Annotated in this window: 53 protein-coding genes (2 of these 53 only partly in view); 37 read left to right on the top strand and 16 right to left on the bottom strand. The window is 62.3% G+C overall.

The features are described 5' to 3' along the window. The 12 genes from rnc to arsC all read left to right on the top strand — a co-directional run. On the top strand, positions 1-391 hold the final stretch of the coding sequence (gene rnc / locus AB8A50_RS09235; protein ID WP_439079947.1) for a ribonuclease III. Its footprint begins 431 nt before the window's first position; the window shows 391 of its 822 coding nt (coding positions 432-822); its start codon lies off the left edge, out of view; it ends in the stop codon at positions 389-391. Then, complete coding sequence (gene era, locus AB8A50_RS09230) at positions 381-1,334, top strand: GTPase Era (RefSeq protein ID WP_439077483.1); 954 nt, start codon at positions 381-383, stop codon at positions 1,332-1,334. Before rnc ends, era begins: the two co-directional genes overlap by 11 nt. A 33-nt stretch (positions 1,335-1,367) precedes the next feature. Beyond that, positions 1,368-1,760, top strand: coding sequence for a hypothetical protein (locus tag AB8A50_RS09225; protein WP_089263819.1), 393 nt, complete (start codon positions 1,368-1,370; stop codon positions 1,758-1,760). 44 nt (positions 1,761-1,804) lie between these two features. Next, the gene (recO, locus tag AB8A50_RS09220; protein ID WP_089263820.1) at positions 1,805-2,554 is read left to right on the top strand and encodes a DNA repair protein RecO; all 750 of its coding nucleotides are present in this window, start codon (positions 1,805-1,807) and stop codon (positions 2,552-2,554) included. A gap of 81 nt (positions 2,555-2,635) precedes the next feature. Beyond that, positions 2,636-3,124 carry a hypothetical protein gene (locus tag AB8A50_RS09215; protein WP_439077482.1) on the top strand — a complete coding sequence of 163 codons (489 nt, stop codon included), beginning with the start codon at positions 2,636-2,638 and terminating at the stop codon, positions 3,122-3,124. A gap of 77 nt (positions 3,125-3,201) precedes the next feature. Continuing rightward, a complete protein-coding gene (locus tag AB8A50_RS09210; protein WP_439077481.1) occupies positions 3,202-3,495 on the top strand; it encodes a hypothetical protein in 294 nt (97 codons plus the stop codon). Positions 3,496-3,504: 9 nt separating this feature from the next. Beyond that, complete coding sequence (locus AB8A50_RS09205; protein ID WP_439077480.1) at positions 3,505-4,971, top strand: TolC family protein; 1,467 nt, start codon at positions 3,505-3,507, stop codon at positions 4,969-4,971. Between the two features lie 13 nt (positions 4,972-4,984). Beyond that, a complete protein-coding gene (locus tag AB8A50_RS09200) occupies positions 4,985-6,370 on the top strand; it encodes a multicopper oxidase family protein (protein WP_439077479.1) in 1,386 nt (461 codons plus the stop codon). 51 nt (positions 6,371-6,421) lie between these two features. Continuing rightward, on the top strand, positions 6,422-6,883 hold the full coding sequence (locus tag AB8A50_RS09195; protein ID WP_286144253.1) for a cupredoxin domain-containing protein: 462 nt from the start codon (positions 6,422-6,424) through the stop codon (positions 6,881-6,883). Positions 6,884-6,923: 40 nt separating this feature from the next. Further along, positions 6,924-7,226: a copper-binding protein gene (locus AB8A50_RS09190; protein WP_439077478.1), complete on the top strand. Its 303-nt coding sequence runs from the start codon at positions 6,924-6,926 to the stop codon at positions 7,224-7,226. A gap of 179 nt (positions 7,227-7,405) precedes the next feature. Further along, the gene (parC, locus tag AB8A50_RS09185; RefSeq protein ID WP_120292122.1) at positions 7,406-9,664 is read left to right on the top strand and encodes a DNA topoisomerase IV subunit A; all 2,259 of its coding nucleotides are present in this window, start codon (positions 7,406-7,408) and stop codon (positions 9,662-9,664) included. 11 nt (positions 9,665-9,675) lie between these two features. Next, positions 9,676-10,023 (top strand): arsenate reductase (glutaredoxin), encoded by a 348-nt coding sequence (gene arsC / locus AB8A50_RS09180; protein WP_439077477.1) that lies wholly within the window; start codon positions 9,676-9,678, stop codon positions 10,021-10,023. 175 nt (positions 10,024-10,198) lie between these two features. On the opposite strand, the gene AB8A50_RS09175 is transcribed toward arsC, so the two are convergent. Beyond that, positions 10,199-11,167: an amidohydrolase family protein gene (locus AB8A50_RS09175; RefSeq protein ID WP_439077476.1), complete on the bottom strand. Its 969-nt coding sequence runs from the start codon at positions 11,165-11,167 to the stop codon at positions 10,199-10,201. A 424-nt stretch (positions 11,168-11,591) separates the two neighbouring features. Between AB8A50_RS09175 and AB8A50_RS09170 the strand changes: the two genes are divergently transcribed. After that, the gene (locus tag AB8A50_RS09170; protein ID WP_439077475.1) at positions 11,592-13,070 is read left to right on the top strand and encodes an MmgE/PrpD family protein; all 1,479 of its coding nucleotides are present in this window, start codon (positions 11,592-11,594) and stop codon (positions 13,068-13,070) included. Between the two features lie 141 nt (positions 13,071-13,211). Continuing rightward, positions 13,212-14,672 carry an MmgE/PrpD family protein gene (locus tag AB8A50_RS09165; RefSeq protein ID WP_439077474.1) on the top strand — a complete coding sequence of 487 codons (1,461 nt, stop codon included), beginning with the start codon at positions 13,212-13,214 and terminating at the stop codon, positions 14,670-14,672. 29 nt (positions 14,673-14,701) lie between these two features. On the opposite strand, the gene AB8A50_RS09160 is transcribed toward AB8A50_RS09165, so the two are convergent. Beyond that, entirely contained in the window at positions 14,702-16,003 is a 1,302-nt protein-coding gene (locus AB8A50_RS09160) for a hemolysin family protein (protein WP_120292132.1), read from the bottom strand. Positions 16,004-16,391: 388 nt separating this feature from the next. Here AB8A50_RS09160 and AB8A50_RS09155 point away from each other — a divergent pair, with 388 nt between their 5' ends. From AB8A50_RS09155 to AB8A50_RS09145, 3 genes are read left to right on the top strand one after another with little or no spacing between them, the layout of a single operon-like run. Then, a complete protein-coding gene (locus AB8A50_RS09155) occupies positions 16,392-17,540 on the top strand; it encodes an efflux RND transporter periplasmic adaptor subunit (protein WP_439077473.1) in 1,149 nt (382 codons plus the stop codon). Beyond that, positions 17,537-20,704: an efflux RND transporter permease subunit gene (locus tag AB8A50_RS09150; protein ID WP_439077472.1), complete on the top strand. Its 3,168-nt coding sequence runs from the start codon at positions 17,537-17,539 to the stop codon at positions 20,702-20,704. Before AB8A50_RS09155 ends, AB8A50_RS09150 begins: the two co-directional genes overlap by 4 nt. A 51-nt stretch (positions 20,705-20,755) precedes the next feature. Beyond that, positions 20,756-22,018, top strand: a complete 1,263-nt coding sequence (locus tag AB8A50_RS09145) for an adenylate/guanylate cyclase domain-containing protein (protein WP_439077471.1) — start codon at positions 20,756-20,758, stop codon at positions 22,016-22,018. Here AB8A50_RS09145 and AB8A50_RS09140 read toward each other — a convergent pair. The 5 genes from AB8A50_RS09140 to AB8A50_RS09120 form a co-directional block, all read right to left on the bottom strand. Further along, positions 22,015-23,241: a multidrug effflux MFS transporter gene (locus tag AB8A50_RS09140; protein WP_439077470.1), complete on the bottom strand. Its 1,227-nt coding sequence runs from the start codon at positions 23,239-23,241 to the stop codon at positions 22,015-22,017. The genes AB8A50_RS09145 and AB8A50_RS09140 overlap by 4 nt on opposite strands. Before the next feature lie 128 nt (positions 23,242-23,369). Further along, the gene (locus tag AB8A50_RS09135) at positions 23,370-25,232 is read right to left on the bottom strand and encodes a TRAP transporter large permease (RefSeq protein WP_439077469.1); all 1,863 of its coding nucleotides are present in this window, start codon (positions 25,230-25,232) and stop codon (positions 23,370-23,372) included. Then, positions 25,229-25,897, bottom strand: a complete 669-nt coding sequence (locus AB8A50_RS09130; RefSeq protein WP_120292142.1) for a TRAP transporter small permease subunit — start codon at positions 25,895-25,897, stop codon at positions 25,229-25,231. The genes AB8A50_RS09135 and AB8A50_RS09130 overlap by 4 nt, the downstream gene beginning before the upstream one ends. Before the next feature lie 134 nt (positions 25,898-26,031). Next, positions 26,032-27,165, bottom strand: coding sequence for a TRAP transporter substrate-binding protein (locus tag AB8A50_RS09125; RefSeq protein ID WP_439077468.1), 1,134 nt, complete (start codon positions 27,163-27,165; stop codon positions 26,032-26,034). Between the two features lie 198 nt (positions 27,166-27,363). After that, entirely contained in the window at positions 27,364-28,623 is a 1,260-nt protein-coding gene (locus AB8A50_RS09120; RefSeq protein WP_439077467.1) for an MFS transporter, read from the bottom strand. Positions 28,624-28,777: 154 nt separating this feature from the next. Here AB8A50_RS09120 and AB8A50_RS09115 point away from each other — a divergent pair, with 154 nt between their 5' ends. After that, on the top strand, positions 28,778-30,172 hold the full coding sequence (locus AB8A50_RS09115) for an Nramp family divalent metal transporter (RefSeq protein WP_439077466.1): 1,395 nt from the start codon (positions 28,778-28,780) through the stop codon (positions 30,170-30,172). A gap of 56 nt (positions 30,173-30,228) precedes the next feature. On the opposite strand, the gene AB8A50_RS09110 is transcribed toward AB8A50_RS09115, so the two are convergent. The 3 genes from AB8A50_RS09110 to hemB all read right to left on the bottom strand — a co-directional run bounded on the left by AB8A50_RS09110 (position 30,229) and on the right by hemB (position 32,874). Continuing rightward, positions 30,229-31,005, bottom strand: a complete 777-nt coding sequence (locus AB8A50_RS09110; RefSeq protein ID WP_089263842.1) for an arginyltransferase — start codon at positions 31,003-31,005, stop codon at positions 30,229-30,231. Positions 31,006-31,104: 99 nt separating this feature from the next. Then, complete coding sequence (locus tag AB8A50_RS09105) at positions 31,105-31,686, bottom strand: RDD family protein (RefSeq protein ID WP_414716879.1); 582 nt, start codon at positions 31,684-31,686, stop codon at positions 31,105-31,107. Positions 31,687-31,812: 126 nt separating this feature from the next. After that, positions 31,813-32,874 carry a porphobilinogen synthase gene (gene hemB, locus AB8A50_RS09100; RefSeq protein WP_439077465.1) on the bottom strand — a complete coding sequence of 354 codons (1,062 nt, stop codon included), beginning with the start codon at positions 32,872-32,874 and terminating at the stop codon, positions 31,813-31,815. 230 nt (positions 32,875-33,104) lie between these two features. On the opposite strand from hemB, the gene AB8A50_RS09095 reads away from it, so the two are divergent. The 6 genes from AB8A50_RS09095 to AB8A50_RS09070 all read left to right on the top strand — a co-directional run bounded on the left by AB8A50_RS09095 (position 33,105) and on the right by AB8A50_RS09070 (position 37,303). Next, positions 33,105-33,584, top strand: a complete 480-nt coding sequence (locus AB8A50_RS09095) for a DUF6163 family protein (protein ID WP_089263845.1) — start codon at positions 33,105-33,107, stop codon at positions 33,582-33,584. A gap of 55 nt (positions 33,585-33,639) precedes the next feature. Beyond that, positions 33,640-35,205 (top strand): AMP-binding protein, encoded by a 1,566-nt coding sequence (locus AB8A50_RS09090; protein WP_093761444.1) that lies wholly within the window; start codon positions 33,640-33,642, stop codon positions 35,203-35,205. A gap of 339 nt (positions 35,206-35,544) precedes the next feature. Next, positions 35,545-36,057: a transcriptional regulator LdtR gene (gene ldtR / locus AB8A50_RS09085; RefSeq protein ID WP_068732529.1), complete on the top strand. Its 513-nt coding sequence runs from the start codon at positions 35,545-35,547 to the stop codon at positions 36,055-36,057. Between the two features lie 201 nt (positions 36,058-36,258). Further along, a complete protein-coding gene (locus AB8A50_RS09080; protein WP_093761446.1) occupies positions 36,259-36,615 on the top strand; it encodes a hypothetical protein in 357 nt (118 codons plus the stop codon). Positions 36,616-36,815: 200 nt separating this feature from the next. Next, on the top strand, positions 36,816-37,046 hold the full coding sequence (locus AB8A50_RS09075) for a hypothetical protein (RefSeq protein ID WP_093761448.1): 231 nt from the start codon (positions 36,816-36,818) through the stop codon (positions 37,044-37,046). A 35-nt stretch (positions 37,047-37,081) separates the two neighbouring features. Next, complete coding sequence (locus AB8A50_RS09070; protein ID WP_068732570.1) at positions 37,082-37,303, top strand: hypothetical protein; 222 nt, start codon at positions 37,082-37,084, stop codon at positions 37,301-37,303. A gap of 923 nt (positions 37,304-38,226) precedes the next feature. Here AB8A50_RS09070 and AB8A50_RS09065 read toward each other — a convergent pair. Continuing rightward, on the bottom strand, positions 38,227-38,595 hold the full coding sequence (locus tag AB8A50_RS09065) for a nuclear transport factor 2 family protein (RefSeq protein WP_439077464.1): 369 nt from the start codon (positions 38,593-38,595) through the stop codon (positions 38,227-38,229). A gap of 222 nt (positions 38,596-38,817) precedes the next feature. On the opposite strand from AB8A50_RS09065, the gene AB8A50_RS09060 reads away from it, so the two are divergent. The 10 genes from AB8A50_RS09060 to AB8A50_RS09015 all read left to right on the top strand — a co-directional run bounded on the left by AB8A50_RS09060 (position 38,818) and on the right by AB8A50_RS09015 (position 48,689). Further along, positions 38,818-39,444 carry a glutathione S-transferase family protein gene (locus tag AB8A50_RS09060; protein WP_093761452.1) on the top strand — a complete coding sequence of 209 codons (627 nt, stop codon included), beginning with the start codon at positions 38,818-38,820 and terminating at the stop codon, positions 39,442-39,444. Between the two features lie 348 nt (positions 39,445-39,792). Continuing rightward, positions 39,793-41,094, top strand: coding sequence for a serine hydroxymethyltransferase (gene glyA / locus AB8A50_RS09055; protein ID WP_175366227.1), 1,302 nt, complete (start codon positions 39,793-39,795; stop codon positions 41,092-41,094). Positions 41,095-41,166: 72 nt separating this feature from the next. Beyond that, positions 41,167-41,649: a transcriptional regulator NrdR gene (nrdR, locus tag AB8A50_RS09050; RefSeq protein ID WP_068732542.1), complete on the top strand. Its 483-nt coding sequence runs from the start codon at positions 41,167-41,169 to the stop codon at positions 41,647-41,649. Next, complete coding sequence (gene ribD, locus AB8A50_RS09045; RefSeq protein ID WP_439077463.1) at positions 41,646-42,800, top strand: bifunctional diaminohydroxyphosphoribosylaminopyrimidine deaminase/5-amino-6-(5-phosphoribosylamino)uracil reductase RibD; 1,155 nt, start codon at positions 41,646-41,648, stop codon at positions 42,798-42,800. Before nrdR ends, ribD begins: the two co-directional genes overlap by 4 nt. Continuing rightward, a complete protein-coding gene (locus tag AB8A50_RS09040) occupies positions 42,800-43,414 on the top strand; it encodes a riboflavin synthase (RefSeq protein ID WP_439077462.1) in 615 nt (204 codons plus the stop codon). Before ribD ends, AB8A50_RS09040 begins: the two co-directional genes overlap by 1 nt. A gap of 211 nt (positions 43,415-43,625) precedes the next feature. Continuing rightward, the gene (gene ribH / locus AB8A50_RS09035) at positions 43,626-44,117 is read left to right on the top strand and encodes a 6,7-dimethyl-8-ribityllumazine synthase (RefSeq protein ID WP_439077461.1); all 492 of its coding nucleotides are present in this window, start codon (positions 43,626-43,628) and stop codon (positions 44,115-44,117) included. A gap of 3 nt (positions 44,118-44,120) precedes the next feature. After that, the gene (gene nusB / locus AB8A50_RS09030; RefSeq protein ID WP_089263856.1) at positions 44,121-44,633 is read left to right on the top strand and encodes a transcription antitermination factor NusB; all 513 of its coding nucleotides are present in this window, start codon (positions 44,121-44,123) and stop codon (positions 44,631-44,633) included. Positions 44,634-44,635: 2 nt separating this feature from the next. Beyond that, positions 44,636-45,634, top strand: a complete 999-nt coding sequence (gene thiL / locus AB8A50_RS09025; protein WP_439077460.1) for a thiamine-phosphate kinase — start codon at positions 44,636-44,638, stop codon at positions 45,632-45,634. A gap of 410 nt (positions 45,635-46,044) precedes the next feature. Beyond that, entirely contained in the window at positions 46,045-48,165 is a 2,121-nt protein-coding gene (locus tag AB8A50_RS09020) for a sodium-translocating pyrophosphatase (RefSeq protein ID WP_120292179.1), read from the top strand. An 80-nt stretch (positions 48,166-48,245) separates the two neighbouring features. Continuing rightward, positions 48,246-48,689: a hypothetical protein gene (locus tag AB8A50_RS09015; RefSeq protein ID WP_439077459.1), complete on the top strand. Its 444-nt coding sequence runs from the start codon at positions 48,246-48,248 to the stop codon at positions 48,687-48,689. A gap of 85 nt (positions 48,690-48,774) precedes the next feature. On the opposite strand, the gene AB8A50_RS09010 is transcribed toward AB8A50_RS09015, so the two are convergent. After that, entirely contained in the window at positions 48,775-51,147 is a 2,373-nt protein-coding gene (locus AB8A50_RS09010) for a xanthine dehydrogenase family protein molybdopterin-binding subunit (protein WP_439077458.1), read from the bottom strand. Positions 51,148-51,364: 217 nt separating this feature from the next. Between AB8A50_RS09010 and AB8A50_RS09005 the strand changes: the two genes are divergently transcribed. Further along, entirely contained in the window at positions 51,365-52,429 is a 1,065-nt protein-coding gene (locus AB8A50_RS09005) for a Ppx/GppA phosphatase family protein (RefSeq protein WP_093761470.1), read from the top strand. 90 nt (positions 52,430-52,519) lie between these two features. Continuing rightward, positions 52,520-53,230, top strand: a complete 711-nt coding sequence (locus AB8A50_RS09000; protein WP_068730972.1) for an RlmE family RNA methyltransferase — start codon at positions 52,520-52,522, stop codon at positions 53,228-53,230. A 21-nt stretch (positions 53,231-53,251) separates the two neighbouring features. Here the strand turns inward: AB8A50_RS09000 and AB8A50_RS08995 are convergent, their stop codons facing one another. The 4 genes from AB8A50_RS08995 to AB8A50_RS08980 all read right to left on the bottom strand — a co-directional run bounded on the left by AB8A50_RS08995 (position 53,252) and on the right by AB8A50_RS08980 (position 56,667). Beyond that, entirely contained in the window at positions 53,252-54,118 is an 867-nt protein-coding gene (locus tag AB8A50_RS08995) for a DMT family transporter (RefSeq protein WP_439077457.1), read from the bottom strand. Positions 54,119-54,184: 66 nt separating this feature from the next. Further along, entirely contained in the window at positions 54,185-54,721 is a 537-nt protein-coding gene (locus AB8A50_RS08990; RefSeq protein WP_439077456.1) for a TetR/AcrR family transcriptional regulator, read from the bottom strand. A gap of 203 nt (positions 54,722-54,924) precedes the next feature. Beyond that, a complete protein-coding gene (locus tag AB8A50_RS08985; protein WP_439077455.1) occupies positions 54,925-55,188 on the bottom strand; it encodes a hypothetical protein in 264 nt (87 codons plus the stop codon). A 3-nt stretch (positions 55,189-55,191) separates the two neighbouring features. Then, positions 55,192-56,667, bottom strand: a complete 1,476-nt coding sequence (locus AB8A50_RS08980; protein WP_115029190.1) for an MFS transporter — start codon at positions 56,665-56,667, stop codon at positions 55,192-55,194. A 310-nt stretch (positions 56,668-56,977) separates the two neighbouring features. Here AB8A50_RS08980 and guaB point away from each other — a divergent pair, with 310 nt between their 5' ends. Next, positions 56,978-57,057 carry the start of an IMP dehydrogenase gene (gene guaB / locus AB8A50_RS08975; RefSeq protein ID WP_089263865.1) on the top strand. 1,408 nt of this gene lie beyond the right edge of the window, so only the first 80 of its 1,488 coding nucleotides appear in the window; the start codon lies at positions 56,978-56,980; its stop codon lies off the right edge, out of view.

Here is a 57,057-nt window from a genome sequence, read left to right as displayed (position 1 = left end):
CGCGGGTGCCGGTCAGCGGCTGCGGAAGTCCGTGCTCGGCGATATCTGCGAAGCCGTGATCGGCGCGATCTTCCTCGATGGCGGCTATCCGGCTGCGGAAAGCTTCGTGCAGCGCAACTGGACCGAGCGCATGCGCAAGCCGGTGCGTCCGCTGCGCGATCCCAAGACGGTGCTGCAGGAGTGGGCCCAGGGCCGCGGCTTGCCGACACCGGCCTATCGGGAGGTCGAACGATCCGGTCCGCATCACGATCCGCATTTCAAGATCGAGGTGGATGTGAAGGGTTTTGCGCCTGCCGAGGGCGAGGGCGGCAGCAAGCGCGCCGCCGAGAAAGCCGCGGCGCAGGCAATGATTGCGCGTGAAGGCGTCAGCAGTGGCGGCAATGAAGGATGATGTCGTGAACGATGCTGAACCAGACCATGAGTCCGAAGGGACACCTACCGAGACCCGCTGCGGCTTCGTTGCGCTGATCGGCGCGCCCAATGTCGGCAAGTCGACGCTGGTCAATGCGCTGGTCGGCTCCAAAGTCACTATCGTCTCGCGCAAGGTGCAGACCACCCGCGCACTGATCCGCGGCATTGTGATCGAGAACCACGCCCAGATCATTCTGGTCGATACGCCCGGCATCTTCCTGCCGAAGCGGCGCCTCGACCGGGCGATGGTCAAGACGGCATGGAGCGGTGCGCATGATGCCGACGTCGTTTGCGTGCTGCTCGATGCCAAAGCGGGCATCAACGAGGAAGCCGAGGCGATCTTCGCGCAGCTTGCGAGCGTCAATCACCCGAAGATCCTCGTGATCAACAAGGTCGATATCGTCTCCAAGGAAAAGCTGCTGAAGCTGGCGCAGATGGCCAATGAGCGGCTGAAGTTCGAAGAGACGTTCATGATCTCGGCGATGACCGGTGACGGTGTCGACGACCTGCGCCGCAGGCTCGCAGCCGACGTTCCCGCCGGCCCGTATCATTATCCCGAAGACCAGATGTCGGATGCGCCGATGCGGCATCTCGCGGCGGAAATCACCCGCGAGAAGATCTTTCGTCAGTTGCATCAGGAACTGCCGTACCAGTCGACGGTGGAGACCGATAGCTGGACCGAGCGCAAGGACAAGTCGGTGCGGATCGAGCAGACGATTTTCGTCGAGCGCGAAAGCCAGCGCAAGATCGTGCTCGGCAAGGGCGGTGCGACGATCAAGCAGATCGGTGCGGACTCGCGCAGGGAACTGACCGAGATCGTGGGCGCGCCCGTGCATCTATTCCTGTTCGTGAAGGTGCGCGAGAACTGGGGCGACGATCCCAATCGTTATCGCGAAATGGGCCTCGAATTTCCTCACGAGTGATCGAGGAGCGATGATGGAAGTGCAGCCGACAAGATGACCGCTCCCGCCAACCTTCCGAAGAACGTCTTCTATTTCGAAGTGCTGCTCTACATGTCGCTGATCCTCGACGCGCTGTCGATCGCGTTCCAGGACCGCACGCCTGACCTTGCGATGTCCGAGAGCACCATCATGGCGGCGAATCTGGTCGCCGCCTGCATGCTGTTGTTCTTCGTCTGGCTCGTGTGGCTCGCCGCCTATCGCCGCAAAGGCTGGCCGCGCTGGGTGCTGGTGGTGTCGCTGGCCTTCTCGGTATTGTCGCTGTTTCAGGTGCTTGGCCTGTACGGACTGCAGTTCGACAGTGCGATCGAGATCGTGTCATGCATCCTGACCGGGCTCGGACTATATTGCGCCTTCACCGGCGACGCGAAAACGTGGTTCAAGGCCTGATCGCATTTACTGCGGCGGCTGCCGAATTCCTGTAAACTGCCCCCATGGAATGGACCGATGAAGGCATCATCCTGGGCGTGCGGCGGCATGGCGAATCCAGTGCCATCGTCGAATTGCTGACGCGTAGCCATGGTCGTCATCTCGGCCTGGTGCGCGGTGGTGCGGGATCGAAGATGCGACCGCTGCTGCAACCCGGCAATAGTGTGCAGGCGATATGGCGGGCGCGGCTGGACGAACAGCTCGGCTATTACCTGATGGAAGGCACGTTGATGCGTGCCGCGACGCTGCTGGGTTCGTCCCATGCGGTCTACGGCATCACCCATCTCGCCTCGCTGGCGCGGTTGCTGCCGGAGCGCGATCCGCATGAAGACATCTACGAGACGCTGGAACGCATTCTGGATGACTTCGATGATGTCGGCGAAGCCGCGCTCCATGTGATCCGGTTTGAGCTGGCGATGCTGACCGAACTCGGCTTCGGCCTCGATCTGGAGAATTGCGCCGCCACCGGCGTGACCTCTGACCTGATTTACGTGTCACCCAAATCTGGCAACGCAGTGTCCCGGACCGCGGGTGAACCGTATCGCGACCGGCTGATGCGGCTGCCGTCATTCCTGCGCGAGAGTGAAGACGGCCAAAACAGCATCTCCGACCGCGACCTGCAGGACGGCTTCGACCTGACCGGCCGCTTTCTGCTCCGCAACGTGCTGGAACCGCGCGGGCAGGGCCATTCCGACGCCCGCGAAGGGTTCATCAACGCGGTGACGCGGCACCTCGCGCGAATCTCATCGTCCTGAGGCAAGTTCGACATTGGCGAATGCCGGATTCGCGTCTATGTTCCGTGCGTTGACGGGTTGATAGGAAGATATCGCATCCAGATGCTGGTTCGTCTGACCAGAGTGCAGCGACTAAGAGCAGGGTGGTTCGTCGCCCTGGCCTATCTGTTGTGCGTGCTGGCGCCGACAATCTCCTTTGCCTTGCCGGGACAGCACCCGGTCGCGCCGTGCCTGACCGGCGAAAGCCATATGACCGGCATGGTTCATGTTAACAGCAGCGCGTCGGCGCACATGCATGGGGATGGTCACGCGCACGATCACTCTGTCGCGCACGCATCAGCCGCACACTCTGCAGCCGCACATGCTGATGGCGACCACGCATTGACGGCGATCGACGATGCCTCCGGTTCGCACAAAGTGCCGCATTCACCGAACGGTCCATGCTGCGGCCTGATGTGTATTTCCGCACTGCCGGCACCGCTGACTGACATCGTGACCCCTTCGGTGCCGACGGTCCTTCGTGTCACCGAAGGCTATCGCGCGGTCACCGACAGTGCGCCCGCCCGGCTCTATCGCCCTCCCATTTCCTGATCTGATCGTATCGACGCGGTGCCGTGCCCGCTAAGGGCACGCGCACCTGTGATCCATCGTCATTTCAGGAAAATAACATGCTTGCGCAGCTTGGGGCGAAGCTCGCTGCCGTTTGTTCGGTGGTCGGGAAGCTATTTGATATCAGATTTGGAATCCTCGCAGCGATGACCGCTGCCAGTATGTCGCTCGGTGGCTGCATGCCAGTGACCGCACCGTTGGTTGGCGCCGACCCGGCAGATCCCGGCGCCAGGGTCGCTGGCGTCGGCTATCGCTCCACCGTGGCTCCTTACAACAGCCTTCGGCCGGTTGCCCCGTCGTCATGGCGCGAGCAGAACGACCGCGTCGCTCCCGCGCCGAAATCCGGCCAGTAGGAGCACGCGATGTTCAGCAAGCTTCACAAGTCGTTCACACATGGGCTCCAATCGGGCTCAAGGCCTGCCGCGGGCATCACGCTGCTGTCTACGCTGCTGCTGGCGGGATGCGCGTCATTCTCGCCGGATCGCGGGATGGGCGTCGTCGCGGGCGTCGCAAGCGAGACCATCAACAAGGACGTGATTGCGATCCGGACGCCCGATGACGCACAACGTGCCGATGCGACCGTCAAAGCCCTGCTGCGGCGGCCATTGACAGTCGACAGCGCGGTCCAGATCGCGTTGCTCAGCAATCGCGGCCTGCAGGCCGCCTATAACGAACTGGCGCTGGCTGAGACTGACCTGGTCGGCGACAGCCTGCCGCCCAATCCGACATTCTCGATCTCGCGCATTTCCGGAAATGGGGCGCTGGAAATCGAGCGGCAGGTCGTCGGCGATATTCTCGCGCTGGCGACACTGCCGTTCCGCTCCGAGATCGCCCGCCAGCGATTCCAGAAGGCGCAATTGCGCGCCGCGGAGGAGACGCTGCGGCTGGCCGCTGACGTCAGACGCGCCTACTACCGCGCCGTCGCTGTCAACGAACTTGTCGGCCTGCTGACGGACGCCAAGTCGACGGCGGAAGCCACAGCGAAACTCGCGCAGAAGCTGGGCGAGACCGGGTCGCTGAACAAGCTCGATCAAGCCCGCGAGCAGGTATTCTACGCGGAGACGACCGCCGATCTTGCGACGCTCCGCCAGGAGGCCACGAGTTCGCGCGAGAGCCTGATCCGTCTGCTCGGTCTCTGGGGCGCCGACATCGGCATCAAACTGCCGCAGAAGCTTCCGGTGCTGCCGCGTCAGCCGCTGTCGCTGCCGGGGATCGAAGTCGATGCCATCGCACATCGTATTGACCTGCAGATCGCGCGCATTGAACTGGCCGCACTCGCCCGGTCGCTCAATCTGACAGAAGCAAGCCGGTTCGTGACGTTGCTCGACGTCGCCGGGATCGACCGCAAGACGCGGGATCCGGAGGGGCCGCCGTTCCGCGAGCGCGGCTTCGACGTGCAATTCCAGATTCCGATCTTTGACGGTGGTGAAGTGCGCGTTCGACAGGCGGCGGAGACCTATAATCAGGCCTTCAACCTGTTGACCGAGAAGGCGGTGAATATCCGCTCCGAAGCCCGCGATGCCTTCAGGGTGTATCGCTCGACCTACGATATCGCCGGTCATTACCAGCGCGAGGTGTTGCCGCTGCGCAAGATCATCTCCGATGAGATGCAATTGCGCTTCAGCAGCATGCAGGTCGACGTATTCGCGCTGCTGACCGAGGCCCGCCAACGCATCGCAGCCTTGCGCGCGGCCATCGAAGCCAAACGCAATTTCTGGCTCGCGCAGTCTGAACTGCAGACCGCCATCAATGGCGGTGGTCGTGGCGAGTCCCAATCTGAAACGAAATCCGCGACGACCGCTCAGGCGACGAGCGGAGGAGGGCACTGAAATGGAGAAAGCCATGTTGTCCCGTCGAAATTTTCTCGGCACCGCCACGGCACTTGCCAGCGCTGCTGCGGTGACCGGCCGCGTGCAGGCGGCGAATATTCCAGAAGCACCCATGATGGACAAAGTAACGATGCAGCCGCCGCTGCATCCGCCGAGCGGCCCTGACTACAATCCGGTGGTTACGCTCAACGGCTGGACGTTGCCGTGGCGTATGAATGGCGACTGGAAGGAATTCCATCTGGTCGCCGAGCCTGTCGAGCGAGAATTCGCCGACGGCATGAAGGCCTATCTCTGGGGCTACAACGGCCAGTCGCCGGGGCCGACGATCGAAACCGTCGAGGGCGACAAGGTTCGCATCTTCGTTACGAACAAACTGCCGGAGCACACCACCGTGCATTGGCACGGTGTGATCCTGCCGAGTGGCATGGATGGCGTCGGCGGGCTGAGCCAGCCGCACATCAAGCCCGGCAAGACCTTCGTCTACGAATTCGAGATGAAGCACAGTGGTACGTTCATGTATCACCCGCATTCGGACGAGATGGTCCAGATGGCGATGGGCATGATGGGGATGATGGTCGTGCATCCCCGCGACAACAGTTTCCGGCCCGTCGATCGCGATTTCGTCTTCATCATGAGCAGCTATCTCATCGATCCCGGCACCTATCTGCCGAAGGTCAACGAGATGACCGACTTCAACATGTGGGCCTGGAACAGTCGCGTCTTTCCCGGCATCGATCCGTTGCCGGTTCGGTTTGGCGATCGCGTGCGGATACGCGTCGGCAATCTCACGATGACCAACCATCCGATCCATCTGCATGGGCACAAGTTTGCGGTCAGTTGTACCGATGGCGGATGGGTGCCTGACAGCGCGCAATGGCCGGAAGTCACCACTGACGTCCCGGTGGGCGCGATCCGCGCATTCGATTTCGTCGCCGACAATCCCGGCGATTGGGCGTTCCACTGCCACAAGTCGCATCACACCATGAATGCGATGGGGCACGACGTCAGAAACCTGATCGGCGTCTCCAGAAAGGATCTGGCGAAGGCAGTCGGCAAGCTCGCACCGGATGCGATGGTCATGGGATCCACCGGCGGCGCCATGGGCGAGATGGAGATGCCGGCGCCGGACAACACGCTGCCGATGATGACGGGCTCAGGTCAGTTTGGTCCGATCGAGATGGGCGGCATGTTCAGCGTCATGAAGGTGCGGGACGGACTCGCGCGCGACGATTACCGCGATCCCGGTCCTTACGATTTCCCGAAGGGCACGGTGGCCTATGAGATCGAGGCTCCGCAGAGCGAAGCTCCACGACAGACGGGTGTGAAGGGCAACACCACCAAAGGCCAGGGATCAAAGCCGATGGACATGAAGAAGGGCATGAAAATGAAGGGAATGTAGGGCCAGGACTGCACATCGTCATCACAGACAACGAGCAACGTGGAAACTGAAATGAACAAGACTCAAAGATACATTAGCTGCGGCGTCATGCTGGCCGCGATGGCTTACTCGGCCGCTGCTGTGGCCCACGACAAGCACGGAGGATATTCGGCCGGAGAACCCGGCGATCCGAAGAAGCCGGCGCGCGAGATCGTCGTGAGCATGAACGAGATGGACTATTCGCCTGCGGTCATTGAGGTCAGGCGCGGCGAACAGATTCGCTTCGTGATCCGTAACGCGGGGACTGAAGCACATGAATTCCTGCTGGCGACCACGGCGGAGAATCTGAAGCACGGCGAAGCGATGAAGAAAAACCCCGACATGGAGCACGACGAGCCCAACGGCCTGCGTCTCGCCGCCAAGAAGTCCGGGGAAATCCTGTGGAAGTTCTCGAAGGCGGGAACGTTCGAATATTCGTGCCTGATCCCGACGCATCGTGAATTGGGGATGACCGGCAAGGTCATCGTGAAATAACTCACCGCAAACAGCTCAATCTGAAGCAAAGGAATGCACTATGAAGACGAATGGACTTGTCGCGCTGGTGGCGCTTGTCGGGCTCTCACTGTCCTCCGTCGCGGGTTACGCGCAGGACGCCGGGGCGAGCGGAGAAGTGAAGAAGATCGATGAAGCGGCGGGCAAGATCACGTTGAAGCACGGTCCGATCAAGAGCCTCGATATGGACGAGGGCATGACCATGGTGTTTCGCGTGAAGGATCCGGCGATGCTGAAATCGGTCAAGGTGGGCGACAAGGTGAAGTTCGATGCCGGTCGCGTCGATGGTCAGATCGTCGTGACCTCCATCCAGAAATCCAAATAGCCGCCGGAAGATGGCGTCCAGGCTGAGCCTGGAACCGCCATCTATCCATCGCCTAATGGCTGACTAAATGACGTGGGCGTCCTCTCCTGAGGCGAGGGCGCCCCGATATCGATGGAACTTGATCAGTGGCGCATGATTCATTTCTTGCCCGATTCGCCGGGAGGCGCTAACCCCTCGCCATGGGAAAAAGACTGATTCCGCCGGAGCCGGCTGAAATTCACGAAGTGCAGCTGCGGGACGCGCTCGAGGAGCGCTATCTCGCTTATGCGCTGTCAACGATCATGCATCGGGCGCTGCCGGATGCGCGGGACGGCTTGAAGCCGGTGCACCGCCGCATCCTCTATGGCATGCGCCTGCTGCGGCTCGATCCGGGTACGCCGTTCAAGAAATCCGCCAAGATCGTCGGTGACGTGATGGGCTCGTTCCATCCGCATGGCGACCAGTCGATCTATGACGCGCTGGTGCGCCTCGCGCAGGATTTCTCGTCGCGCTACCCGCTGGTCGACGGCCAAGGCAATTTCGGCAATATCGACGGCGATAGCGCGGCAGCCTATCGTTATACCGAAGCACGCATGACCGACGTGGCGCGGCTGCTGCTCGAAGGCATCGACGAAGACGCGGTCGAGCTGCGCCCGAATTACGATGGCCAGACCAAAGAGCCGGCCGTGCTGCCGGGCGGTTTCCCGAACCTGTTGGCCAATGGCGCGCAGGGCATCGCGGTCGGCATGGCCACCTCGATCCCGCCGCACAATGTCGCCGAACTCTGCGACGCCGCGCTGCATCTGATCGACAAGCCCGACGCCAAATCGAAATCGCTGATGCGCTGGGTGAAGGGACCGGATTTCCCGACCGGCGGCATCATCGTCGATTCCAAGGAAAGCATTGCCGAGGCCTATATGACCGGGCGCGGCTCGTTCCGCACCCGCGCCAAGTGGCATGTAGAAGAGGGCGCCCGCGGCGCCTGGAATGTCGTCGTCACCGAGATTCCGTGGTTGGTGCAGAAGTCGCGGCTGATCGAGAAGATCGCCGAGCTCCTGAACGACAAGAAGCTGCCGCTGATCGGTGACATCCGCGACGAGTCCGCCGAAGACATCCGCGTCGTCATCGAGCCGAAGACGCGCAATGTCGATGCCGGTCTGGTGATGGAGTCGCTGTTCAAGCTCACTGAGCTCGAAAGCAAGATTCCGCTGAACCTCAACGTGCTGGTCAAGGGCCGCATCCCCAAGGTGCTCGGCCTCGCCGAGTGTCTGCGCGAATGGCTCGACCATCTGCGCGACGTGCTGCTGCGCCGCTCCAACTTCCGCAAAAACCAGATCGAACATCGGCTGGAAGTGCTCGGCGGTTACCTGATCGCCTATCTCAATATCGATGAAGTCATCCGGATCATCCGCACCGAGGATGAGCCCAAGCCGGCTTTGATGAAGGCATTCAGCCTCACCGAATTGCAGGCCGAGTCGATCCTGAACATGCGGCTGCGCAGCCTGCGCAAGCTCGAAGAGTTCGAGATCAGGAAAGAAGACAAGGAGCTCCGCGCGGAGCTCAAGGGCATCAACGCGATCCTGAAGTCCGAGACCGAGCAGTGGGCCAAGGTCGGCGAGCAGGTCCGCAAGGTGCGCGACATCTTCGGACCAAAGACGCCGCTCGGCAAACGCCGCACGGTGTTCGCCGATGCGCCGGAGCACGATCTCGCGGCCCTCGAAGAGTCGCTGGTCGAGCGCGAGCCCGTCACGGTCGTGATTTCCGAGAAGGGCTGGGTCCGCACGCTGAAGGGCCAGGTCGCAGATCTCTCCAACCTGACGTTCAAGACCGACGACAAGCTTGACAAGGCGTTCTTTGCCGAGACCACCTCGAAGCTGATGCTGCTGGCCACCAATGGACGGTTCTATTCGCTCGACGTGTCGAAGCTGCCGGGCGGTCGTGGCCATGGCGAGCCGATCCGCCTGTTCATCGACATGGAGGGCGATGCCGCCATCGTTTCGATGTTCGTGCACAAGGGCGGCCGCAAGTTCCTGATTGCCAGCCATGACGGTCAGGGCTTCCTCGTCAATGAGGACGACTGCGTCGGCACCACCCGCAAGGGCAAGCAGGTGCTGAATGTCGAGATGCCGAACGAGGCGCGGGCGCTGACGGTGGTCGGCGAAGGCAGCGATCAGGTCGCTGTCATAGGCACCAACCACAAGATGGTGATCTTCCCGCTCGACCAGGTGCCGGAAATGGCGCGTGGCCGCGGCGTGCGGCTCCAAAAATACACCAGCGCAGGCCTGTCGGATGTCGCCACTTTCGTAGCCAAGGAAGGCCTGACCTGGAAGGATTCGTCCGATCGCGAGCATCGTCTGACTTGGAAGGAACTGGCGGACTGGCGCGGTAACCGTGCGGACGCCGGCCGTCTTGCGACCGGTCTGCCCAAGTCGAACAAGTTTGGCCGGGTGATCGAGTAACCTCGCGCGTTATGACGGTCACCATCTTCCACAATCCCTCCTGCGGGACATCGCGCAATACGCTCGCGATGATCCGTCAAAGTGGGATCGAGCCGGTGGTGATCGACTATCTCAAGATGCCGCCGGATCCCGCCCGGCTGGTTGCGCTCATCGGCGCCATGGGCGGAGGCGTTCGGGCGCTGTTACGTGAGAAGGAAAGTGTCTATGGCGAGCTTGGGCTTGCTGATCCCACGTTCGGCGATGACGCACTGATCGACGCGATCATCGCGCATCCGATCCTGATGAACCGACCCATCGTCGAGACGCCGAAGGGCACGCGATTGTGCCGGCCGGCAGATGTGGTGCTGGAGCTGCTCTAGGGATCCAACTCGCCGATCAAACGACGGCCCCATCCTGAGGAACCGCGCTCTTGCGCGGCGTTTCGAAGGACGGCGGCAAGGTTGGTGTCAACGAGTCCATGGTTCGAGACGAGCGCAAAGGGCGCGCCCCTCACCATGAGGGCTGCAGATCTCGGCGCCAGACGGGCCGCGGCAATTACGTCACCGGCGCGAACTTGAACAGCTTCTCTGGGTTGGTCACCAGTAGTTTGCGTTGAACCGCAGGATCCGGCGCGTAAAGCGGGATCAGATCCACGAGCGTGCCGTCATTGGGCATGATCTTGACATTCGGATGCGGCCAGTCGGTGCCCCACAACACGCGGTCCGGCGCATTGTCGATCAACTGCTTCGCGAACGGCACGGAGTCATGGAATGTCGCTGCGCCAGCCGAGGCGCGTTCGAGACCTGTAATTTTCATCCAGCACTTATCGTCGCTGGCCTGCAGATCGAGCAGTGCCTTGAATTCGGGATCGTCGAGGCCCTTGGCGGCGCTGATCGTCCCCATGTGATCGATCACGTAGGTCACCGGGAGCGCTTTCAGGATCGGCACGAACTCACGGACTGTGCCGGCTTCGAGATAAATGTCCACATGCCAGCCGATGGCAGCGACGCGGTCGACCAACGTACGGAAGACCTTCATGTCGCCGACGCCGCCAAGTCGTTTGAGGAAGGCGAAGCGGCAGGCGCGGATGCCGCCTTTGTCGAGCGCCATGAGATCGGCTTCCGACATGCTGTTGTTCACATTGGCGACGCCCCTGTACTTGCCGCCGCTCTGCGCGATCGCGTCGATCACCACGCGGTTGTCAAACCCATGGACGGTCGCATTGACGATGACGGCGCGTTCGACGCCGATCGCTTCATGCAGCTTGCGAAACATCTCAAGCGGAGCGTCAGGCGGCGAGTAGGGGCGCTTGGGCGAGAACGGATACACCGCGGCAGGGCCAAAGATGTGTGTATGCGTATCGACGCTTCCGGCGGGTGCGCGAAATTTTGGAGGAATTGTATCGAGATCGGGGCCGGCAATGGCGGGGATTGCGGGTTCGTCGGCAGCCTGCGCTATTCGGCTTCCAATCACATTTGTGAGGCCAAGTGATGCCATCGCGGCCAGAACGTCACGTCGGTGCATTTAATCTCCTTGCGTCTGCATGCGCTGCGGCATGCACCAGACGTGAATCATCGGTGCATGTGTCGCCGTAGAGCGGCACCTGCAAATTTGTTGGCTGTCGAAACGATATATGTCTCTGCGGGAATGCGAGCAGCGCTCATGGCCGGATGATGAATCTCTGCAGCGTTTCACCCTGAAAGTTATTTGTTGGAATCCAGAGCGCGCATGACGTGCAACGGAAACAGACCGTATTAAAGCTAGTGGGGGTGAATTTATGAAACAAATGAGAAATTCGGGATAATAGCGCTATCTCGTGCATATATTGCAAATCCGTAAGGTCGCCTGAATTCGAACTGCTTGCTATCGAATTGTAATAGGCGTATCGCCGCAGCCCGACGAAGCGGCGCGTCGATCGCGCGAAGAATGATAGTTCGGAGGAAATCCCATGGCGTACACCAATCGCAGGACCATCTTGCAGGCAGCTGCCGCGCTCCCGGCTCTGGCTGCAGCGGGGCGTGGTGCCTTGGCTGCGGAGTCAGCTGCCAGTGAGGCGCCGAAGAAAGTCGCATCGGTTGCTCCGCCGCATGTGACGCAGATTCTCGCGCACTACATCGTCAATGCCAAATACGATGACCTTCCGGCAAGTGTCCGCAAGGAAGGCGTGCGCACGCTGTTGAACTGGGTCGGTGTCGCCATTGGCGGTTCGCATCATCAGACGGTGGACATCGCGGCGTCGGCGCTGGCGCCATTCTCCGGTCCGGCGAGGGCCTCGCTGTTCGGGCGCAACGAACGCTTCGACATCATGAACGCCGCTTTCATCAATGGTGTCTCGAGCCACATCTTCGATTATGACGACACCCATCTGAAGACGATCATTCATCCGGCTGGTCCAGTCGCATCTGCGATTCTGGCGATTGCGGAAATGAAGCCGGTGTCCGGCAAGGGTTTCCTCAATGCGCTGGTGCTCGGTATCGAGACCGAATGCCGGATCGGCAATGCCGTTTATCCGAACCACTATGACGTCGGCTGGCACATCACCGGCACCGCCGGCGTATTTGGCTCGGCCGCCGCGGCTGGCAAGCTGCTCGGTCTTAACGAACAGCAGATGATCTGGGCGCTGGGGCTCGCGGCCTCGCAGCCTGTCGGCCTGCGGGAGTCCTTCGGTTCGATGAACAAGAGCTTCAATCCTGGCCGTGCTGCCAGCAACGGCATCTTTGCCGCTATCCTTGCGTCAAAGAATTACACCAGCTCCGATGGCATGATCGAGGCCAAGCGCGGCTGGGCCAATGCCATCAGCACCAAGCAGGACTATGCCGAGATCACCGAGGGGCTCGGCAAGCGTTACGAGTCAGCGCTCAACACCTACAAGCCGTTTGCCTGCGGCATCGTCCTGCATCCGCTGATCGACGCGGCGATCCAGCTCAGGAATGAGAACAAGCTGACGCCGGATATGATCAAGCAGGTCGACGTGAAGGTTCATCCGCTGGTGCTCGAGCTTACCGGCAAGAAGACCCCCAGGGAGGGGCTCGAAGGAAAATTCAGCGTCTACCATGCGGTTGCCATCGCCTTTATCGAAGGCGCCGGCGGCGAGAAGCAGTTCAGCGATGGGGCGGTGCGCGACGCGAAGACGATCGAATTGCGCGGCAAAGTCGTTCCGACTGTCGATCAATCGATCAAGCCGGAACAGGTCGAGATGTCCGTCGAGTTGAATGACGGGCGCGTGCTCAAGAAGCGGATCGAGCACGCCATCGGCAGCCTCGAGATGCCCATGAGCGATGCCGATCTCGAACGCAAGTTCAAGGATCTCGCTGAAGGAATCCTGCCGCACAAGCAGGCGGCAAAGGTCATGGAGCTGTGCTGGAAGGTGGAGGGCTTGGCGAGCGCCGGAGATATTGCAAGGGCAGGCGCGCGATCCACTGCCTGACAGCCGTTGCCCGCGATGAAGCATTGAGGCCTTCGCGAGGTGGCCTGAACGTACGTCAATCGTCACGCCGTCAGTATAGCGAGCAGAAACCTCGCGCATCCCTCCAGGGAGCCTTGCGGCCAACACTCCTTAAAGGATGACATGTCCCAGCGTCGTACGCCTTCACGCCGTCGCTTTCTCCAGTCTGCCAGTGCTCTCGCCGCATTAACGCTTTCGCCGTCCATCATTCGCAAGGCTGCAGCAGCGGATGCGGATGTCACCGGGCGTCTTGCGCGCTACATGGTCTCGGCGCGCGACAAGGCGCTTCCTGATGTGGTGATGACGGAATGCAAACACCGCATCCTCGATACGTTCGGCGCGATGGTCTCCGGTGCGCGGATGCGTCCGGGCGAGATGGCCCTGAAATATGTTCGCGGGCTCGGCGGCGAACAGCAGGCGTCGGTGATCGGATCCAGTTTCCGCACTACCGCCGTCAACGCCGCGCTGGCCAATGCCATGTGCGCGCATGCGGACGAGACCGATGATTTCGAGCCGGTCACCAAGGCGCATCCGGGAAGCGCTGTCGTGCCGTCCGCGCTGGCGATGGCGGAAAAGGAAGGTGGCCGGTCGGGCATCGAATTCATTCGGGCCGTAGCGCTCGGATATGATCTCACTTGCCGGCTGCTGATGGCGCTTGGACCGGATCTCGTCCGTGGTTCGCACCGCAGTGCGGAGGGGACCAGCTCCACCTTCGGTTCTCTTGGTGCAGCGGCGTCGCTGGCTCGGCTGGACGAGAAGGGTATGCGTTACGCGATCTCCTATTCCTCGCAGCAGGTGGCTGGTCTGTGGAGCTGGGTGAAGGACGAGGATCACGTCGAGAAGGCTTTCGACTTCGCGGGCATGGGCGCCCGCAACGGCCTGACCGCCGTGACCATGGTTCAGGCCGGTTTGACCGGCGTTCATGACGTCCTTGATGGCACGCATAACTTGTTCATTGCGCTGTCCACGGATCCGAAGCCGGAAGAGATGCTTGCCGGTCTCGGCAGCCGCTTCTACGTCACTGAAACGGCGATCAAGACATTCTCGGTCGGCTATCCCATCCAATCGCCTCTCGACGCCATCCTGACCCTGCGCAAGCAGAACGGCCTGACGCCGGGCAATGTGAAGAGCATCCTTGTCAAGATCCCAACCGATGCGACAGGGATCGTCGGCACCAGCGCGATGCCCGACGTCAACTGCCCGCATCTGGTGGCGGTCGCGCTTGTCAAGGGTGCCGTGTCGTTCGTCGACAGCCATGACCAGGCGCTGATGAAGGATTCCAAGATCCTTGAGCAGCGCGCCAAGGTAACCGTGGTCGGCGACAAGGCTCTGATGGACCCTGCCGCGCCGCGCGGCGCCATCGTCGAAGTGACGATGATGGACGGGAAAAAGGTCGAGCACTTCACCAAGTTCCCGCCCGGCACCAAGGAAAATCCGCTGAGCACCGACGCCGTCAGCGCGAAGACCCGTGACTTGATCGCGCCGGTTCTCGGGGCCGAAAAGGCGAAGAAGCTGATCGATCAGATCAACAATCTGGAGAAGGTCAAGGATATCCGCTCGCTGCGGCCACTGTTCACGGCCTGATACCCGATACGCGAAGCGCTGGGATCAATTTACCCCAGCGCTTCTTCCTTGACGCGGCTCGCCAGCACCTTGTCGATGCGGCGGCCGTCGAGGTCCATGACCTCGAACCGCCAGGCATGCGAGACGATCTCGTCGCCGACCTCCGGAATCTTGCCGAACTCCTGCAACAGAAATCCTGCAAAGGTCTGATAGGGGCGCGACTGCGCGGGCAAGTCGATGCCGAGCAGGGCGGCGAACTCCACCGCGGGCATCCAGCCGGAGATGAGGTAGGAGCCGTCCTCGCGTTTGTGGAAGGCGACCTCGGCCGGGCCTTCCTCGGTGTGAAAGGCGCCGACGATCGACTCCAGAATATCTGCCGACGTCACCACGCCCTGGAACACGCCGTATTCGTCATGCACGAGGCCGATATGAAACGGCGAGTCACGCAGGATCGCCACCACGTCGCGCGCATCGACCGTGTCGGGAATGACCGGCGCCTCGCGCACCAGCGCGCGGATGTCCGGCGTCTTGCCGCTCAAATACACATCGAGCAGATCCTTGGCCTGAACGATGCCGATGGCGGAATCGCCGTCGCCATCGAACACCGCAAAGCGCGAATGCGAGCTGCCCGCGAGTTCGGCCTGGATGGTCTCGATGGGATCGGCAAGATCGATCATCGCCACTTCATGGCGCGGTGTCATCACGGCGCCGACGGGCAGGTCGCCGAGGCGCATCACGCCTGCGATCATTTCCTTTTCGCCGGGCTCAAGCACGCCGGCGGTTTCCGCTTCGGTCACGAGCGTGCGGATTTCGTCTTCGCTGACCTTCTCCTCGGCTTCACCGCGCTGCCCAAGTAGAAACAGGATCGCCTTGCCGGAACGATCGAGCAGCCACACCAGCGGCAGCGAGATTTTTGCGAGCAGCACCATGGCGGGCGCAACGCGCACGGCTACGGCCTCGGGATCGCGCAACGCGATCTGCTTCGGCACGAGTTCGCCGATGATCAGCGAAGCGTAAGTAATGACCGATACGACGATGCCGACGCCAAGCGTATCGGCGAGGCCTTTCGATACGCCAAGGTCAAGCAACAATATCGTGAGACGCTGGCCCAGCGTCGCACCGGAGAAGGCGCCCGACAATACGCCGATCAGCGTGATGCCGATCTGCACGGTGGAGAGGAACTTGCCGGGATCGGAGGCCAGCGCCAGAGCGCGGCGAGAGCCTGTCACACCTTTTTCAACCAAGGCGGCGAGGCGGGCAGGGCGGGAGGATACGATCGCCAGCTCAGACATTGCGAGCAGGCCGTTGACGACGATCAGGACCGCAACGATCCCGAGTTCGAGAGATAACACGCTCAATCCTTTTGGATGATGGGCAGGTATTATAGTCGATCCGCTTATCTCGCGCCATGGTGGCAAATGGCGTTGCGACACTCCGCCGGGCGGGTTGAATTCCTCGGTGCGCCCATAGGTCGCTCCCCCCGAACCGACGCCTTGCGCAGGCGCACGTCCCGCAGCAGGACGTTATTATAACGTCGGTATGACGCGAGGCGTCGCGTGGATGTGGCAAGACAATGGCCGCAGGATAGCAGCCTATTCGGGCATCAATTATTTCGCTTGATGTCGAATTGATATAGCGCATGATGACCGCCATATCGCGTGTCGTGGCGGGGGTCTGGTTTTGAAACATTCAATCAGTTTGTCGCGATCATATGACGTTGGAAATGTCTTTGCGTCGTGTTTGTCGGTCGTGACGCCTGTTGTGGCTTTTCTCCTGCTCGCTGGCTGCGGCAAGAAGGAAGAGGCCGCTGCACCTCCGCCGCCACCGGTCACGGTCGCCAATCCCACCAAGAAGATCACGACCGACTGGGATGAATTCACCGGCCGCTTCGATGCGATCGAACAGGTGCAGATCCGCGCCCGCGTAACCGGCTTCGTTACCAAGGTTGCTTTCACGGACGGCGCCGTCGTCAAGGCCGGCGATCTGCTGTATGAAATCGACCCGCGCCAGTATCAGGCTGCAGCGGAGCAGGCGCAGGGCCAGCTCGACGATGCCAAGGCCAAGGTCGTGCTGGCGGAGAAGGAGCTGGAGCGCGCCACCACGCTGATCAAGACCCAGGCGATCTCCGAAAATATCGTCGATCAACGCAGTCAGGCAATAGCTGCCGCGCAGGCCGCGACGCTGCAGGCCGAAGGTGCGCTGAAGCAAGCGCAACTCAATGTCGAATATACCAAGGTGGTCGCGCCGATCGCCGGCCGCGTCAGCCGTCATCTCGTGACAGTCGGCAACCTGGTGCAAGGCAGCGAGAGTGGCGCGACGCTGCTGACCTCGATCGTGTCGCTGAGCCCCATCTACGTCTATTTCGACACCGACGAAGCCACTTACGTCCGCAACAGCAAGCTGTGGTTTGAGGGCAAGCGGCCGAGTTCGCGCGATACGCCCAATCCCGTGCAGATCACGCTGGTCGGCGAAACCAAGCCGTCGCACGAGGGCAAGATGGACTTCCTCGATAACCGGCTCGACGTCGGCACCGGCACACTGCGCGGCCGCGCCATTGTCGATAACAAGGACCTCTCCATCCTGCCTGGCCAGTTCGCCCGGGTCCGGGTCATTGCCAGCGGCGAATATGAAGCGCTGTTGATTCCTGATGCTGCGGTTGCCAACGACCAGTCACGCAAGATCGTGATGGTGGTTAAAGCCGATGACACGGTGGAGGCGCGGCCTGTGACACTCGGGCCGCTGGATGGCGGATTGCGGGTGATCAGGGAAGGGCTCAAACCCGACGATCGGGTAATCGTCGACGGGATTCAGCGCGCCCGTGTGGGCGCCAAGGTGGCGCCGAAGATGGCTGCCGCGACGCCCGCACCAGCAGCTGGCACAAAGCCATGAATCTGGGCAGCCTCTCCGTCAACCGGCCCATCCTGGCGATGGTGCTCTCCATCGTGCTGCTGATCGTCGGCGCGCTTGCTTACACGACCTTGCCGGTTGCGGAATATCCGCAGGTGGCGCCGCCGACCGTGGTCGTGACCACGCAATATCCCGGCGCGTCGGCACAGACAGTGTCGGACACCGTGGCGACGCCGATCGAGCAGGAGATCAACGGCGTCGAGGACATGCTGTATATCTACAGCCAGGCCACCTCGAACGGCCAGCTCAACATCACCGTGACCTTCAAGCTCGGCACCGATCTGGATAAGGCCCAGGTGCTGGTGCAGAACCGCGTGGCCATCGCGCAGCCGCGGCTGCCGGAGGAGGTCCAGCGCAACGGCGTCGTCACCCGCAAGAACAGTCCCGACCTGATGATGGTCGTGTTCATGCTGTCGCCTAACGACACTTACGACCAGCTCTACATTTCGAACTACGCGCTGCGTCAGGTCCGCGATCCCCTCCTGCGCCTCGATGGCATCGGCGACATTACCATCTTCGGCGCGCGCGATTATTCGATGCGGCTGTGGCTGGATCCTGACAAGATTGCCACGCTGGGCATGACCGCAGGCGACGTGCTGACTGCTATCCGCGCACAGAATTTGCAGATTGCGGGCGGCCAGGTCGCCGAACCGCCGATTGCAGATCGCGCGTTTCAGCCTAACCTGACCTTCACCGGTCGTCTGAAGGAGCCGAGGCAGTTCGAGGACATCGTGCTGAAAGCCGGCGACGATGGCCGTCTGGTGCGTCTCCGTGATGTCGCGCGCGTCGAGATAGGCGCGCTGTCGTCGACCACCAACGGCTTCCTGTTGCGCAAGGAAGCGGTGGCCATGCTGGTCTATCAGCGTCCGGGTTCCAACGCGCTGGCGACCGCGAAGAACATCGAAGAGGAGATGAAGAAGCTCAAGGCCGATTTCCCGAAGGGGCTGGACTACAATATCGGCTACAACCCGACCGAATTCATCGCCCAGTCGGTCTCGGAGCTGATCAAGACCATTTATGAAGCCATGGTGCTCGTGGTCATCGTCGTGCTGGTGTTCCTGCAGGGCTGGCGACCGGCGATCATTCCCATCATCGCTATTCCGGTGTCGCTGGTCGGCACATTCGCCGTGATGGCCGCGCTGGGCTTCTCGATCAACAACCTTACTCTGTTCGGGCTTGTGCTCGCGGTCGGCATTGTCGTCGACGACGCCATCGTGGTGGTGGAGAATGTCGAGCGCCATCTCGGCGACGGCATGAGCCGGCGCGACGCCGCACTGCTGACCATGGACGAGGTCGGCGGCGCGCTGATCTCGATCGCGCTGGTGCTGTGTGCGGTCTTCGTGCCCACGGCATTTCTCGGCGGCATCTCCGGGCAGTTCTTCCAGCAATTCGCCATCACGATCGCGGTCGCAACGGCGATCTCATGCTTCTGTTCGCTGACTCTGTCGCCGGCGCTGGCGTCGCTGATCCTGCAGCCGCATCACGAGAAGAAGCCGCCGGCGAGCTGGAATTTTCTGGCACGGGGATGGGCGGCGTTCACCGGCGTGTTCAATCGCGGTTTTGACCGCCTGTCGCATGCCTATGGCGGCCTCGCGGGCTTTGTCATTAAGCATTCGGCGCTGATGCTGATCCTGTATGTCGCCCTGATCGGCTCTGCCGGCTGGCTGCTTTATGCCACGCCGCAGGGCTTCATTCCGGCGCAGGACCGTGGCTATGTCATCGTGGTCGCGCAATTGCCCGGTGCCTCGTCGCTGGCGCGCACGACGGCGATCGTCAAGCAGATCGAAGGCATCGTGCTGGATACGCCCGGTGTCGCGCGCATGCCGGCGCTGGCCGGCCTGTCCGGTGCGACCTTCACCCAGGCCGGCAATGCGGCCGCCATGTTCCCCGTGTTCGAGAATCCCGAGGAGCGCGCCAAGAAGGGTCTCACCGCGACGGCGATTACGGGCGAATTGCGCAAGCGCCTCTCGGTGATCGAAGGCGCTTTCATCATCGTGCTGCCGCCACCCGCGGTGCCGGGTATCGGCACCGGCGGTGGTTTCGCCATGCGGATCGAAGATCGTCAGGGCAGGGGGCCGCAACTGCTGGCCGCAGCGACCGATGAGCTCGTCAATGCCGCGCGCCGTGCGCCGGGCCTGACGTCGGTGTTCTCGCCGTTCTCCGCCAACACGCCGCAGGTGTTCGTCGATATCGACCGCCAGAAGGCGCAGATGCTCGGCGTGCCCATGCAGAACGTGACCGAGGCGATCGAGACCTATTTCGGTTCGACTTATGTCAACGACTTCAACATTCTCGGCCGCACCTATCACGTCACCGCGCAGGCGGATTATCCGTTCCGGAAGGAAACGGCGGATCTGGCGCGGCTGCAGACCCGCAACAGCGCGGGCAACATGGTGATGCTGGGCAGTGTCGTGAATTTCAGCGACACGGCAGGTCCGGACCGCGTCGCGCGTTACAATCTGTATCCCTCCTCGGAACTGCAGGGCGACACGCTGCCGGGCACCAGCTCGGCCACAGCATTGGCGACCATGAAGAAGCTCGCGGACGACACGCTGCCGAGCGGTTTCGCGTTTGAATGGACCGATCTGTCCTATCAGCAATCCACCGGCGCCAATGCGGGTCTCTATATTTTCCCGATCTGCGTGCTGTTCGTATTCCTAGTGCTGGCTGCGCAATATGGCAGCTGGACATTGCCGTTCACGATCATCCTGATCGTGCCGATGTGCCTGCTCGCGGCCACCATCGGTGTGCGCATCATGGGGCAGGATATCAACATCCTGACCCAGATCGGTTTCGTCGTGCTGGTCGGCTTGGCGGCAAAGAATGCGATCCTGATCGTCGAGTTTGCCCGCGACATCGAGCAGGAAGGCCGCGATCAGCTCGAAGCCGTGATCGAGGCCTGCCGTTTGCGTATCCGCCCGATCCTGATGACGTCCTTCGCCTTCATTCTCGGCGTGCTGCCGCTGGTGATCTCGTCGGGCTCCGGCTCGGAGATGCGTCAGGCCGTCGGTGTTGCGGTATTCTTCGGCATGATCGGCGTCACGATCTTCGGCCTTGTTTTCACGCCGGTCTTCTACATCCTGATCCGGCGCCTGTTCCCCGGCTCCGTCGAGATCCACGCCAAGGAGCAAGGCGCGCATGGTTAAAGCGCCGCAGGATGGGTTTCGCAAAAGCTTAACCCATCCTACAAGTGTCTCATGGAAACTGCCGCACGCATTGAACTGATGAGCTGGCTGGTCGGCGAGGGTCTGACCGGCCTTCCGGAAAACGACCTGATCCGCGGCTTCTGCGAGCGCTGCCGTGCCGGCGGCATCGATGTATCCCGTGGCCTCGTCTTCATTGACACGCTGCATCCGATCTTCGAGGGCCGTGGCTTCCGCTGGAACGACACGGCCAGCAACGAGAGCGACGTGTTCGAATACGGCTCGACCGAGATCGGCGAGGCTGCCGCGAACTGGCGACGATCGGTATTCTTCCACATGCTGGAAGAGGGGCACGACGAATTGCGGCTCGATCTGCACGCGCCCGGGATCGCCGACCGCTTCTCGATGGTCAGCAGCTTGCAGGAAGGCGGTCACCGCCATGGCGCCGTGTTCCTGCACAAGTTCGGCGAGGCTGGCTCGATGGGGCAGATGGATTGCCTCTATTCGTATTGGGCCACGCGCCATGAAGACGGGTTCGACGAGCGCCAGATGTCGGCGCTGCGCGAACTGGTGCCGATGCTCGGTCTCGCCATCAAGTCGGGAGCCCAGATGGAGATCGCGCGCACGCTTGGCCGCGTCTATCTCGGCCGCGATGCCGCCGAACAGGTTCTCCGCGGCAAGATCGCGCGAGGCGTCACTGAGCGTATCAATGCGGTGCTGTGGTTTTCCGACCTGCGCAATTCCACGGGGATCAGCGAGGCGATCGGACCGGACGAGATCATCCCGTTCTTGAATGACTATGCCGAAGCCTCGATCGCTGCGATCCATGATGTCGGCGGCGACGTGCTCAAACTTATCGGCGATGGCATTCTGGCGATGTTCACCGGCGACGACATGGTGAAGGCGAAGCGCAGCGCCTTGCGCGCCGAACATCAGTTCCGCAAGAATATCGCCAAGCTGAATGCGAAACGATTGGCGGCGAACCGGCCGGTCACGACTGCCTATGTTGGTCTGCATGAGGGCGAAGTATTCTACGGCAATATCGGCAGCGACGAGCGGCTCGATTTCACCGTGGTTGGTCCCTCGGTCAACGAGGTGAGCCGCATCGCTTCCATGTGTTCGTCGGTCGATCGGCCGCTGTTGACCTCGTCCGCGTTTCAGGCCGGGCTCGATGCGGCCGGCCGCAAGTATCTGGTCTCCACGGGCCGCTACGCCTTGCGCGGTATCGGCCGTGCGCAGGATCTCTACACGCTGGATCCCGAGATCGATAGCGACGAGGTCGTGCGCGGCGGCTACGAGCGCTATCTGGCCCGTTAGCTGATCGCAGTGGTTCGCTGACGCATCGCGTAGAGCACGATAGCGATCAGGCAGGCCGCGCCGAGAACGATGCCAAGCGCCAATGCGGCCTGCGGCACGATCGTGGCCGACAGGGATACGCCGATCGCGGCCCCCATCATCTGCCAGAAGCCGAGCAGTGCCGAGGCGGCGCCGGCATGGGTGCCGAATGGCGACAGCGCCTGAGCCGTGCCGAGCGGATTGACCACGCCCATGCCCAGCAGGAACACGCAGGTCGCGGCGATGAAGGTGACGACATTGCCGTGGAAGTAGGCGGTCGCGAGCACCGCGATGCTGCCGACGAACGCGATCAGCAAGCCATAGCGAATGGCCCGATCCAGTCCGAAGCGGGGGGCGAGGCGCGCGGCCAGCATGCCCGAGCCGAACACGACCAGCACGGTGCCCGCAAAGAACAGCCCGAGCGCAATCGGTGTGAAGCCGTAGCCCTCAATGAGAACGCGAGGTGCTGCGGAGAAGATCGAGAACAGTCCACCCATGATCAGGCCCACTGTGGCGGCTGGGATCAGGAAGTGGCGGTTTACCGAAAGCTTGAGATAGGTTGCGCTGACGGCGAGTGGATTGAGCGGGATACGCGTCGTGGTGTGGGTTTCACCGAGCACCAGGACATAGCTGAACGCCGACAACACCGCGAAGGCGCCGACGAAAACAAATTCTGAACGCCATCCGAAAAAGTAATCGAGCCCGCCACCGAGCAGCGGGGAGAAGCCGGGAGCTGCGGCCTGCGCGATCATCACCAAGGTGAGTGCACGTGCCAGCGCTGCGCCGCTGAACAGGTCGCGGGCGATCGCGCGCGATAGAACCGAAGTCGAACAGGCACCCGCGGCCTGGATCGCGCGGCCGATCAGCAGCGAAGGAAGATCAGCCGAGACGCCACACCAGATGCTGCCGATAATGAAGACAGCGAAACCGGCCAGCACCGGCATGCGACGCCCGTAACGGTCGGAGATCGGCCCGACCAGCAATTGCCCAAGCGCGAAGACCAGCAAAAACACGGTGATCGATGCCGTAACCGCGGGCGTCGTTACCTGCAACGATACCGCCATCTGTGGCAGCGATGGCAGCAGAATGTTGGTCGCCAGGGTACCCATCGAGGCCAGCCCCGCGAGGACCGCGATCTGCAGTGCGGTGGAGGATGCTTCCTGCGGCGGGGTGTCTGCCATGGCGTCTGCCGTGCGGTCGGTCATATGATGGTCCTCATTTTATAAATGATGTACATCATATAAAGGGGGCTGCAAAGAGCAGGGCAGTCATGCGGTATTCCGGGAGGACGGGTGCCACCGCCGTGTTCCCGGCGGAGATTGGGGCTACTGGATCAGTTGCCGTACAGATAATTCGGCAGCCACAGCGTCAGGCCGGGCCAGATATACATCAGCACCATGCAGATGATGACGATGAGCATATAGGGCATCATGCCGGAGAAGATCTGGTTCAGCGTCACATGCGATGGCGCGACGCCTTTCAGATAGAAGGCGGACATCGCGACCGGGGGCGACAGGAAGGCGGCCTGCAGGTTCACGAAGACGAGCACGCCCCACAGGATCGGGTCGATGCCGAAATGCTTCAGCATCGGCAGAAAGATCGGCACGAAGATCACGATGATCTCGGTCCATTCCAGCGGCCAGCCGAGGATGAAGATGATCGCCTGCGACAGGATCATGAACTGGACCGGCGTTAGGTTCAGCGACAGGACCCAACTCTCCAGCAGCGCCTGTCCGCCGAGAATGGCAAACACCGCGGAAAACAGCGCCGAGCCGACGAACAGCCAGCACACCATGGAGGTGGTCTTGGCGGTCAGGAATACGGCCTCCTTGGTGCGCTTCCAGTCCAGGGTGCGCGCCTGGAAGGCAAGCAGGAACGCGCCGGCGGCACCGACGGCAGCGGATTCCGTTGCCGTCGTGATGCCGAGCAGGATCACGGCCAGCACGATGGCAGTCAGGATGCCGAGCGGCATCACGGACGATGTCAGCAGCCGCAGCACCTCGAACTGGGCGGCGCCCATGGTCCAGTAATAATAGAACAGCATCAGTGCGATGATGGCCGCCGTGAAGGCGAAGTAGGTATAGAATTCCGGCGGCGGTCCGGCATCGACCGGTGCATTCGTCGGACTGTTTTGCAGGTCGGCATTGCCCATCTGCTGCAGCACTTCCGATTGGCTCTCTTTCGCCGAGCCGGACTGGGCGGCGCCGAGCTCCTCCAGTTTTTCTTCTTCAGGTGTGGCGGTGCTGGCGTCGCCGGACTGAACCCGCTCGGTGATCGCGGCGGGCGCGGGGGCGTCGGGCTGCGGATGGATGACGACATACCACCACGCGGCCCATAGCGTGGTCAGCGCCAGGATCAGTGGCACCAAAGCAAAGCCGAGATTCTTCAGGATCGTCGCATAGGTGACCCGCGCGCCGTCCATGGTCAGCGCCATAGCGCGCGACGGCGCTACGGCCGCCGTCAGCAGGGCCGGCAGCATCTTGTGCGAATAGGCTTGCTGCAGATCGGCGATCCACGGCCGGACGGGCACGCGCGTTTCGCTCTCGGGCAGCTTCGGCGCGATCTTCGGGTTAATGAGCGCCCAGCCGATGATGTAGACGAGATAGAGGAAGGCCAGAAAGAAGCCCGGAAACATCGCAGCGGCATAGAGCTTCACGACAGACTGTCCGGCGACGGCGGCATAGACGATGATCATCACCGATGGCGGGATCAGGATGCCTAACGTGCCGCCGGCCGTGATCACGCCGGACGCCAGCTTGACGTCATAGCCGGCTTTCAGCATCGGGTTGAAGGCGATCACGCCCATTAGCACCACGACGGCGCCGACCAGACCCGACGCGATGCCCCAGAAGGTACAGACAATCAGGGTCGCGACTGCCAGCGAGGCCGGGACGCGGCGGAAGGCCAACTGGATCGAATAGAACATCTTGTCGACCAGCGCGCCACGTTCCATCACATAGCCCATCAACACGAAGAGCGGGATGGAGATCAGGACGTCGTTGGTCATGGCGCCATAGGTGCGCTGGACCATCAGATCGAAGATGTGGTTGTCGGCCCAGGACTCACCCGCGCGGTAATAGGCGAAGAAGCCGAAGAACATGCCGAGACCCATCAGCGTGAAGGCCGTGGGGAAGCCCAGCATGATCACGACAACGATGAGGCCGAGCATCAGGAGGCCGAGTGCAGGATCGCTCATTTTTGCGTCTCCCCGCCCATGCCGCGCTGGCGTGCGCTCTCCTCGATCTCCTGCGCCTGCGCGATGGCATTCCGGCGCACGTCATCATCGACGTGTTCGCTATGCGCGAGCTGCTCCTCGACGACATCGATTTCGGATACGTCCTTGAGCCGGCTCGGCCACACCCCTGTCTTCAGGCAAATCGCGGCGCGGGTGATTTCAGCCATGCCCTGCAACAACAGCAACGCGCCGGCGAGCGGGATCATCGCCTTGAAATGATAGACGGGCGGTCCGTCCGCCGTGACGTTGGAATGCTCGCGGATGCGCCAGCTGTCGCCCGCATAGTCCCAGCCCGCATAGACCAGCGCGGCGATGCCGGGCAGGAAGAACACGATGTAGAGAACGAGATCGAGCGAGGCCTGCGTGCGCGGCCGCATCGAGCTGTATAGAAAGTCGCCACGGACATGACCGTTCTGCGCCAGCGTATAGGCGCCGCACAGCATGAATAGCGTGCCATAGAGCATGTTCGACGCGTCGAAGATCCATGCCGTCGGCATGTTCAGCATATAGCGCTTGAACACTTCGGCGCAGACGAGGCCCATCAATCCCAAAATGAGCCAGGCCGCGGCCTTGCCGGCGAATGTACTGATACCGTCGATAGATTGCAGGAAACGCTCGGCAGTCATGTCATTCAGGCCACTGATGCAGGAAACGTCGATGTAGATTTCGTCCGGCGCGGATGTGTTGCAAGCGGCAACAGCAAAGCATCATCCGGGAAAGGGTCGTCCCGGATGATGCGAGATACGTATGCCGCGAGACGTCAGGTCTTCTTCTTCGCGTTCGGGCCGAAGTAATGGTTATAGGCCATGCGGCGATTCACGACCGTGTCCTGCTCCCACTGCGTGGCGCGCTTGGCGAAGGCCTGCTGGGACTCGGAGATTTCCTTGAACAGGGGATTCTCGGCCGATTTCTTGGCGACGACCTCGTCATAGACCTCAAGCTGCTTCTGCAGGATCGAGTCAGGTGTCTTGTAGAACTTGACCTTGTCCTTGCTCTGCATCTCCGCGTAGTCCTGCGAATAGCGGTCGATGGCCTTCCAGGACATTTCCTGACCGGCCGCATCGGCGGCGCCCGCGATGATCGCCCGCAGCTTCTCGGGCAGGGCGTCATATTTGGTCTTGTTGAACAGGATTTCGAACTGTTCGGCATTCTGGTGATAGCTCTGCAGCATGCAGGTCTTGGATACGTCGGGGAATCCAAGGATTCGGTCCGACGAAGCGTTGTTGAACTCGGCCGCATCGAGCAGGCCGCGATCCATCGCCGAGACGATTTCGCCGCCGGGCAATGCGTTCACTGCTGCACCAAGGCCGGTAAACACGTCGATGGAGATGCCGACGGTGCGGAATTTCACACCCTTGAGGTCATCGGCCTTGGTCACCGGCTTTTTGAACCAGCCGAGTGGCTGGGTCGGCATCGGCCCGTAGGGAAGTGACACGACATTGGCATTGATCGATGCATAGAGCTTTGCCAGAAGCTCCTTGCCGCCGCCAAATTTGTGCCAGGCCAGCAGCATGTTGGCATCCATCGCATAGGCCGGGCCAGAGCCCCACAGCGCCAGCGCGGTCTGCTTGCCGTAGTGATAGACCATCACGCCGTGGCCGCCGTCGAGCGTGCCTTTGGAGACGGCATCGAGCAGGCCGAAGGCCGGGACTACGGCGCCAGCCGGAAGCACCTCGATCTTCAGGTCGCCACCGGTCATGTCGTTGACCTTCTTGGCGTAGTCGAGCGCGTATTCGTGGAAGATGTCCTTGGCCGGCCAGGTGCTCTGCCAGCGCATGCTGATCGGGCCCTGCGTCTGGGCGATTGCCGGTGCGACGACGCTTGCAGCGGCACCGGCGGTGGCGACCTTCAGAAAACGGCGCCGAGACGGAGTCCTGTCCTTGGATGATGCCATTGTGTTCTCCCCGAATGGTCGTCCTTTTGCGGACTGACCTTGTTGATTGGTGGTAAGACAAAGGCTTGCTTGCAGCTTTGGCAAGAAAGTTCGCTTTGCTGCGACGCTTGGACGCGGCGTAACTACACTAACTATCCGTGCTGCGGTGCGGGGAGATCGTGAGTGAGTGCGAACTACAGACGAACTACACCAAGCCTGTTAGACTTTCGTCGGAACGCATGCGGTCATATCGTCGACCATGTCCGGCTGCCGTTCCAGCGTCACTGCGGGCGAAGTCAGGATCACCACGGCCTGCCAGGCGAAACCCGCGACGGCGAGATAGAGGCACGCCTCCGCGTGATAGAGCCCGCCGATAACGGCAGCGATGCCGGTTCCGATCGGGCGGGCGCCATAGCTCAGGGTGTTGATCGCGGAGACGCGTCCGAGCAGGCTCGGCGGCGTTACCGACTGTCGCAACGTCGCGGTGGAGATCACCCACAGGATCGGACCGACGCCGAGCAGGAAGAAGCTCAGGCCCGCCAAAGCCGGCGAGGGGATCCATGTGGTCAGTGCCATCACAACGGAGGCAACGAAGCCGGTGACGGGGCCGAGCGCGATCACGGTGCCGAACGGCAACCGTCTCATCACACGTGTTGCCAGCAGTGCGCCGATCACCATGCCGACGCCATACATCGCGAGTGTCACGCCGACGCCGGAGGCGGAGAGGCCGAGACGGCGAACCGCGTAAGGCACGAACACCGCCAGCACGATGAAGGACGCGGCGCTGAAGATGAATTGTGTAATGAAGACCGGCCGCAAATACTGATGATAACAGACGAAGGACAGGCCTTCGGCGATATCCTGCACCGGGTTGCGTTGTTGAATGGTTGTGCGCGGGGGCTCGTGGATGCCCGATAGCAACGCGACAGCGATGACCGACAGCGCGGCGGCAAAGCCGAAAGCAGGCGCGGCGCCAGTTAAGCCGACGAGCGCGCCGCCGACGGCAGGACCGCTCGCAAAAGCCACGGTGCGCGCGAGTTCGATCCGCGCATTCGCCGCGCCGAGCAATTGCGGTACGACCAGCGATGGCACAAGCGACGGCGCGGCGACGCTGTAGACCACGGTGCCGCACACCGCGACGAAGCCGAGCAAAGCGAGCAGTGGCATCGTCAGCGCGCCGAACCAGATCAGCCCCAGCGTCAGCAACAGTGCGATTGCGCGCAGCGCCTCGGCTCCGGCCATCAGGGTGCGGCGCGACATCCGGTCGGCGAGCAGGCCTGCGGGAATGGCGAACAGCACGAAAGGCAAGGTCAGCGCGGTCTGCAGCAATCCGGTTTGGCCCTCGCCGACGCCGAGCAACAGCACCGCGACGATCGGCGCCGCCGCCAGCGCGATCTGCTCGGCCGACTGCGCCGCGAGGTTCGACCAGGCGAGGCGGTTGAAAGTATCAGGCAGTCGATCAATGGAGGAGCGGGACATGGCGATTCCTGTCTGTGACAGCCACCATGGGGTCCGGACGAGCACGCAGCCACCCGATTACTGAGCGTACGCCGTGACAGGGAGTGCCCACCAACCGGCTAGATGCAGTTGCAAATTAGTTGCAACAAGGGAGGGATTGCTCTATGCAGCTCTGATGGATGCACTTTCGCCGAAAACCTCGCCCGATTCGTCAACGTCTCCAATCCCCGGCAGCGTTCCAGACGCGGCCGGCTGGCGCTCCGGCCTTGGCGGGGATTTCCGCCGCAGCCTCTCGGAGGTCAATTCGTCGATCCCGGTTCCGATCGGCGGCCACTGGTTTCGCCGGCTGCTGGCATTCGCGGGACCGGGTTACATGGTCTCGGTCGGCTATATGGACCCCGGCAACTGGGCGACCGATCTCGCAGGTGGCTCGAAATTCGGCTACACGCTGCTCTCGGTGATCCTGCTGTCGAACATGATGGCGATCCTGCTGCAGGCATTGGCCGCGCGTCTGGGAATCGTCACCGACCGCGACCTGGCGCAGGCCTGCCGCGACAGCTTTTCCCGGCCGGTCAACATCATGCTGTGGCTGGCCTGCGAGACGGCGATCATCGCCTGCGATCTGGCGGAAGTGATCGGTACCGCGATTGCGCTGCAGCTGCTGTTCGGCATTCCGCTGATCGGGGGCGCGCTCATCACTGCGCTGGATGCCTTTCTGCTGCTGTTGCTGATGAACAAGGGTTTCCGTTTTCTCGAAGCTTTCGTGATCGCGCTGCTCATCGTCATCGCGGTCTGTTTCACGGTTCAGATTGTCGCTGCGGCGCCGCCCGTGGCTGCCGTGTTGAGCGGCTTCCTGCCGTCCACCGCGATCGTGACCAATCCCGAAATGCTCTACATTGCGATCGGCATCATCGGCGCAACCGTGATGCCGCATAACCTCTATCTGCATTCGTCGATCGTGCAGACCCGAGCCTATCCGCGCACCGACGAAGGGCGCCGCGACGCCATCAAGTGGGCGACAACGGACAGCACCATCGCGCTGATGCTGGCGCTGTTTATCAACGCGGCCATCCTCATCGTCGCCGCCGCGACCTTCCATACGTCAGGTCATGCCGATGTGGCCGAGATCGGTCAGGCTTACGAGCTGTTGTCGCCGTTGCTAGGCCTCGGTATCGCATCGACGCTTTTCGCGATCGCATTGCTGGCATCCGGCCTCAACTCGACGGTGACGGCAACGCTGGCCGGCCAGATCGTGATGGAGGGCTTTCTCCGGCTGCGCCTGCCGAACTGGGCGCGCCGGCTCGTGACTCGCGGCATCGCTATTGTCCCGGTCGTGGTCGTCACCGCGCTCTATGGCGAACGCGGCACCGGACAACTCCTCGTCTTCAGTCAGGTCATCCTGTCGATGCAATTGCCATTTGCAGTCATCCCGCTGGTGCGGTTTGTCTCGGATCGGCGAAAGATGGGTGACTTCGTAATTTCGCGGTCGGTCGCCACGGTGGCATGGATCATCGCTGGCATCATCGTGATCCTGAACTGCAAGCTGCTTTACGACACCTTTTTCGGCTGAAGCCTTGAAATCCAGGACGGTCGCGGATGATGCCGGGCGGTCGTCAGCCGGGCCAGCTAATCCTGCGGCTCGGGCATCGTCTCGCCTGTCGCGTCCACGCGCAGCCATCCTGATGGCGCCAGCCGTTGCTGCGGCAGGTAGCGGCCCTTGTAGTCCATCTTCTTGGAGCCTTCGATCCAGTAACCGAGATAGACGTAAGGCAGGCCGAGCCGCCTGGCGCGGGCGATGTGGTCGAGGATCATGAAGGTGCCGAGCGAGCGGCTTTCTTCACCGGGCTCGAAGAATGAATACACCATCGACAGCCCGTCGCTGAGCACATCGGTCAGCGCGACTGCGAGCAGGTCCTCGCCGCGGCCGGTGATGCCTGTATCGGGGCCGCGGCGACGATATTCGATGATGCGGGTTTCGACGTGGCTGTCTTCGACCATCATCGCGTAATCGAGCACGGTCATGTCGGCCATGCCGCCATGGCGATGGCGCTGGTCGAGATAGGCGCGGAACACGGAATACTGTTCGGAGGTCGGCACCGCGCTGCGCTGCTCGCCGATCACGTCGGCATTGCGTGCCTGGATCTTGCGGAAGTTGCGCGACGGCTTGAATTCATTGGCGATGACCCGGACGGAGACGCAGGCGCGGCACTGGTCGCAGGCCGGGCGATAGGCAATCGACTGGCTACGCCGGAAGCCGCCATGGGTGAGCAGGTCGTTGAGATCGCCGGCCTTGTCGCCGACCAGATGGGTGAAAACTTTCCGTTCGTGCCGGCCCGGCAGGTAGGGGCAGGGCGACGGCGCCGTGAGGTAGAATTGCGGAGTGTCGCGGGAGTGCTGGGTCACGGGTTGCCGTCGGTCTCCGAAGCAGTTTGGCGTAGCATCGCGCCAGCTGGGCAAACGGTCAATCGCTTTGCCCGGCCAAGTTGGCGTCCCTCGCGGCTGTTAGTAGGCACGGCCGGGCGGCTGGGCGTAAGCGGCGCGGACGACGGAATTATTCACCACCACGGTTCCCAGCACGAGGTCGTGCAGCAGCTGACGGCGGCCGTTGAGCAGGCCGACCACCAGCACCAGCGGCGTGAGTAGCGACACCGAGGCCCAGAACAAGACCGCGTGTGCGGCGCCAAGCACGAAGTAGCCCGGCGTGCCTGAGAAGGTGCGCATCTGCAGATCCATCATTCGCATGCCGACGGTGGCCGAATGCGGGCCACCCAGCGACGTGCCGTAATAGACGACCGGCCAGATCACCGTCGCCGGCGAGATCAGCCAGAACAGCGCCCAGCCAAGGCCGAGGGTGACGACGCCGAATACTGCGATGAAGATAACGGCGAGTACGATCGGAATCGACAGCACTATGAGATCGATCAGGAAAGCGACGACGCGCCGCATCAACACGCCACGGAACAAGTCGGGCTGCGCATAGGGGTCAAAGGCATGGGCGCGGGGCGGGGTACCGGCACTGCGCCAGGTGTCGCCCTGCCAGCTTCCGTTGTTGGGGCCGCCAGCATTCGGGCCGGTATCAGACATGACGCATCCCTCCGTTTGCATCCTCACGGTCCATCACATGGATATCACCAGACCGCGCAACAAGTGCGCGGAATCGTTACAGACTGTCCATGACGTAAATCAGGCGAGGCTTGAGCGCAGATGCGCTCAGCGCGATGCCTTGATGCGTTCCGCGGCGTGTGGCGCGAAATAAGTCAGCACGCCATCGGCGCCGGCGCGCTTGAAGCCGAGCAGGCTTTCCATGATGGCGCGGTCGCCATCGATCCAGCCGTTGTTCGCGGCGGCCATGATCATCGCGTATTCGCCGGACACCTGATAGGCGAAGGTCGGAACCGCGAACGTGTCCTTCACGCGGCGCACAATATCCAGATAGGGCATGCCCGGCTTGACCATGACCATGTCTGCGCCTTCGGCCAGATCGAGTTCGACCTCGCGCAGCGCCTCATCGGAATTGGCGCTGTCCATCTGATAGGTACGCTTGTCGCCGGTCAGCGTCTTGGCCGAGCCAATGGCGTCGCGGAACGGGCCGTAGAAGGCCGAGGCATATTTCGCGGCATAGGCCATGATCTGCACGTCGAGGAATCCGGCGTCGTCCAGCGCCTCGCGGATCGCACCGACACGGCCGTCCATCATGTCCGATGGCGCAATGATATCGCAGCCGGCTTCGGCCTGGACCAGCGCCTGCTGGACCAGCACGGCGACGGTCTCGTCATTGAGGATCTTGCCGTTCTGGATCAACCCGTCATGGCCATGGCTGGTGAACGGGTCGAGTGCCACATCGCAGAGCACGCCGAGATCCGGGAATTCCTTCTTGATGGCGCGCACGGACTGGCAAACCAGATTGTTGGCGTTGCAGGCCTCGGTGCCCATCTCGTCGCGCAGGGACGGGTCGGTATAAGGGAACAGCGCGATGCAGGGGATGTCCAGCTTCATGGCACGCTCGGCATCGCGCACCGCCTGATCGACGCTAAGGCGCTCCACGCCGGGCATCGAGGCAATCGCGGCGCGCTGGTTGTCGCCGTCGATCACGAAGAGCGGCCAGATCAGGTCGTCGGTGGTCAGCACGTTCTCGCGGACCAGCCGGCGGGCCCATTCGGACTTGCGGTTACGGCGGGGGCGGGTGGTCAGGCCGAGGGAGGGGGCGTCATAAGCGGCCGGGCGGGGGGCGTGATCGCGCAATTCGATGGGGCGCCCGAACTTGATTGCCATAATACCGTCTCTCCCGCGGGCCTTCGTGAGGTCGAAAGCCCCTTAAATTCGACCTGTTCTAAGTCTAGCACCTTGATGTCCCGGCGTCACCGCGATCATGCACGTCATGCGCGCGTGACGTGACGGGCTGGGTCATTGATTTTGCAGGCCCAAAGGCTCACAAAAAGCCCCCATGAATCGCTCAAACCATCGCCCAAACGTCCAGTTCCCACCCGTGAGATCGCATTCGCATGTCTGAGCAGATGCCGCGCGACCTCGGGTCGAGAGACCCCACGTCGCGGGACCATGCCATGTCGGTTGCGGCGATCTCGTCCGGACGCATCGAATCTGACGAGAACATCTGGACCCGGCGCCTGGTCCTGTTCCTGCGCGTGATGGCCGTCGTCTCGATGATGCAGGGCCTTTATCACTGGGCGCAGGTCACCGGCTTTGTCGGCACCGAGGATGACGCCTTCGAGGTCCAGACCATGGGCTGGCAGACCGCCACGGTCTATTTCGCCGTCATCGAGCTGGTCAGCGCCGTCGGCCTCTGGCTCGCGACGCCGTGGGGCGCCGTCGTCTGGCTGACGACCGTGGTGTCCATGGCGGTCATCGAGCTGATGTTTCCGACCATCTATGGCGGCAATCTCCTGATCGTGGGCGTCCAGGCTGCGTTTCTCGCAGGCTACCTTGCGCTGGCATGGATGGCGGCGCGCGAGCGGCCGCCATAGGCTCAGGACGTCAAGCAGAGGCCTCGCAGAAGGCCCTGCATTCAGGGAGGCCATTTTGAACCAGCTTTATTCCGGCGGCACCGCCGGCAGCATCATTGTCAGCGCCATCGCCCGCTATGGCGACCAGCCCGCGCTCGCGGACGGCCATGTCCGCTGGAGCTACCGCGACTTCGGCGACGTGGTCGCGCGTTTCATCAGCCTGTTTCGCAGTCTCGGCCTCAGGAAGGGCGATGCGCTGTCCATTCTTTCCGGCAACCGCGCCGAGAGCTGGGCCGCGATATCAGCCGCCGCCGTGATGGGCCTGCGCTACACGCCGCTGCATCCGATGGCCGCCGAAGACGACCACGCCTTCATTCTCGAGGACGCCGAGATTTCCGCGCTGATCGTGGAGGCTGGCAAGTTCGCCGCGCGCGGCCTCGCGCTGCGCAGCCGCGTGCCGGGCCTGAAACATCTGCTGTCCTTCGGCGCGCTCGATGGCGCGCGCGATCTGCTGGCCGAACTGCCCAATGCGACGCCGGCGCCGCTGGTGGACGAGAGCAGCACCGGCGATATCTGCTGGCTGGCTTATACCGGCGGCACCACGGGTCGTTCCAAGGGCGTGATGCTGCCGCATCGCGTGCTGGTGGCGATGTCGCTCGCGATCTATGCGGACTGGGACTGGCCGGCCGATATCCGCTATCTCGCCGCGACGCCGATCAGCCACGCCGCCGGCATCACGCTGTTTCCGGTGATGCTGCGCGGCGGCTTCGCGCGGCTGGTGCAGGGCTTCGATGCGGAGACCTATTGCCGCGTGGTGCATGAGGAAAAGATTACCGCGACCTTCCTGGTGCCGACGCTGATCTATGCACTGATCGACGCGCCGGAGCTGCGCGCCAAATACGACATGTCGTCATTGCAGATGATCGTTTATGGCGCGGCGCCGATGTCGCCGGACCGATTGCGCGAGGGCGTTGGCATCTTCGGGAATGTGTTCGTGCAGCTCTACGGTCAGACCGAAGCGCCGCAGATCATCACCACCATGCGCAAGATCGATCACGACGACAGCAAGCCGGGTCGTCTCGGTTCCTGCGGCCGCGCCAATCCGATGGTCGAGGTCAAACTGTTCGATGCCGAGATGCGCGAAGTGGCGACAGGGGAGCCCGGCGAGATCTGCGTGCGCGGCTCGCTTGTGATGGATGGCTACTGGAAACGGCCGGAGGCCACCGAAGAGGCGTTCCGCGGTGGTTGGCTGCACACCGGCGATGTCGCCGTGAAGGACAGCGACGGCTTCTTCTATATCGTCGATCGCACCAAGGACATGATCATCTCCGGCGGCTTCAACATCTATCCGCGTGAAGTCGAGGATGCCTTGATGGCGCATCATGCGGTGGCGTCCGCTGCGGTCATCGGAATTCCCGATGCAAAGTGGGGCGAGGCGGTAAAGGCCTTTGTGGTGCTGAAAGCCGGCGCGAATAATTCCGTGGAGGAACTTCAGGCGCATGTGAAAGACAAACGCGGCGCGCCGTGGTCGCCGAAGACCATCGATTTCGTCAGTGAGATCCCCGTGACGGGCCTCGGCAAGATCGATCGCAAGGCATTGCGGGCGCCATATTGGGACGGGCGAACGCGCGGAGTTGCGTAAAATTGTCGAATTAATTTTCGGGGCGTTGGCGGTAAGACTTCGGTCACCCTAACGCCCCGGTTACGAACCTTACGTGAGTGTTTCGAATTTTACGGAAGCTGTTCCGCTATGCGACAGATCGGGCGGACAAAGCTGGAACATGGGCTCTGCAGCGTGAATCAAACCTTGCGAAAACCCCTTGTTTCACCGGCTTAATCTCAGATTCACTGTCTCAAATTCATGATCTCTTTATTGTCTTATTTAAGCGGTTCTTCAAACGCTCCCCCTTAAGTTGGCCCTATCAGACGGGACACAAGTTTCGTCGAATAAGTCGATAAAAACGACAACAGGGGTAGTGTCATGATGAAGACCGTTGCGACGGTGGAAAGCGTCGATCTCGTTCCGGGCCAGGCGCCGGTTCAGCCGCTTTATCTGGAAGCCTTGACGTTGGTGGAGCGTCTGCATCGCCGCCTGCTCGATGTCATCAAGGATGAATTCGATCGCCGCGGCCGCGCTGATATCAATTCGGTTCAGGCACTGCTGCTCTACAATATCGGCGACAAGGAATTGACCGCCGGCGAGCTGCGCACCCGTGGTTACTATCTCGGTTCCAACGTGTCCTATAACCTGAAGAAGCTCGTCGAACTCGGCTTCCTCGATCATCAGCGCTCACGCGTCGATCGTCGCTCGGTTCGCATTCGTCTGACGGCGCAGGGCCAGGAAATCCGCCACATCGTCGACGCGCTGTATCAGAAGCACGTCAAGACGGTCGAGCAGGTCGGCGGCATCTCCAACGAGGAATTCGCGACCCTCAACAAGTCGCTGCACCGCCTCGAGCGCTTCTGGACCGACCAGATCCTGTATCGCCTCTGAGACTTTCGACCTCCAAGTTGCCGAACCACTGCCGACGGATTGCCCTCCGAAAGCACATCGAAATGCGCGCAAGACGCATGCGACACTGAAATTGATCAAGGCGCCCTCGCAGGGCGCCTTTTTCTTTGGCGTTACGCCCATCCCACGCTTGCTGAACGAAAACAGCTCCAAGACAGACACAGAGATATTGGAGATGATTTCATGAAGCGCTCGTTGATCTTTCTGCTCCTCTTTCCTGCCGTTGCGACTGTCGCGTTCTACGCAGTGACGTACATCCTGACCGGCGCAGCGGTGGATAGCGGTACAGGGCCGGTGTTCATGTATCTCGTCTTTATTGTGCCGGGGCTCCTGGTCGCTTTGCTCGACTGGCTGATTGCCAGAACATCCATGCCTGCGGTCATGACGACGACACTTCTTGCCTACGGCCTATCGGTGTTGGTGATGGCCTTGCTTCTCGGCTCCAGCAAGCAACTCGTGGTACTCGGTCTGATCGGCGCAATTCCAGCCGCCGTGTGTTCGTGGCTGTCAAATAAGCCAGAGGAAATCGTAAATGCGTGAGCGATGCATCGCTCGTGCCAGGCCTTGATGGGTTTTGCGGAGTTTATCATCGGGCGCGCTTCGCGCGACGCCTTGGCTCTTGCCGTCCTGCGCTTCCTTGGAGGAGAGCGCTCTGTTCTGCCGCTCGCGAAATTTCCTTCGTCTCTCGTGGAACCAGTTCCATTCTCGCGGCTTATCGCTTCGTCAGAAGGGATCAAGTCATGCTGGTCGAACGCGGTCTGAAAGTGATGAATGTCGAGGCGGTGGGCGACGCCTATGCCATCGCCGCGAACTACCTGCGCAAGTCCGGCGCGATCCCCGATACTTATCTCACCAACGATCGGCTGCTCGAAATCATCGTCCGGATGTTTCATCGCGGCGAAGACAACAAGCTTCGCCTTGCGAACAAAGCGATCGCGCAATTCCAGGCTGCACGGGCTGAAGCCGCGTAGCCGGTTTTCTGATGTCCAACGGGGAAAATGACGACATGCAGATTGCCATCGACCGCATCATGCACACCTATGACCTGATGATGAGCCGCACGCAGGCGGCATCGGACGAAGCCCGCACCAAGGTTACCGATTATGTGCAGTCGCTGTTCGACGGCGGCGAGAAGGATCCGCACCGGCTGACGGTGTTCGGCTTGACCTATTTGCGTGAGCTCGATGGCAGCAACGATCCGGTGAAGGCCGGGTTTACCGGCCTTTGAGGGAGTAGGGCGCAATAGCGCTGCGTTTAAGCGCTGGCGCCCTTTCCAGGGCTTCATCAGATTCAACTGTCAAACAGCCACTGTTCTTCAGACATGCGTCATCGCCCCCATTGTTTGCGGCGCGGGGGCGCCGTCGTCTCTTGCATTCCCTGCCCCCTGTGAGAGGGCGTGCGGAACGCCAGGTGCCCGTTGCACCCGTGGGCCTGATGCGAATGCGGTCTTCCGCAATTGAGAGGGCATCAGGACTTTCGGAGGCGCCGAGCGAGTGCCCGACGTTCCGCCTGCGGTGTTTTTTCGGTTGCTTGCACATCTGCCATGGCGAACGGTCCCATCACCAAAATTAATGTCCCAGGGCGGAGGGACAGGGTAGCCGCAAAGCACTTGGCCGAACGCGTTTCGATTTGGTCGTCCGTCACACTGTCCAGGGATCTTTCCATCCGAAGGTCAAACGTCTCCTTGCCAGTGGCAGTGCTGGCGCAGATCCGTCCTGCCCGAAGACAGACGTCACCCGTGAACCGCGCGACGCCGCATCTCCGGCGTCCACCGCATCCCGCCCCGCGAACGTGACGATCGCGATCGCCCCTCTCGGTGGGGCAGGACAACGGGGAATATAAACCTGATGGGGATGTTGTCAACGGAGGATAGGAAAAAATGTTTGGGCGCTGTCTTGCCGCCTCACACTGTCATTCCGGGGCGGCTGCGCGCCTTCGCGCAGGCGAACCCGGAATCCCGACATGTTTTGCGCTGAACATTCCGGGATTCCGGGTTCGCGCTCTGCCGGCTTCGCCGGCGACGCACGCCCCGGAATGACGGGTGTGGCGTCCGGCAAGCGCTAGTCGCGCGCCGGAATGACGAGCGGGACGCGATGCGCTCATCGCATATGTGCTCATCGAAGCACTGTCGTCGCGGTTCTGCTACTCGAACTATCGCTCGACAAGATGCGCGCGCGAGACTGCAGGTTCAAACCGATCGGCGAAATACTGCGTTTCGTTGGCCACCCGTCCGTCGCGGAACTCCATGATGCTCACCGCGTAAGATGGTATACCGTCATAGGTCAGGATGAATTCGGTGACCCATAATTCGCCGCTGCCGATAATCCGCCGAACCGTAAAACGTTTCTCGTTTGGCTGGACAAGCCGGCTCATCTGAATGTTGTGTCGACCGCGGATGCACTCCCCCGATTGAGGATAATAAAGCATCGCATCCTCATGGTAGATGTCATGTTCGATATCGAAATCGTTCGCGTCCGATGCAGTCCAATGACGCTCCAGGGCGGCCCGTACATCGTCCATCTCAACCTCCTGCGATAAGCCTCAGGTTGGCGGCTTGGCTTGGTGCGGAGGGGAAGGAGAGCCGAACCTCTCCACAACGACAGACAGTCGCCTTACCGGCAAACTAGCATGGAAAAGCTCGCGAAGATTTTCTTGTTCGCTGTTTCCGCGCGATAATCCTCGAAGACTTCTCTCACGCCGACGGTCTACAGATCGGGCCGGGGACAACACAAGGACACGCCCATGCTCACGCTTCATCATCTCAACGACTCCCGCTCGCAGCGGATCATCTGGCTGCTGGAAGAACTCGGCGCGCCCTACGATCTGACAACCTATCAGCGCGATGCGCAGACGCGGCTGGCGCCGCCGGAGCTCGAGGCGGTGCATCCGCTCGGCAAGTCGCCTGTCATCGTCGACGGCGATGTGACCATCGCGGAATCCGCGGCGGTCGTCGACTACGTCATCCGCCGCTACGGCAAGGGCGCGATGCGGCCGGCGGAGGGCACTCCGGAATATGAGGCCTATCTCGAATGGCTGCATTATGCCGAGGGCTCGGCGATGTTGCCGCTGATGCTCAATCTCTACGTGTCCCGCCTGAAGGAGGCCGGCGCGCCGCTGCAGCCGCGGATCGACAGCGAAATGGCCCGGCATCTCGGTCATGCCGACCGGGCGCTGCAGGGCCGTGCGTTCTTCGTTGGCGACAGCCTGACCGGCGCGGATATCCAGATGAGTTTCGTCGCCGAGGTCGCCGGCAGCTTCGACCGGCTCAAGGCCTATCCCGATCTGGCCGCCTGGATCGGCCGGATGCATGCCCGCCCGGCGTTCCAGCGCAGCGTGGAGAAGGGCGGGGTATACCGGCTGGCGAAATAGGGCGATTGGGGTCTTGGACGACGCTGGCCCCACACTCGTCATTCCGGGGCGGGAGCGGCGCCGACGGCGGCGAACCCGAGCCCGGAATCCCGAGCTGTTTTGCGCTGAACATGTCGGGATTCCGGGCTCGAGCTCTCAGCTTCGCCGAGATCTCGCCCCGGAATGACAGTGAGAGTACCGATCAGCTTGTGCAATCGCCGCATTTACCCCGCTGCCTAAATATCGCGCCCTGAACCGCAAAACCTTGGCCCCGCCAGCCAGATATGGTATTCGGGGCACCGTTTCCTGATCGCCACTCGTGACCGTCCGCACGCCGAAAGAAGGCCGCGGCGGTGGAGATATTGCCCTATGACCACTTCGGCCAAAACCGGCTCCGCGCCCGACTCGTTCTTCTCCGCCACGCTTGCTCAGGCCGATCCCGAGATTGCCGAGGCGATCAAGGGTGAACTCGGTCGCCAGCGTCACGAGATCGAGTTGATCGCGTCGGAAAACATCGTCAGCAAGGCGGTGATGGAAGCGCAGGGCTCGGTGATGACCAACAAATATGCCGAGGGCTATCCGGGCGCGCGCTATTATGGCGGCTGCGAATTCGTCGATATCGCCGAGAACCTCGCCATCGAACGCGCCAAGAAGCTGTTTGGCGCCCAGTTCGCCAATGTGCAGCCGAATTCCGGCAGCCAGATGAACCAGGCGGTGTTCCTGGCGCTGCTGCAGCCGGGCGATACCTTCATGGGTCTCGACCTCGCAGCCGGCGGCCATCTCACCCACGGCTCGCCCGTCAACATGTCCGGCAAGTGGTTCAAGCCGGTGCACTACACCGTGCGCAAGGACGACCAGATCCTCGACATGGATGCGATCGCCAAGCAGGCGGAAGAGGTGAAGCCGAAGCTGATCATCGCCGGCGGCTCGGCCTATTCGCGCTCGTGGGACTTCAAGCGCTTCCGCGAGATCGCCGACAGCGTCGGCGCGTATCTGCTGGTCGACATGGCCCACTTTGCTGGTCTCGTTGCCGGTGGCGTTCATGCCTCGCCGGTGCCGCATGCCCATGTCACCACGACGACCACGCACAAGTCGCTGCGCGGCCCGCGCGGCGGCCTGATCCTCACCAATGACGAGGCGCTGCACAAGAAGCTGAACTCGGCGATCTTCCCGGGTCTGCAGGGCGGGCCGTTGATGCATGTCATCGCGGCGAAGGCCGTGGCCTTCAAGGAAGCGCTGCAGCCGGACTTCAAGGTCTATGCCAAGAACGTTGTCGAGAATGCCAAGGCGCTGGCCGAAACGCTTCGTGCGCAGGGCTACGACATTGTCTCGGGCGGCACCGATAACCACCTGATGCTCGTCGACCTCAGGCCGAAGGGCCTGAAGGGCAACGTCTCGGAGAAGGCACTGGTCCGCGCCGGCATCACCTGCAACAAGAACGGCGTGCCGTTCGATCCCGAAAAGCCGTGGATCACCTCGGGCATCCGTCTCGGCACGCCCGCCGCCACCACGCGCGGTTTCGGCATCGCCGAATTCAAGGCAACCGGCGAGATGATCGCCGAAGTGCTGAGCGCGGTGGCGCAGTCCGGCGACGGCAGTGCGCCGCTGGTCGAAGCGGCCGTGAAGGAGAAGGTCAAGGCGCTGACGGATCGTTTCCCGATCTATCAGTAAGGCCTGCTACGAGGCGGAGACCTGCGCGGTCAGAAGGTTGCGCAGGAATGGCTCTTTGGAAGGTTCTTTGGAATGCGCTGTCCGAACTGCAATAGCCTCGATACGCAGGTGAAGGACTCGCGTCCCGCGGAAGATTCCGCCGTGATCCGCAGGCGGCGCGTCTGCGTCACCTGCAACTTCCGCTTCACCACCTTCGAGCGCGTGCAACTGCGCGAACTCACGGTGATCAAGCGCAATGGCCGCCGCGTGCCGTTCGACCGCGACAAGCTGGTCCGCTCGCTGTCGATCAGCCTGCGCAAGCGCCCGGTCGATCCGGAGCGGGTGGAGACCATGGTGTCGGCCATCGTGCGCGAGCTGGAAAGCGGCGGCGAGGCGGAGATTTCGTCGGAGACCATCGGCGAGATCGTGATGGAGCATCTGCGCGGGCTCGATGACGTCGCCTATGTGCGCTTTGCCTCGGTCTATCGCAATTTTCGCGAGGCCAAGGACTTCGAGGCGGTGCTCGGCGAATTGCATGCCGACGACGACGGCCGGCCGGTGGTCGTCCGAAAATGATCTTCCGGATCCTGGAAGATCAATACGCGCAAAAATCCCAAGAGGCGAAAGCAACCGACCTGCGCTTCATGCAGCTGGCGCTGACGCTTGGCCGTCGCGGGCAGGGCCGGACATGGCCCAATCCCGCGGTCGGCGCGGTCATCGTGAAGGATGGTGTGATCATCGGCCGCGGCTGGACCCAGCCCGGCGGCCGTCCTCACGCCGAGCCTGTCGCGTTGGCGCAGGCCGGCGAGGCCGCACGCGGCGCCACGCTCTATGTGACGCTGGAGCCATGCTCGCATTTCGGCAAGTCGCCGCCTTGCGCGGATGCGATCGTCGCTGCGGGCATCGCGCGCGTCGTTGCGGCAATTGAAGATCCCAATCCGGACGTGGCGGGCCAGGGCCATGCACGGCTGCGTGCGGCGGGCATCAGGGTCGATGTCGGGCTCTGCGCCGAACAGGCCGCGCGCGATCACGCCGGGCATTTCCGCCGCGTGCGCGACAAGCGCCCGCATGTCGTGCTGAAGCTCGCGGTGTCGCCGGACGACAAGATCGCTGCGGCTGGCCACAAGCCTGTCGCCGTCACCGGCGAGATGGTGCGGTCGCGCGTGCATCTCTTGCGGGCGCAATGCGATGCGGTGCTGGTCGGCATGGGCACCGTCATCGCTGACGATCCTGAACTGACCTGTCGCTTGCCGGGCATGATGAAGCGCTCGCCGGTGCGCGTGGTGCTGGATCGTGCGCTGCGCATTTCCGGTAACAGCAGACTGGTGCATTCGGCGCGTACGACGCCACTCTGGGTGATGACCTCCAGCCTGTCGGAAGCGCCCGCCGCGATGGCGCTGGGCGCGGCCGGCACGCAGGTGCTGCGCGTGCCGACCACGACCGCGCCGCCGCCGGGGCTGGATTTGCTCGCCGTGCTGCATAGCTTGTCGGAGAAGGGCATTACGAAGCTGCTGGTGGAAGGCGGATCGAGAGTCGCGGCGTCTTTCGTGACGGCGGGACTGGTCGACGAGGTCTGGCTGTTTCGCGGGCGGAAGGAGATCGGCGAGGGTGGCATCGCCGCGCTGGATGCATTGCCGCTATCGGCGATCACCGGGTCGCCGGGCTTCGTGCAGCGTGCTAGCGAGACGATCGAAAACGACACTCTGACCATCTACGAAAGAAGCTAATGTTCACCGGCATTGTGACCGACATCGGCGAGATCGAGAGCCTTACGCAAGTGGCGCAGGGCCAGCTCCACCGGCTGCGCATTCTCTGCGGCTACGACCAGACCACCATCGCCGACGGCGCCTCGATCGCCTGCAACGGCGTCTGCCTCACAGTGGTCGGCTCCGGCGTGGCCAATGGCAAAACCTGGTTCGACGTTGACGCTGCCGCCGAGACGCTGGGTATGACCACGGCGAAGCACTGGAAGCTGGGCACCCGCCTCAATCTCGAACGCGCGCTGAAGATCGGCGACGAGCTTGGCGGCCATATCGTCGCCGGCCATGCTGACGGCATCGCCACCATCGTATCGCGCGAGAACCTGCCGGACATGGCGCGGATCACCTTCCGCACCACCCGCGAACTGGCGCGTTTCATCGCCACCAAGGGCTCCATCACGCTCGATGGCGTGTCGCTGACGGTGAATACCGTCGATGACGTGCAGTTCGCCGTGTTGATCATTCCGCACACGCTGAGCGTCACCACGCTGGGCAAGGCGTGGGAAGCAGGCGCCGAGGTCAATATCGAGGTCGACCTGATGGCCCGCTATGCGGCGCGGCTGAACGAAATGCCGGTTTAAGGCTCCGACCTCTCGGCCGTCATGGCCGGGCTTGTCCCGGCCATCCACGTCTTCGTGCTCGGCCAAGACGTGGATACCCGGCATGCGCCGGGCATGACGGCGCTAAATTGCCGAGTATTGCCCTTGGCTTCACTGTCCGCGACGACTACAAACACGCGTTGTTGACAATCTTCATTCTTGGAGATGTTCAACGTTTTTAACAGGTTGAGATATGGCAGACGCGCGACGCGCTCATTTGCAGGACCAGACCGACATCACGGGCGCGCGCGTCCTGATTGTCGAGGCGCGGTTCTATGACGACATTCAGGATGCACTGCTGGAAGGCGCGATCGTCGAGCTGAAGGCAGCCGGCGTCACCCATGACGTGTTGACGGTGCCGGGCGCGCTGGAAATTCCTTCGACCATCGCGATTGCGGTCGATGCTGCCGCGAAAAGCGGCAAGCCTTATGAAGCGGCAATCGCGCTAGGCTGCGTGGTGCGCGGCGAGACGTTCCATTTCGAGATCGTCTCGATGGAGTCGTCGCGCGGGCTGATGGATCTGTCCGTCGCTCTGCGCCTGCCTCTCGGCAACGGGATCATCACCGTGGATACCGACGAGCAGGCCTGGGCGCGCGCGCGCGCCGGCGAATTGAACAAGGGTGGGGACGCAGCCCGCGCCGCGCTGTCCGTGCTGCGCATCAAGCGCCGTCTGGCGAAGGCTTGAGTGATGGCTGACAAGAAAGCCGACTTCAAGAAGCCCGTGCCGAAAGGCGACCGCAAGGCCAACCGCCGCGGTGCCGCGCGTCTCGCCGCGGTGCAGGCGCTATATCAGATGGATATCGGCGGGGCGGGCATCAACGACGTCTTCGCGGAGTTCGAGAGCTTCTGGCTCGGCAGCGAGATCGAGGGCGACCAGTATCTCCCCGCCGAGGAGGCGTTCTTCCGCGACATCGTGTCCGGCGTGGTGCGCGATCAGAACAAGCTCGATCCGCTGATCGACGACGCGCTCTCCAGGGGCTGGCCGCTGCAGCGGATCGAGGCGATCCTGCGCGCGGTGATGCGCGCCGGCGCCTATGAGCTGGAACATCGCAAGGACATTCCCGGCCGTGTCGTGGTGTCGGAATATGTCGATGTCGCGCATGCCTTCGTCGAAGGCGACGAGACCGGCATGGTCAATGCGGTGCTTGACCAGATCGCCCGGCAGTTTCGCGCGGAAGAGTTTTCGCGCGCAGGACACTGATCATGTCAGCCGGGTCCAACGCATCCGGCGAAGACACCCTGATCGCGCGCTACTTCAAGCCGCTTGCGACTAATCCTGGCGCGTTCGGGCTGACCGACGACGCCGCGGTGCTCAAGGCCGACGGCGAGGACATCGTCGTCAACACCGACGCCATCGTCGAAGGCGTGCACTTTCTCCCCGACGATCCCCCGGACACCATCGCACGCAAGGCGCTGCGGGTGAACCTGTCAGACCTCGCCGCCAAGGGCGCAGTGCCGGCCGGCTTTGTGCTGACGCTGGCGCTGCGGACACATGATGAGGCGTGGCTGGCGGAATTCGCGCGGGGGCTCGGCGAAGACACCGCAACATTCGGCTGCGCATTGCTCGGCGGCGATACGGTCTCGACGCCGGGGCCGCTGATGGTCTCAGTCACCGCCCTCGGACGCGTTCCGGTGGGCAAGATGGTCCGCCGCCACGGCGCGGCGGTGGGGGATCGCGTGGTCGTGAGTGGCACAATCGGTGATGCCACGCTTGGCCTTGCGGCGCTGAAAGGCGGCGCGGTCGCGACGGCTCTGGCCGGTGACAGTAACGCGCGTGACGCGCTCGTGGCGCGCTATCGTGTGCCGCAACCACGCAACGCGCTGGCACTGGCGGTGCGCGATTTCGCGACGGCGTCGATGGATGTCTCCGACGGATTGGCCGGCGATCTCGCCAAGCTCTGTGCGGTGTCGGGCGTCTCTGCCGTCATCGATGCATCGGCTATTCCGCTGTCGGATCCGGTGGCAGCACTGCTGGATCGCGGTGTGATTGGTCTCGAAACGGTCGTTGCCGGCGGCGACGATTACGAAGTCCTCTGCACAATCCCAGAGAATCGCACGACCGGTTTCGTGCAGGCCGCGCATCAGGCGGGCGTGCGGGTCGCGGTCATCGGGACGATTGTTGCAGGTGCGTCATCGCCCCGCTTCGTCGACCAGGCGGGCAGGGACATCGTGTTGAAGCGCCTGTCCTACAGCCACTTCTGACTAGCCTCACTGTTCCGGCAAGCGCGGACCTAACCTCTCCCCGCATCTTGCGCGGGGAGAGGTCGCCGAGTCTTCGCGGCGGGTGAGGGGCGGGGCACGCGGTTTGACCAAGTAATGCTGTTGCTGGTTCGGAACGATCTGAAGCTGCCGACCAGGGGAGGGCCCATTGCCATGCCCCTCACCCGACCCGGCTTCGCTGCGCTACGCCGGATCGACCTCTCCCCGCGCAAGATGCGGGGAGAGGTTAAGAGCCCCTCCAAAAATCCTGCATTAGCCCATTGGCAGCGTTGCACGGCGATACCGATTTTGCCATGCTCATCAAACGAGAGGCCGTCCTCACGTGCTGGGCAGGCCTCCTTTTTATGCGCCAACTAACAAGGCGCCGGGCAGGAAGGACTGAGGCAGATTCCATGACAGCATTGTGGGTGATCGTGCTCTGCGGGGCACTGTCGATCGTTTACGCGATCTGGGCGACGAGTTCTGTGTTGAAGGCCGATGCGGGTAACGCACGGATGCAGGAAATTGCAGAGGCCGTGCGAGAGGGCGCACAGGCCTATCTGAAGCGACAATATCTCACCATCGGCATCGTCGGCGTCGTGATCTTCGCGCTGCTGGCTTACTTCCTCGGCATGCTCGTTGCCTTCGGCTTCCTGATCGGCGCCGTGCTGTCGGGCGCAGCCGGCTTCATCGGCATGAACGTGTCGGTGCGTGCCAATGTCCGCACCGCGCAGGCGGCGACGATCTCGCTGGCCGGCGGCCTCGAACTCGCCTTCAAGGCCGGTGCCATCACCGGCATGCTGGTGGCGGGTCTGGCACTGCTCGGCGTCACCATCTACTTCGCCTATCTCACGCACGCCCTCGGCCTCGCTGCCAACAGCCGCACTGTCATCGATGCGCTGGTGGCGCTCGGCTTCGGCGCGTCGCTGATTTCGATCTTCGCGCGTCTCGGCGGCGGCATCTTCACCAAGGGCGCTGACGTCGGCGGCGATCTCGTCGGCAAGGTCGAAGCCGGGATTCCCGAAGACGATCCGCGCAATCCTGCAACGATCGCCGACAATGTGGGCGACAATGTCGGCGACTGCGCCGGCATGGCCGCCGACTTGTTCGAGACCTATGCGGTGACCGCGGTCGCCACCATGGTTCTGGCGGCGATCTTCTTCGCGAGCTCGCCATTGCTGGTCAACATGATGACGCTGCCGCTCGCCATTGGCGGCATCTGCATCCTGACCTCGATTGCCGGCACGTTCTTCGTCAAGCTCGGTGCCAGCCAGTCGATCATGGGCGCGCTGTATAAGGGCCTGATCGCCACCGGCGTGTTGTCACTGTTTGGCGTTGCCGCCGTGATCTACTGGCTGATCGGTTTCGGTCCGCTGGCCGGCGTGAAGTATACGGGTCTGGCGCTGTTCGAATGCGGCGTCGCCGGCCTCGTCGTCACGGCGCTGATCATCGTGATCACCGAATACTACACCGGCACCGACTATCGGCCGGTGAAGTCCATCGCGCAGTCGTCGGTCACCGGTCACGGCACCAATGTGATCCAGGGTCTGGCGATCTCGATGGAGTCGACAGCGGGTCCTGCGATCGTCATCATCGCCGGCATTCTCGTCACCTACAGCCTCGCGGGTCTGTTCGGTATCGCGATTGCCACCACGACGATGCTGGCGCTGGCCGGCATGATCGTGGCGCTCGACGCCTTCGGTCCTGTTACCGATAATGCCGGCGGCATTGCCGAAATGGCCGGTCTGCCGAAGGAAGTCCGCAAGGCGACCGACGCGCTTGACGCGGTCGGCAACACCACCAAGGCGGTCACCAAGGGCTATGCCATCGGTTCGGCTGGTCTCGGCGCACTGGTGCTGTTCGCGGCTTACAATGAAGACCTCAAATTCTTCATCGCCAATGCCGCGAAGTATCCGTACTTCAAGGACGTGCTGCCGGACTTCTCGCTGACCAATCCGTATGTGGTGGTCGGCCTGCTGTTCGGCGGTCTGCTGCCATACCTGTTCGGTGCGATGGGCATGACGGCCGTGGGCCGCGCGGCCAGCGCCATCGTCGAGGAAGTGCGTCGTCAGTTCCGCGAGAAGCCGGGCATCATGCAGGGCACCGACAAGCCGGATTACGGCCGCGCGGTGGATCTGCTGACCAAGGCAGCGATCAAGGAAATGATCATCCCGTCGCTGCTTCCGGTGCTGTCGCCCATCGTGGTGTACTTCATCATCTACGCCATTGCCGGCGGCGGCGCAGTCGGCAAGTCGGCGGCATTCTCGGCGGTCGGCGCCATGCTGCTCGGCGTGATCGTCACGGGTCTCTTTGTGGCGATCTCGATGACCTCGGGCGGCGGCGCCTGGGACAATGCCAAGAAGTATATCGAGGACGGTCATTTCGGCGGCAAGGGCTCCGACGCTCATAAAGCTGCGGTGACCGGCGACACCGTCGGCGATCCCTATAAGGACACGGCAGGCCCCGCGGTGAACCCGATGATCAAGATCACCAACATCGTGGCGCTGTTGCTGCTGGCGATCCTGGCGCACTAGACGGCCGCGATGCCGAATGCGAAAATCCCGCGGCGCAAGCCGCGGGATTTTTCGTTGTTCGTTTGATCAGGTAGGACCACATGCAGCCGTTGCCCCATGGTCGGGTTCGTTTTCGTCACTGTTTTGCAGCCATCACACTGCTTGTTGCCTGCAGCGCACCGGCCTCGGCCGCCGAGCAATGCCCGGTCTCCGAGGCTGCGATCTCGAAAGCCGGCGGTCTTCACCAGGCGATCATCGCCGCGATGAAGACCGAGTTCAGCTGCGAAGGCGCATACCGGATTCTCGAACTCTGCCAGCTTGGTTCGTCCGGTGATAATGCATTCTCCAGCATCGTGCTGTCGAAATGTGAACCGCGCTTTCTCCCCAAGGCGCTCCCCGCGACCAAGGCCGCCTATGAAAAGGCGCGTGCGAAATGCGACAAGATCGCAGAGAAGAACGAGGGCTCGATGTATCAGAGCCAGGCCGCGATCTGCATCGCGCGCTCCGGGCGGGATTTCGCGCGGAAGTACGGGACGAAGAGCTAGGCCGCTGTCGGCTTTGGGTTTCTGCTCATCTATAGCAAAAAGCCCCGCGATGTGATCGCGGGGCTTTTTGTTGAGATAGTTGACCTTACGCCGCCTTGCTCTGCTTGCCGTCCTGGATGGCGCGCCAGATGCGCTCGGAGGTCAACGGCATGTCGATATGCGTGACGCCGTAGTCGCTGAGCGCGTCGACCACCGCATTGACGATGGTGCAGAGCGAGCCCGCGCAGCCGGCTTCGCCGCAGCCTTTGGTGCCCAGCGGGTTGGTCGTCGCCGGCGAGGGATGATCGCCGACCAGCATCAGCGGAATGTCGCCGGCGCGGGGCATCGCATAGTCCATGAACGAGCCGGTGATCGGCTGGCCCGACGCGTCATAGCTGACTTTCTCCATCAGCGCCTGGCCGATGCCTTGCGCGACGCCGCCATGCAACTGGCCCGCCACGATCATCGGATTGACGATGGTGCCGAAGTCGTTGACCGCCGCGTAATTGACGATGGTCAGCACGCCGGTGTCGGGATCGATCTCGACTTCGGCGACATGACAGCCGTTCGGGAATGTCGAGGGTACATCCGATGAGGTGTGGTCGACATCGAGCGAGGAGGGCACGCCGTCCGGCATCTTGCCCTCGCGCACACGCTGCGACAGTTCCATGATGTCAATGGAGCGGTCGGTGCCGGCAATCGTAAAGCGGCCGGCCTTGAACTCGATGTCGGCTTCCGACGCTTCCATCAGATGCGCGGCGGCGACTTTGCCCTTGGTAATGACGAGATCCGAGGCCTCGACAATGGCCTGGCCCGAGGCGGTAATCGAACGCGAGCCGCCGGTGCCGTTGCCCATGCGGACGAGATCGCTGTCGTTCTGCTCTAGGCGAATGGCGTCGAACGGCACGCCGAGCTGCGCCGACAGCACCTGCGCGAACGGCGTGGCATGGCCCTGGCCATAATCCAGCGTGCCGGTGGTTAGCGTCACGGTGCCGTCTTCGCCGAAGGTCAGTTTGCCGAGTTCGCCTGAGGGGGGAGCGGTGACTTCGAGATAGGAGCCGACGGCGATGCCGCGCAGCTTGCCGTTTTTGCGGCTGTCCTTCTTGCGCTTGGCGAAGCCGGCGTGATCGGAAATTGCGAGCGCCTTCTCGAATACGCCCTGGAAATCGCCGCTGTCATAGGTGACGCCGGACGCGGCTGCGAAGGGCAGCTGCGACGGCTTGATGAAGTTGCGCTTACGCAGGGTGAAACGGTCGATGCCCATCTCGTCGGCAGCGCGGTCGATCAGCCGCTCCATGAAGTAGTTTGCTTCGGGGCGCCCGGCGCCGCGATAGGCGCCCATCAGCGTGGTGTTGGTGAGCACGCATTTGATGTCGACCGACAGCAGCGGTGTCTTGTAGACGCTGGCGAGGTTCTTGCCGGTATTGAGCGACAACGGGCTCGGCGATACGCCGGTGATGTAAGCGCCGAGATTGCCGTAGCCTTTCAGGCGCACCGCGAGAAACTTGCCGTCCTTGTCGAGGGCGAGTTCGGCATGGATATCCTGGGCGCGGCCCTGGCTGTCGGACAGGAAGCTAGAGGAGCGCTCGTCGAGCCACTTCACCGGCTTGCCCAGTTCCTTCGCCGCATGCAGCAGGCAGATATATTCGGGATAGCTGATGTTCTTCATGCCGAACGATCCGCCGACATTGCCGGTGAGGATGCGGACCTTGTCGGGCGCGACGTTGAGCTGCTTGGCGAGTGTGTTGCGGTTGCCGGCGACGCCCTGGGTCGGCACCTGGATCACGTAGCGGCCGCCGGATTTCTCAAAGGTCGCGAGCGCGCAGCGCGGCTCCATGGATACCACGGCGACGCGGGTGTTCTCGATGTCGAGTTTGGTGACATGCGCGGCGGAAGCAAAGGCGGCCTCGACGGCGCCGGTGTCGCCATAATGATAGTCGAGCGCGACATTGTTCGGGATGTGGTCGTAGAGAACAGGCGCGCCGGGCTTCGTTGCGGCCTCGCAATCGGTGACGGCGGGCAGGGCGTCGATGTCGAGGACGACGGCTTCGGCGGCATCGCGGGCCTGCGCGACTGTTTCAGCCACCACGAAGGCAACGGGGTCGCCGACATAGCGCACCTTGTCGGTCATCAATGCATGGCGGTTGGTCTGGAACAGCGGGGTGCCGTCCTGGCTCTTCAGCGGCAGGCCGCAGGTGAAGGGGCCGTAATTGGCGGCTTCGAGGTCCCGGCCGGTCCAGACGCCGCGGATACCCGGCATCGCCCTAGCAGCCTCGGAATCGATGCCGCGGATCACGCCATGGGCATGAGGACTGCGGACGATCCAGGCATAGAGCTGGCCAGGCAGGTTGATGTCGTCGGTATATTTGCCTTTGCCGCGGACGAGGGTGTCGTCCTCCTTACGGCGGACAGGCTGGCCGACCCCGTATTTCTGCATGGCGATGGCGTTATCGACGGGCGAGCCGGTAAAATCTTGCATGATGAATCCATCAAATGTGGATGATTCCAGGATTTGGCGCGGGCGCGCGCCCCTGTAAGTCCCTGAGATAAGGCAGCGTGACCTGTACGACAACGGACGATTGGGCATGGGGGTGCGCCAAGGTTGCGCTGATCCTGTGCCCTGCTAAACTTTCCGTGAAAGATATTTCCAAGAAGGTTTCCACGCCGGCCGGAACGGTCGCGGAAAGACAGATTGAATGGATGATGACACGCGGCTTCGCGGCGGCCATGGGCCGGGCGAGGGTGTGCAGGGATTGGTTGCGGCATTGGCCGACGGCGGGCGCGAAGCCGCATGCGCCAACACCTATGCCGCGCTCGATCTCGGAACCAATAATTGTCGCCTGCTGATCGCCTGTCCCACGGGCGACAGTTTTCGCGTGGTCGATTCGTTTTCACGGATCATCCGGCTGGGCGAGGGCGTCTCGACATCCGGCGTGATCAGCGACGCCGCGATTGCCCGCGCGATCTCGGCTCTCAGCATCTGCCGCGACAAGATCCGCGCGCGGGACGCACAGCGGCTGCGGCTGATCGCAACCGAGGCCTGCCGCGCGGCCTCGAATTCGGACGCGTTTCTCGACCAGGTGGCGCGCGAAACCGGCATCACGCTGGAGATCATCGATCGCGAGACCGAAGCGGCGCTGGCTGTGATTGGCTGCTCGCCGTTGATCGATCCGCAGGGCCGCGGTGCCATCCTGTTCGATATCGGCGGCGGCTCGTCGGAACTGGTGCGCATCGAGCGTGATCCCACGGATCCCAAGGGCAAACCGTTGATCAAGGCGTGGATGTCGATCCCGCTCGGCGTGGTGACGCTGGCCGAGAAATTCGGCGGCAAGCACGTGACCCGGGACAGCTACACGCAGATGATTGCGGAGGTCGCCCGGCACGTGGCGCCGTTCGCCGCCGAACATGCCGGCGATCTCGACGGCATGCATATGCTGGGCACCTCGGGCACAGTAACCACGCTGGCCGGCGTCTATCAGGGGCTGGCGCGCTACGATCGCCGCCGCATCGACGGCATCTGGCTCAGCAATGCCGAGCTCGACGAGACCATCTCCAGGCTGCTCGACATGACCTACGCGGAACGCGCCGCCAACCAGTGTATCGGCCCCGACCGTGCCGATCTGGTGCTGTGTGGCTGTGCCATTCTGGACGCCATCCGCAACGCGTTCCCGCTGCCGCGGCTGCGTGTGGCGGATCGGGGGCTGCGCGAGGGCATGCTGGTGGAAATGATGCGCGAGGATGGCGCGATCCGCGCGTCCTGAGCCTGATTTTCCCGATTCAGAGCGAATATTCGGGTTTCCCGCCATGCCGTGCTAAGGGAAACGCGAATAGCTGAAAGCAAGCACGAGACCATGGCCAAAGACACCACCGGACGCCTGCGGATCCAGGTCAAGAGCGCCGGCAGAATGAAACTGTCGTCGAAGCTCTGGCTCGACCGCCAGCTCAATGACCCCTATGTGCAGCAGGCCAAGAAGGACGGCCTGCGCTCACGCGCGGCCTACAAGATCATTGAAATCGACGATAAGTACCGCTTCCTGAAGCCCGGCCTGTCGGTGGTCGATCTCGGTGCTGCGCCTGGCGGCTGGAGCCAGATCGCGGCGCGGCGCGTCGGCTCGGCCGAGGGCAAGGGGCAAGTGGTGGCCATCGATCTCCTGGAAATGCCGGAGATCGTCGGCGTGACCTTCGCCCAGATGGACTTTCTCGACAATGATGCGCCCGACAGATTGAAGGCGATGATGGGCGGTCTCGCCGACGTGGTGATGTCCGACATGGCGGCCAACACCACCGGCCATCGCAAGACCGATCAGCTCCGCATCGTTGGCCTCGTCGAGGATGCTGCGGCCTTCGCCGCCGACGTGCTCAAGCCCGGCGGGACTTTCGTTGCGAAGGTGTTCCAAAGCGGCGCGGATGCCACGCTGATGACGCAGCTGAAGCGCGACTTCGCGACGGTGAAACATGTGAAACCGGCCGCGAGCCGCAAGGACTCGTCGGAGCGCTATGTGCTGGCGATGGGGTTTCGCGGCGTGGCAGGTGATCACCGGCTCGGTGAGCACGACAACTAGGTCGTGAGCGCATACGCGACTCTAAGTCCGATTTGGTAGAGCGCTCGATCTCACTTGTGTGATGGCAACACCGGAGATGGCGAGCAGCGCCCCGACAATCAACGTTGGAGTGATATGCTCGTCAAGGAACAGCACGCTTGAAATCAGGGCAAAGACCGGAAGAAGTAAACCGAATGGTGCCACGCGGCCCATGGTGCAGCGAGCGATGAGCCAGAACCAAAGGCTAAATCCAACAATTCCTCCGATGAAAACGGTGTAGGCGAGCGCGAGCCAACCACGTTCATCCGCCGCGACGAGGGACGTCAATTGTCCATCTTCAAGGACAAACGACATCAGCATCACCTGTGGCACCGTGAAGAGAGAGGACCACCCCGTCAACATCAAGGGGTCAAAGGGTCCGTGCCGCTTCGTTAAGACGTTGGCGACCGCGAAGGCGAGTGCTGCCCCAACCACCAGCAGAATCGGAATAGCGTTTGCAGACAGACCAGGCCCCGCTGCAAGCACGACCACGCCGAGAAATGCCAGCAACACCCCACTAGACGTTATGAGAGACGGTCTCTCCGCGAGCAGCGGCCAAGCCAAGAGGATGGTGAAGGGCGTGGCGAGTTGATATGCGACGGCCGAAATACTTCCGGAGCCGAGCCCGAGGCCGACATAGAAGAGGCCGAAGTTCAGCCCACCAAGAAAGACCGAGATCGCGGCGACAGGGCTGAGCTCCTGACGTGCAGGCTTCTTGACGAACGGAACGAGCAGCAATGCCATAGCCAGAAAGCGCAGGCCAAGGAAGAAAAGCGGCGGAAATTCCACAATGCCCACCTTGATGACCACGAACTGATAACCCCAAAGCAAGGGCACCATCACCGCGCAGACAATCTGGATGAGCGACATGACACTTTCCATTCAAGACTGTTCAGTCCAGATATAGGTGCGTTCAACCAGCAGCGCCTTGACGCGTTACCTGCTGAAGCGTTCGAGAAGAGCGTCAACGGTGGCTTGCGATGTGCTTCGTGTCGGACGCGTTTTACCTACGACACGCAGCCCCTCGACGAAGCAGACCAGCAGTCGCGCCGCGCTTGCAGGCTCGACACCATGAGCCAACTCGCCTGCGGCCTTCGCGCGCAACAGCGCATTGGCTACTTTGGTCTCCATAGCTTTGAAAAAGCCGCCGATGCGGCGATCGACTTCCGGGTCGCGGCCACCCAACTCCATGGCTGTCGCGACCAGCAGGCATCCGCGGCGACCATTGGCGCCACTCGTCCGATCGACGTAACCAGCAAGGTAGGCCCGTAGGCCAGCGACTGGCGCGCCACGCGGGTCGAGTTCGATGTCGATTCGTAGCAGGGCGTCGGCAATGTAGCGATCGAGCGCACGCAGGAAGAGTCCGCGCTTGTCACCGAAGGCGGCGTAGAGACTGCCACGCGAGAGGTTCGTCGCTTGAAGAAGGTCCGGAAGCGCCGTGGCATGATAGCCGCGCGACCAGAACACGTTCATGGCGCGCTCGATGGCAGCTTCCGTGTCGAAACCTCGGGGGCGGCCGCGCGGCAACCGCACAGGGGAATGATGTTCCATTAGTGATATATGGACCGATTGGTCGTGAATTGCAAATGACAGCTTAAGGTGATGGGCGCGGGGAGTTTATGACAGGGCGCGCTTTGGGCGATCTGTCGGCTCTCGTCATCTTACGGTCGGATGATTTACTTCGCGCTCTCGCATTTCGGCGACAGCATTGGCACGTTCGGCCACGACCAGTTGCGCCATGATCCATCACGCTCGACACAGGCGCCCGGTGGTTTGACGGGAGCCGTATCGGTCTGCTCTTTGGCATCCTGCGCGGTCACCTGCTCAACGGGCGCGGGCTTCGGCGGAAATCGCCTGTTCACATAATCGAACGACATGACGCCCGCGATGATCGTGAGGACGATCGTGGCGAGACCTATGGCCCATTGCGAGCGCGTCACAACTCACCCCAGCTTCTGATCCCTTGCATCTGCGGTGCCTTCGCTGGCCGCCTTGACGGCGGCTTTTGCCTCGCCCTTGCGGCTCGCAATATCGATCACTTTGCGGCCGGAGATTTCATGGCCGGCGTCGTCCGGCATCTGCCAGAAGAACCAGGCCGAGGCTGCCGAGATCACGGACACCACGAGGAAGGCCGGTGCAAAATCGGCGGCCGACAATTCGGTCATGCCGCGCATCAGCATGGTAGATTCCACAGAGAACGCACCGATCGCGACGCCGGCGGAGATCGACAGCTGCTGGTTGACACTGACCAGCGTGGTGGCGCGGCTCATCTGTGCCGTCTCGACCTCGGCATAGGCGACCGTGTTGATCGCGGTGAATTCGAGCGAGCGGAAGAAGCCGCCGACCACCAGGATAATCAGGATCAGCATCAGCGGCGTGGTCACCGTGAACAGCGCACAGGCAGCAAGGAATACCGAACTCACCACGGCGTTGACGGTCATCACATTGCGGAAGCCGAAGGCGCGGATGATGCGCGCTGCCAATGTCTTCATGCCCATGGCGCCCACCGCCGAGCCGAAGGTCACCATGCCCGACTGGAACGGCGACAGGCCGAAGCCGACCTGCATCAACAGCGGCAGCAGGAACGGCAATGCGCCGATGCCAAGCCGGAACAGGAAGCCGCCGATGATGGCGGCGCGCAAGGTCACCAGCCGCATCAGCGAGAAGTCCAGCACCGGGGACGCGGTGCGCCGGGCATGGATCACGTAGAGGGTCATCGACACCGTGCCGATGCCGACCAGTGCGGCGACGATCGGCCATGGCAGCAGATTGAGGCCCGCGACCGATAGGCCGAAGGCGATGCCGGCGAGGCCGACGCCGGCCAGCACCAGACCCAGCAGATCGAAGCGCTCCGGATCCTCCGAGCGGATCGGATCGATGAAGCGCAACGCAAGATAGATGCCGAGGCAGCCGATCGGGATATTGATCAGGAAGATCCAGTGCCACGAGAAGTAGGTGGTGATGAAACCGCCCAGCGGCGGTCCGATCACCGGGCCGATCAGCGCCGGCACCGTCATCCACGCCATGGCACTAACGAGCGCGCTTTTGTCGATGGAGCGCAGCAGCACGAGGCGTCCCACAGGGGTCATCATGGCGCCGCCGAGGCCCTGGATGATACGGGCGATGACGAAATGCGTGACCGATTGCGACAGCGCGCAGCCGATCGAGCCGATCATGAACACGCCGATGGCGATGGAGAACACGGCGCGTGCGCCGAACCGGTCGGCGGTCCAGCCGGACGCCGGAATGAATACCGCGAGCGAGAGCAGGTAGGAGGTGATCGCCAGCTTCAACGTCAGCGGACTGGTGCCGATATCGGCGGCAATCGCCGGCAGCGAGGTCGCGATCACCGTGGAGTCCATGTTCTCCATAAACAAGGCGGAGGCGACGATCAGCGGGATCAGGCGTTCTTTATTCATGAAATTATTGATGATTCTTACGAGTGCCCAAGCTGCGGGCGCTTTAACATCCTGCCGGGGCGTGGGCTATTGCGAGAGGCCGAATACCTTCTAAATCATCCGTGACTGCGCCCGCCCGGCTGAAGGCCGAAAACGCCCAAAATGCCTGTGCATGGCTGCCAAACGCTTTGATTTCGCGCAGCAGCATGCTATCGACCACCGCCAATCCTACTTATGGGTTCAGATTCGACGACGGTGTCCTGCGCCGCCGTCGAATTGGTGTATCCAGAGGTTTCTACCGCGATCCCGAGGTCGCCGCATGGAGTTGGCAATGGCAGTCGTTCAGAAGATCCGCGAAGCGTACACGTTCGATGACGTTCTGCTGAAGCCCGGCCTGTCGGACATCCTGCC

It is taken from the genome of Tardiphaga sp. 841_E9_N1_2, assembly GCF_051811065.1.
GTDB classification, from domain to species: domain Bacteria; phylum Pseudomonadota; class Alphaproteobacteria; order Rhizobiales; family Xanthobacteraceae; genus Tardiphaga; species Tardiphaga robiniae.
Note: the sequence above shows the minus strand (reverse complement) of the source record. Positions and strands in the feature narration are given on the sequence as shown.

Bases quoted from the DNA above. Each gene is read 5' to 3' on its own strand.
- era (WP_439077483.1), top strand. From the start codon at position 381: ATGAAGGATGATGTCGTGAACGATGCTGAACCAGACCATGAGTCCGAA.
- AB8A50_RS09225 (WP_089263819.1), top strand. From the start codon at position 1,368: ATGACCGCTCCCGCCAACCTTCCGAAGAACGTCTTCTATTTCGAAGTG.
- recO (WP_089263820.1), top strand. From the start codon at position 1,805: ATGGAATGGACCGATGAAGGCATCATCCTGGGCGTGCGGCGGCATGGC.
- AB8A50_RS09215 (WP_439077482.1), top strand. From the start codon at position 2,636: ATGCTGGTTCGTCTGACCAGAGTGCAGCGACTAAGAGCAGGGTGGTTC.
- AB8A50_RS09210 (WP_439077481.1), top strand. From the start codon at position 3,202: ATGCTTGCGCAGCTTGGGGCGAAGCTCGCTGCCGTTTGTTCGGTGGTC.
- AB8A50_RS09205 (WP_439077480.1), top strand. From the start codon at position 3,505: ATGTTCAGCAAGCTTCACAAGTCGTTCACACATGGGCTCCAATCGGGC.
- AB8A50_RS09200 (WP_439077479.1), top strand. From the start codon at position 4,985: ATGTTGTCCCGTCGAAATTTTCTCGGCACCGCCACGGCACTTGCCAGC.
- AB8A50_RS09195 (WP_286144253.1), top strand. From the start codon at position 6,422: ATGAACAAGACTCAAAGATACATTAGCTGCGGCGTCATGCTGGCCGCG.
- AB8A50_RS09190 (WP_439077478.1), top strand. From the start codon at position 6,924: ATGAAGACGAATGGACTTGTCGCGCTGGTGGCGCTTGTCGGGCTCTCA.
- parC (WP_120292122.1), top strand. From the start codon at position 7,406: ATGGGAAAAAGACTGATTCCGCCGGAGCCGGCTGAAATTCACGAAGTG.
- arsC (WP_439077477.1), top strand. From the start codon at position 9,676: ATGACGGTCACCATCTTCCACAATCCCTCCTGCGGGACATCGCGCAAT.
- AB8A50_RS09175 (WP_439077476.1), bottom strand. From the start codon at position 11,167: ATGCACCGACGTGACGTTCTGGCCGCGATGGCATCACTTGGCCTCACA.
- AB8A50_RS09170 (WP_439077475.1), top strand. From the start codon at position 11,592: ATGGCGTACACCAATCGCAGGACCATCTTGCAGGCAGCTGCCGCGCTC.
- AB8A50_RS09165 (WP_439077474.1), top strand. From the start codon at position 13,212: ATGTCCCAGCGTCGTACGCCTTCACGCCGTCGCTTTCTCCAGTCTGCC.
- AB8A50_RS09150 (WP_439077472.1), top strand. From the start codon at position 17,537: ATGAATCTGGGCAGCCTCTCCGTCAACCGGCCCATCCTGGCGATGGTG.
- AB8A50_RS09145 (WP_439077471.1), top strand. From the start codon at position 20,756: ATGGAAACTGCCGCACGCATTGAACTGATGAGCTGGCTGGTCGGCGAG.
- AB8A50_RS09140 (WP_439077470.1), bottom strand. From the start codon at position 23,241: ATGACCGACCGCACGGCAGACGCCATGGCAGACACCCCGCCGCAGGAA.
- AB8A50_RS09135 (WP_439077469.1), bottom strand. From the start codon at position 25,232: ATGAGCGATCCTGCACTCGGCCTCCTGATGCTCGGCCTCATCGTTGTC.
- AB8A50_RS09130 (WP_120292142.1), bottom strand. From the start codon at position 25,897: ATGACTGCCGAGCGTTTCCTGCAATCTATCGACGGTATCAGTACATTC.
- AB8A50_RS09125 (WP_439077468.1), bottom strand. From the start codon at position 27,165: ATGGCATCATCCAAGGACAGGACTCCGTCTCGGCGCCGTTTTCTGAAG.
- AB8A50_RS09120 (WP_439077467.1), bottom strand. From the start codon at position 28,623: ATGTCCCGCTCCTCCATTGATCGACTGCCTGATACTTTCAACCGCCTC.
- AB8A50_RS09115 (WP_439077466.1), top strand. From the start codon at position 28,778: ATGGATGCACTTTCGCCGAAAACCTCGCCCGATTCGTCAACGTCTCCA.
- AB8A50_RS09105 (WP_414716879.1), bottom strand. From the start codon at position 31,686: ATGTCTGATACCGGCCCGAATGCTGGCGGCCCCAACAACGGAAGCTGG.
- hemB (WP_439077465.1), bottom strand. From the start codon at position 32,874: ATGGCAATCAAGTTCGGGCGCCCCATCGAATTGCGCGATCACGCCCCC.
- AB8A50_RS09095 (WP_089263845.1), top strand. From the start codon at position 33,105: ATGTCTGAGCAGATGCCGCGCGACCTCGGGTCGAGAGACCCCACGTCG.
- ldtR (WP_068732529.1), top strand. From the start codon at position 35,545: ATGATGAAGACCGTTGCGACGGTGGAAAGCGTCGATCTCGTTCCGGGC.
- AB8A50_RS09080 (WP_093761446.1), top strand. From the start codon at position 36,259: ATGAAGCGCTCGTTGATCTTTCTGCTCCTCTTTCCTGCCGTTGCGACT.
- AB8A50_RS09075 (WP_093761448.1), top strand. From the start codon at position 36,816: ATGCTGGTCGAACGCGGTCTGAAAGTGATGAATGTCGAGGCGGTGGGC.
- AB8A50_RS09070 (WP_068732570.1), top strand. From the start codon at position 37,082: ATGCAGATTGCCATCGACCGCATCATGCACACCTATGACCTGATGATG.
- AB8A50_RS09065 (WP_439077464.1), bottom strand. From the start codon at position 38,595: ATGGACGATGTACGGGCCGCCCTGGAGCGTCATTGGACTGCATCGGAC.
- AB8A50_RS09060 (WP_093761452.1), top strand. From the start codon at position 38,818: ATGCTCACGCTTCATCATCTCAACGACTCCCGCTCGCAGCGGATCATC.
- glyA (WP_175366227.1), top strand. From the start codon at position 39,793: ATGACCACTTCGGCCAAAACCGGCTCCGCGCCCGACTCGTTCTTCTCC.
- nrdR (WP_068732542.1), top strand. From the start codon at position 41,167: ATGCGCTGTCCGAACTGCAATAGCCTCGATACGCAGGTGAAGGACTCG.
- ribD (WP_439077463.1), top strand. From the start codon at position 41,646: ATGATCTTCCGGATCCTGGAAGATCAATACGCGCAAAAATCCCAAGAG.
- AB8A50_RS09040 (WP_439077462.1), top strand. From the start codon at position 42,800: ATGTTCACCGGCATTGTGACCGACATCGGCGAGATCGAGAGCCTTACG.
- ribH (WP_439077461.1), top strand. From the start codon at position 43,626: ATGGCAGACGCGCGACGCGCTCATTTGCAGGACCAGACCGACATCACG.
- nusB (WP_089263856.1), top strand. From the start codon at position 44,121: ATGGCTGACAAGAAAGCCGACTTCAAGAAGCCCGTGCCGAAAGGCGAC.
- thiL (WP_439077460.1), top strand. From the start codon at position 44,636: ATGTCAGCCGGGTCCAACGCATCCGGCGAAGACACCCTGATCGCGCGC.
- AB8A50_RS09020 (WP_120292179.1), top strand. From the start codon at position 46,045: ATGACAGCATTGTGGGTGATCGTGCTCTGCGGGGCACTGTCGATCGTT.
- AB8A50_RS09015 (WP_439077459.1), top strand. From the start codon at position 48,246: ATGCAGCCGTTGCCCCATGGTCGGGTTCGTTTTCGTCACTGTTTTGCA.
- AB8A50_RS09010 (WP_439077458.1), bottom strand. From the start codon at position 51,147: ATGCAAGATTTTACCGGCTCGCCCGTCGATAACGCCATCGCCATGCAG.
- AB8A50_RS09005 (WP_093761470.1), top strand. From the start codon at position 51,365: ATGGATGATGACACGCGGCTTCGCGGCGGCCATGGGCCGGGCGAGGGT.
- AB8A50_RS09000 (WP_068730972.1), top strand. From the start codon at position 52,520: ATGGCCAAAGACACCACCGGACGCCTGCGGATCCAGGTCAAGAGCGCC.
- AB8A50_RS08995 (WP_439077457.1), bottom strand. From the start codon at position 54,118: ATGTCGCTCATCCAGATTGTCTGCGCGGTGATGGTGCCCTTGCTTTGG.
- AB8A50_RS08990 (WP_439077456.1), bottom strand. From the start codon at position 54,721: ATGAACGTGTTCTGGTCGCGCGGCTATCATGCCACGGCGCTTCCGGAC.
- AB8A50_RS08980 (WP_115029190.1), bottom strand. From the start codon at position 56,667: ATGAATAAAGAACGCCTGATCCCGCTGATCGTCGCCTCCGCCTTGTTT.